53 protein-coding genes and 2 tRNA genes (1 of these 55 cut by a window edge) are annotated in these 56690 nt (G+C 70.9%); 31 read left to right on the forward strand and 24 right to left on the reverse strand.

Annotation, left to right across the window (positions count from 1 at the left end; translation table 11 throughout):
• Together AC3CF1_RS19480 and AC3CF1_RS19485 are read left to right on the forward strand one after the other, a co-directional pair.
• Positions 1 to 247 carry the 3' portion of an aminotransferase-like domain-containing protein gene (locus AC3CF1_RS19480; protein WP_488450987.1) on the forward strand. It extends 1067 nt beyond the left edge of the window, so the window shows 247 of its 1314 coding nt (coding positions 1068-1314); the start codon falls outside the window, past its left edge; the stop codon is at positions 245 to 247.
• Between the two features lie 7 nt (positions 248 to 254).
• Positions 255 to 1259, forward strand: coding sequence for a D-alanine--D-alanine ligase family protein (locus AC3CF1_RS19485; protein WP_355159433.1), 1005 nt, complete (start codon positions 255 to 257; stop codon positions 1257 to 1259).
• 42 nt (positions 1260 to 1301) lie between these two features.
• Here AC3CF1_RS19485 and AC3CF1_RS19490 read toward each other — a convergent pair whose 3' ends face one another.
• The 10 genes from AC3CF1_RS19490 to rpmH all read right to left on the reverse strand — a co-directional run bounded on the left by AC3CF1_RS19490 (position 1302) and on the right by rpmH (position 11477).
• Positions 1302 to 2483: a Cmx/CmrA family chloramphenicol efflux MFS transporter gene (locus AC3CF1_RS19490; protein WP_355159435.1), complete on the reverse strand. Its 1182-nt coding sequence runs from the start codon at positions 2481 to 2483 to the stop codon at positions 1302 to 1304.
• 273 nt (positions 2484 to 2756) lie between these two features.
• Complete coding sequence (locus AC3CF1_RS19495) at positions 2757 to 3635, reverse strand: hypothetical protein (protein ID WP_488452105.1); 879 nt, start codon at positions 3633 to 3635, stop codon at positions 2757 to 2759.
• Positions 3636 to 5290: 1655 nt separating this feature from the next.
• Positions 5291 to 6304, reverse strand: coding sequence for a ParB/RepB/Spo0J family partition protein (locus AC3CF1_RS19500; RefSeq protein ID WP_354982211.1), 1014 nt, complete (start codon positions 6302 to 6304; stop codon positions 5291 to 5293).
• Positions 6305 to 6331: 27 nt separating this feature from the next.
• The gene (locus tag AC3CF1_RS19505; protein WP_488450988.1) at positions 6332 to 7657 is read right to left on the reverse strand and encodes a ParA family protein; all 1326 of its coding nucleotides are present in this window, start codon (positions 7655 to 7657) and stop codon (positions 6332 to 6334) included.
• 256 nt (positions 7658 to 7913) lie between these two features.
• Positions 7914 to 8756 carry a 16S rRNA (guanine(527)-N(7))-methyltransferase RsmG gene (gene rsmG, locus AC3CF1_RS19510; protein ID WP_354982210.1) on the reverse strand — a complete coding sequence of 281 codons (843 nt, stop codon included), beginning with the start codon at positions 8754 to 8756 and terminating at the stop codon, positions 7914 to 7916.
• A gap of 4 nt (positions 8757 to 8760) precedes the next feature.
• Positions 8761 to 9396 (reverse strand): Jag family protein, encoded by a 636-nt coding sequence (locus AC3CF1_RS19515; protein ID WP_354982209.1) that lies wholly within the window; start codon positions 9394 to 9396, stop codon positions 8761 to 8763.
• Between the two features lie 212 nt (positions 9397 to 9608).
• Positions 9609 to 10601, reverse strand: coding sequence for a membrane protein insertase YidC (yidC, locus tag AC3CF1_RS19520; protein ID WP_088950800.1), 993 nt, complete (start codon positions 10599 to 10601; stop codon positions 9609 to 9611).
• Between the two features lie 3 nt (positions 10602 to 10604).
• Positions 10605 to 10892 carry a membrane protein insertion efficiency factor YidD gene (yidD, locus tag AC3CF1_RS19525; protein WP_088950801.1) on the reverse strand — a complete coding sequence of 96 codons (288 nt, stop codon included), beginning with the start codon at positions 10890 to 10892 and terminating at the stop codon, positions 10605 to 10607.
• Positions 10889 to 11305 (reverse strand): ribonuclease P protein component, encoded by a 417-nt coding sequence (gene rnpA, locus AC3CF1_RS19530; protein ID WP_210791782.1) that lies wholly within the window; start codon positions 11303 to 11305, stop codon positions 10889 to 10891. The genes yidD and rnpA overlap by 4 nt, the downstream gene beginning before the upstream one ends.
• 34 nt (positions 11306 to 11339) lie before the next feature.
• A complete protein-coding gene (rpmH, locus tag AC3CF1_RS19535; RefSeq protein ID WP_007453904.1) occupies positions 11340 to 11477 on the reverse strand; it encodes a 50S ribosomal protein L34 in 138 nt (45 codons plus the stop codon).
• Between the two features lie 625 nt (positions 11478 to 12102).
• On the opposite strand from rpmH, the gene dnaA reads away from it, so the two are divergent.
• The 5 genes from dnaA to AC3CF1_RS19560 all read left to right on the forward strand — a co-directional run bounded on the left by dnaA (position 12103) and on the right by AC3CF1_RS19560 (position 18507).
• The gene (gene dnaA, locus AC3CF1_RS19540) at positions 12103 to 13932 is read left to right on the forward strand and encodes a chromosomal replication initiator protein DnaA (protein WP_488450989.1); all 1830 of its coding nucleotides are present in this window, start codon (positions 12103 to 12105) and stop codon (positions 13930 to 13932) included.
• A 777-nt stretch (positions 13933 to 14709) separates the two neighbouring features.
• A complete protein-coding gene (dnaN, locus tag AC3CF1_RS19545; RefSeq protein WP_088950803.1) occupies positions 14710 to 15843 on the forward strand; it encodes a DNA polymerase III subunit beta in 1134 nt (377 codons plus the stop codon).
• 40 nt (positions 15844 to 15883) lie between these two features.
• Entirely contained in the window at positions 15884 to 16756 is an 873-nt protein-coding gene (gene gnd, locus AC3CF1_RS19550; protein ID WP_088950804.1) for a phosphogluconate dehydrogenase (NAD(+)-dependent, decarboxylating), read from the forward strand.
• 16 nt (positions 16757 to 16772) lie between these two features.
• Entirely contained in the window at positions 16773 to 17906 is a 1134-nt protein-coding gene (gene recF / locus AC3CF1_RS19555; protein WP_488450990.1) for a DNA replication/repair protein RecF, read from the forward strand.
• Complete coding sequence (locus tag AC3CF1_RS19560; RefSeq protein WP_088950806.1) at positions 17896 to 18507, forward strand: DciA family protein; 612 nt, start codon at positions 17896 to 17898, stop codon at positions 18505 to 18507. Before recF ends, AC3CF1_RS19560 begins: the two co-directional genes overlap by 11 nt.
• Before the next feature lie 7 nt (positions 18508 to 18514).
• Here AC3CF1_RS19560 and AC3CF1_RS19565 read toward each other — a convergent pair whose 3' ends face one another.
• Entirely contained in the window at positions 18515 to 18742 is a 228-nt protein-coding gene (locus AC3CF1_RS19565) for a hypothetical protein (RefSeq protein ID WP_099856854.1), read from the reverse strand.
• 104 nt (positions 18743 to 18846) lie between these two features.
• Here AC3CF1_RS19565 and AC3CF1_RS19570 point away from each other — a divergent pair, with 104 nt between their 5' ends.
• Positions 18847 to 19347, forward strand: coding sequence for a MarR family winged helix-turn-helix transcriptional regulator (locus AC3CF1_RS19570; RefSeq protein WP_393391505.1), 501 nt, complete (start codon positions 18847 to 18849; stop codon positions 19345 to 19347).
• Here the strand turns inward: AC3CF1_RS19570 and AC3CF1_RS19575 are convergent.
• Positions 19332 to 19886 carry a hypothetical protein gene (locus AC3CF1_RS19575; protein ID WP_088950808.1) on the reverse strand — a complete coding sequence of 185 codons (555 nt, stop codon included), beginning with the start codon at positions 19884 to 19886 and terminating at the stop codon, positions 19332 to 19334. The two genes, AC3CF1_RS19570 and AC3CF1_RS19575, sit on opposite strands and share 16 nt — an antisense overlap.
• A 521-nt stretch (positions 19887 to 20407) precedes the next feature.
• On the opposite strand from AC3CF1_RS19575, the gene gyrB reads away from it, so the two are divergent.
• From gyrB to AC3CF1_RS19605, 6 genes are all read left to right on the forward strand, one after another.
• Complete coding sequence (gene gyrB, locus AC3CF1_RS19580; protein WP_141911966.1) at positions 20408 to 22354, forward strand: DNA topoisomerase (ATP-hydrolyzing) subunit B; 1947 nt, start codon at positions 20408 to 20410, stop codon at positions 22352 to 22354.
• Positions 22355 to 22484: 130 nt separating this feature from the next.
• Entirely contained in the window at positions 22485 to 25007 is a 2523-nt protein-coding gene (gene gyrA, locus AC3CF1_RS19585) for a DNA gyrase subunit A (RefSeq protein ID WP_099849498.1), read from the forward strand.
• Positions 25008 to 25011: 4 nt separating this feature from the next.
• A complete protein-coding gene (locus tag AC3CF1_RS19590; RefSeq protein ID WP_488450991.1) occupies positions 25012 to 25926 on the forward strand; it encodes a DUF3566 domain-containing protein in 915 nt (304 codons plus the stop codon).
• A gap of 150 nt (positions 25927 to 26076) precedes the next feature.
• Positions 26077 to 26150, forward strand: a tRNA-Ile gene (locus tag AC3CF1_RS19595).
• A gap of 43 nt (positions 26151 to 26193) precedes the next feature.
• Positions 26194 to 26322: a DLW-39 family protein gene (locus tag AC3CF1_RS19600; protein WP_007453934.1), complete on the forward strand. Its 129-nt coding sequence runs from the start codon at positions 26194 to 26196 to the stop codon at positions 26320 to 26322.
• Between the two features lie 42 nt (positions 26323 to 26364).
• A tRNA-Ala gene (locus AC3CF1_RS19605) sits at positions 26365 to 26440 on the forward strand.
• Between the two features lie 294 nt (positions 26441 to 26734).
• On the opposite strand, the gene AC3CF1_RS19610 is transcribed toward AC3CF1_RS19605, so the two are convergent.
• On the reverse strand, positions 26735 to 27142 hold the full coding sequence (locus AC3CF1_RS19610) for a hypothetical protein (protein WP_488450992.1): 408 nt from the start codon (positions 27140 to 27142) through the stop codon (positions 26735 to 26737).
• Positions 27143 to 27309: 167 nt separating this feature from the next.
• Positions 27310 to 27489: a helix-turn-helix domain-containing protein gene (locus AC3CF1_RS19615; RefSeq protein WP_354982200.1), complete on the reverse strand. Its 180-nt coding sequence runs from the start codon at positions 27487 to 27489 to the stop codon at positions 27310 to 27312.
• 134 nt (positions 27490 to 27623) lie between these two features.
• On the opposite strand from AC3CF1_RS19615, the gene AC3CF1_RS19620 reads away from it, so the two are divergent.
• From AC3CF1_RS19620 to AC3CF1_RS19635, 4 genes are all read left to right on the forward strand, one after another.
• The gene (locus AC3CF1_RS19620; RefSeq protein WP_488450993.1) at positions 27624 to 28118 is read left to right on the forward strand and encodes an HIT family protein; all 495 of its coding nucleotides are present in this window, start codon (positions 27624 to 27626) and stop codon (positions 28116 to 28118) included.
• Between the two features lie 283 nt (positions 28119 to 28401).
• Positions 28402 to 28776 (forward strand): YciI family protein, encoded by a 375-nt coding sequence (locus AC3CF1_RS19625; RefSeq protein ID WP_488450994.1) that lies wholly within the window; start codon positions 28402 to 28404, stop codon positions 28774 to 28776.
• Positions 28777 to 28839: 63 nt separating this feature from the next.
• Entirely contained in the window at positions 28840 to 29148 is a 309-nt protein-coding gene (locus AC3CF1_RS19630) for a hypothetical protein (protein ID WP_488450995.1), read from the forward strand.
• Positions 29149 to 29265: 117 nt separating this feature from the next.
• Positions 29266 to 29685 carry a CBS domain-containing protein gene (locus tag AC3CF1_RS19635; RefSeq protein WP_141911976.1) on the forward strand — a complete coding sequence of 140 codons (420 nt, stop codon included), beginning with the start codon at positions 29266 to 29268 and terminating at the stop codon, positions 29683 to 29685.
• A 123-nt stretch (positions 29686 to 29808) separates the two neighbouring features.
• On the opposite strand, the gene AC3CF1_RS19640 is transcribed toward AC3CF1_RS19635, so the two are convergent.
• Both AC3CF1_RS19640 and AC3CF1_RS19645 read right to left on the reverse strand, forming a co-directional pair.
• Positions 29809 to 30609: an MBL fold metallo-hydrolase gene (locus AC3CF1_RS19640; protein ID WP_488450996.1), complete on the reverse strand. Its 801-nt coding sequence runs from the start codon at positions 30607 to 30609 to the stop codon at positions 29809 to 29811.
• Between the two features lie 63 nt (positions 30610 to 30672).
• Complete coding sequence (locus tag AC3CF1_RS19645) at positions 30673 to 35124, reverse strand: cation-translocating P-type ATPase (protein WP_488452106.1); 4452 nt, start codon at positions 35122 to 35124, stop codon at positions 30673 to 30675.
• 217 nt (positions 35125 to 35341) lie between these two features.
• Between AC3CF1_RS19645 and AC3CF1_RS19650 the strand changes: the two genes are divergently transcribed.
• From AC3CF1_RS19650 to AC3CF1_RS19670, 5 genes are all read left to right on the forward strand, one after another.
• A complete protein-coding gene (locus AC3CF1_RS19650) occupies positions 35342 to 35602 on the forward strand; it encodes a hypothetical protein (RefSeq protein WP_088950815.1) in 261 nt (86 codons plus the stop codon).
• 58 nt (positions 35603 to 35660) lie between these two features.
• Positions 35661 to 37037: an MFS transporter gene (locus AC3CF1_RS19655; protein WP_328533195.1), complete on the forward strand. Its 1377-nt coding sequence runs from the start codon at positions 35661 to 35663 to the stop codon at positions 37035 to 37037.
• A 63-nt stretch (positions 37038 to 37100) separates the two neighbouring features.
• Positions 37101 to 37754, forward strand: coding sequence for a GAP family protein (locus AC3CF1_RS19660; RefSeq protein ID WP_488450997.1), 654 nt, complete (start codon positions 37101 to 37103; stop codon positions 37752 to 37754).
• 104 nt (positions 37755 to 37858) lie between these two features.
• Positions 37859 to 38053, forward strand: a complete 195-nt coding sequence (locus AC3CF1_RS19665; protein ID WP_088950818.1) for a hypothetical protein — start codon at positions 37859 to 37861, stop codon at positions 38051 to 38053.
• Positions 38054 to 38148: 95 nt separating this feature from the next.
• Positions 38149 to 38697, forward strand: a complete 549-nt coding sequence (locus AC3CF1_RS19670) for a YbaK/EbsC family protein (protein WP_488452107.1) — start codon at positions 38149 to 38151, stop codon at positions 38695 to 38697.
• A 68-nt stretch (positions 38698 to 38765) separates the two neighbouring features.
• On the opposite strand, the gene AC3CF1_RS19675 is transcribed toward AC3CF1_RS19670, so the two are convergent.
• From AC3CF1_RS19675 to AC3CF1_RS19690, 4 genes are all read right to left on the reverse strand, one after another.
• Positions 38766 to 39401, reverse strand: a complete 636-nt coding sequence (locus tag AC3CF1_RS19675; RefSeq protein ID WP_488450998.1) for a DsbA family oxidoreductase — start codon at positions 39399 to 39401, stop codon at positions 38766 to 38768.
• Positions 39402 to 39421: 20 nt separating this feature from the next.
• Positions 39422 to 39850 carry a SufE family protein gene (locus tag AC3CF1_RS19680; RefSeq protein WP_088950821.1) on the reverse strand — a complete coding sequence of 143 codons (429 nt, stop codon included), beginning with the start codon at positions 39848 to 39850 and terminating at the stop codon, positions 39422 to 39424.
• Positions 39851 to 39920: 70 nt separating this feature from the next.
• Positions 39921 to 40346, reverse strand: coding sequence for a CBS domain-containing protein (locus AC3CF1_RS19685; RefSeq protein ID WP_099849526.1), 426 nt, complete (start codon positions 40344 to 40346; stop codon positions 39921 to 39923).
• A gap of 58 nt (positions 40347 to 40404) precedes the next feature.
• The gene (locus AC3CF1_RS19690; protein ID WP_488450999.1) at positions 40405 to 42174 is read right to left on the reverse strand and encodes a proline--tRNA ligase; all 1770 of its coding nucleotides are present in this window, start codon (positions 42172 to 42174) and stop codon (positions 40405 to 40407) included.
• Between the two features lie 321 nt (positions 42175 to 42495).
• Between AC3CF1_RS19690 and AC3CF1_RS19695 the strand changes: the two genes are divergently transcribed.
• The 3 genes from AC3CF1_RS19695 to AC3CF1_RS19705 all read left to right on the forward strand — a co-directional run bounded on the left by AC3CF1_RS19695 (position 42496) and on the right by AC3CF1_RS19705 (position 44706).
• A complete protein-coding gene (locus AC3CF1_RS19695; protein ID WP_088950823.1) occupies positions 42496 to 43263 on the forward strand; it encodes an SGNH/GDSL hydrolase family protein in 768 nt (255 codons plus the stop codon).
• A 2-nt stretch (positions 43264 to 43265) separates the two neighbouring features.
• Entirely contained in the window at positions 43266 to 43712 is a 447-nt protein-coding gene (locus AC3CF1_RS19700; RefSeq protein WP_488451000.1) for an imidazolonepropionase-like domain-containing protein, read from the forward strand.
• Positions 43713 to 43803: 91 nt separating this feature from the next.
• Positions 43804 to 44706 (forward strand): sulfurtransferase, encoded by a 903-nt coding sequence (locus AC3CF1_RS19705; protein ID WP_088950825.1) that lies wholly within the window; start codon positions 43804 to 43806, stop codon positions 44704 to 44706.
• Between the two features lie 55 nt (positions 44707 to 44761).
• Here the strand turns inward: AC3CF1_RS19705 and AC3CF1_RS19710 are convergent, their stop codons facing one another.
• The 3 genes from AC3CF1_RS19710 to AC3CF1_RS19720 form a co-directional block, all read right to left on the reverse strand.
• Complete coding sequence (locus tag AC3CF1_RS19710; protein ID WP_354982190.1) at positions 44762 to 45943, reverse strand: hypothetical protein; 1182 nt, start codon at positions 45941 to 45943, stop codon at positions 44762 to 44764.
• On the reverse strand, positions 45940 to 46488 hold the full coding sequence (locus AC3CF1_RS19715; protein ID WP_088950827.1) for a SigE family RNA polymerase sigma factor: 549 nt from the start codon (positions 46486 to 46488) through the stop codon (positions 45940 to 45942). The genes AC3CF1_RS19710 and AC3CF1_RS19715 overlap by 4 nt, the downstream gene beginning before the upstream one ends.
• 68 nt (positions 46489 to 46556) lie before the next feature.
• Positions 46557 to 47138: a TetR/AcrR family transcriptional regulator gene (locus tag AC3CF1_RS19720; protein ID WP_355159459.1), complete on the reverse strand. Its 582-nt coding sequence runs from the start codon at positions 47136 to 47138 to the stop codon at positions 46557 to 46559.
• Between the two features lie 106 nt (positions 47139 to 47244).
• Between AC3CF1_RS19720 and AC3CF1_RS19725 the strand changes: the two genes are divergently transcribed.
• On the forward strand, positions 47245 to 48402 hold the full coding sequence (locus AC3CF1_RS19725; RefSeq protein ID WP_088952109.1) for an FAD-dependent oxidoreductase: 1158 nt from the start codon (positions 47245 to 47247) through the stop codon (positions 48400 to 48402).
• On the opposite strand, the gene AC3CF1_RS19730 is transcribed toward AC3CF1_RS19725, so the two are convergent.
• Positions 48399 to 49652 (reverse strand): MFS transporter, encoded by a 1254-nt coding sequence (locus AC3CF1_RS19730; RefSeq protein WP_488451001.1) that lies wholly within the window; start codon positions 49650 to 49652, stop codon positions 48399 to 48401. The genes AC3CF1_RS19725 and AC3CF1_RS19730 overlap by 4 nt on opposite strands.
• Before the next feature lie 122 nt (positions 49653 to 49774).
• On the opposite strand from AC3CF1_RS19730, the gene AC3CF1_RS19735 reads away from it, so the two are divergent.
• From AC3CF1_RS19735 to AC3CF1_RS19750, 4 genes are all read left to right on the forward strand, one after another.
• Complete coding sequence (locus AC3CF1_RS19735) at positions 49775 to 51562, forward strand: HSP90 family protein (protein WP_488451002.1); 1788 nt, start codon at positions 49775 to 49777, stop codon at positions 51560 to 51562.
• Between the two features lie 2 nt (positions 51563 to 51564).
• Complete coding sequence (locus AC3CF1_RS19740; RefSeq protein ID WP_488451003.1) at positions 51565 to 54456, forward strand: hypothetical protein; 2892 nt, start codon at positions 51565 to 51567, stop codon at positions 54454 to 54456.
• Positions 54457 to 54529: 73 nt separating this feature from the next.
• Complete coding sequence (locus tag AC3CF1_RS19745; RefSeq protein WP_088950830.1) at positions 54530 to 55129, forward strand: TetR/AcrR family transcriptional regulator; 600 nt, start codon at positions 54530 to 54532, stop codon at positions 55127 to 55129.
• Positions 55130 to 55221: 92 nt separating this feature from the next.
• Positions 55222 to 56559 (forward strand): acetyl-CoA carboxylase biotin carboxylase subunit, encoded by a 1338-nt coding sequence (locus AC3CF1_RS19750; protein ID WP_488451004.1) that lies wholly within the window; start codon positions 55222 to 55224, stop codon positions 56557 to 56559.
• Positions 56560 to 56690 lie beyond the last annotated feature (131 nt).

Raw genomic sequence — 56690 nt, forward strand, 5'->3', positions numbered from 1 at the left:
GCGAGCGGTCGCCGCCCGGGTCGCCTACGTGCCCGGCACCGGCTTCTACGCCGACGGCACCGGCACCGGCGCGATGCGGCTCAACTTCAGCTTCCCACCACCGGAACGGATCCGCGAGGGCGTCCGCCGGCTGTCCGGTGTGATGGAGCAGGAGATCGCGATGCGCCGCGTCTTCGGTGCCGTGGGCGGTGCCGCCGGCCGACGCGGCCAGGCCGGCTCCGACGTGCCAGGGCCCGACTTGGCATGATGCCGCCATGGGTACGACCGCCGTTGAGCGCCTCCTCGTGACCGATTCCGTCGCCTCGCCCGACCTACGCGTCGTGGTGCTCGCGGGTGGGCTCTCCTACGAGCGGGACGTGTCGCTGCGCTCCGGTCGCCGGGTGCTCGACGCGCTGCGCGCCGTTGGGGTGGAGGCCGAGCTGCGCGACGCCGACGTGGCGCTGCTCCCGGCGCTGGCCGCCGACCCACCGGACGCGGTGGTGATCGCACTGCACGGCGCCACCGGCGAGGACGGCTCGCTGCGCGGGGTGCTGGACCTGTGCGACATTCCGTACGTCGGCTGCGATGCCCGCGCCTCCCGGGTCGCCTGGGACAAGCCCTCGGCCAAGGCCGTGCTCCGCGAGGCCGGCATTCCCACCCCGGACTGGGTGGCCCTGCCGCACGATCGCTTCTCCGAGCTGGGTGCGGTCGCCGTACTGGACCGGATCGTCGACCGGCTGGGCCTGCCCCTGATGGTCAAGCCCGCCCAGGGCGGGTCGGGGCTGGGTGGCGCGGTGGTCCGCGACGCGGCGGCGCTGCCCGCGGCGATGGTCGGCTGCTTCGCGTACGACTCCACGGCGCTCGTCGAGCGGTACGTGCCCGGCATGGACGTGGCGGTCTCCGTTGTCGACCTCGGCGACGGACCGCAGGCGTTGCCGCCGGTGGAGATCGTGCCGCGTAACGGCGTCTACGACTACGCCGCCCGCTACACGGCCGGCCGGACCACCTGGCACGCGCCGGCCCGGCTGGACCCGGAGGTGGCCGCCACGGTCGCCGACGTGGCCCTCGCCGCGCACACCGCACTCGGCCTGCGGGACCTCTCCCGCGTCGACGTGATCGTGGACGCCTCGGGTCAGCCGCACGTGCTGGAGGTCAACGTCTCGCCGGGCATGACCGAGACGTCACTGCTGCCGCTCGCCGTGCAGGCGGCTGGGTTGGACTTCGGCCGGCTCCTCGGCACGCTGGTCACCCGGGCAGCGGCTCGCCTCGCCGCTTCCTGATCTGCTCACCTCAGACACCCCCTGTCGGGGTGTTCGCGTGGGTCATCGAATCGCCTGGCCGACGCGGGGTGCGATGAACCGCCGCAGCGGCAGGGCGATGAGCAGTGCGACCGTAACCAGAAGGCCGCTGACCCACGCCGGGCCAAGGTCGTTCGCGTTGGCCCCGAGCGTCGCTGCAGCAACGGCAGGGCCGCCAGCGGCACCGATGTTGAGCGCCGCGGTCGCATACGAACCTCCCATGGTGGGGGCTCCTGCTGCCTCATAGAGGACCCTGGCGATCAGGGTGCTGCCCAACGCGAAGGAAAGCGTGCCCTGCACGAACACGAGGAGCAGAAGCGCCACCGGCTGGGCAGCCAGGGTCGCCAACGCGAACCAGCCGACCAACAGCAGCGGGCCACCGACTGCGATCACGAGGCCGGGACGCTGATCGGAGAGCCGTCCCGCGAGGGTGACGCCGAAGAAGGACCCAACACCAAAGAGCACCAGCACGACCGAGACCCACAGCTCGCCCAGCCCGGCGGTGTCAGTCACGATCGGTGCCAGGAAGGTGAATGTGGCGAAGGTGGCCGCGTTGACGAGGGCACCGAGCAACATGACCAGGACCAGCCTGGGCATCGCGAGCTGGGCGATCTCGTTCCGAAGAGACGAGCCAGCCGGAGTGTCCCGAGAGATCTTTCCGACACGGGCCGGGATGCCCTTCATGACACCGAAGGCAGCGGGAAGGCAGAGCAGTGCGATCGCCCAGAAGGTTGCCCGCCAGCTGAGCACCGTGCCGAGGATCGCGCCGCCGGGAACTCCAGCGATGGTGGCCACCGTCGTACCCGAGAGCAGCACCGCCAGCGCACGCCCTTTCTGGTCAGATGCGACGAGCGTGGCCGCCGCGCTCAGTGCCACAGCAAGGAAGCCCGCGTTGGCCAGGGCGGCGGTCACCCGGGTGATGAGCAGAACCGCGAAGCTCGTCGTGAGAGCGCCTACGACGTGGGCCACGGCAAAGACCAGCACGAAGCACAGCAGGCTGGCCCGGGCAGGCCACCAGCGCGCAAGCGCCGCCATCAGTGGCGCGCCGAAGATCATCCCGAGAGCAAACGCCGAGGTCAGAAGCCCGGCGGCTCCGACCGACACGTCGAGGCTTGCGGCGATGTCCGGCACCAGGCCGGCAAGCATGAACTCCGAGGTGCCCATGGCGAAGACCGCCACGGCAAGCAGGTACAGCGGCAGAGGCATCAAGAACTCCGAGGTGAGAGAGAACGAGGAGACGTCTCGTCACCGCGGCCAGCGCCCCAAGGGTGCGCGCAAATGCCCATGCAGCGAAGGCTGCTGGGAAGCGGACTATGAACTCAGTGGTTCAGGGGGGCTGACGGCGTGACCGAAAGCCCCCACCTTGGATGCCTCAGGGCTCGACATGGCGCAGACACTACTCAAACCCGCCGGTCACCACGCAACTGGTTTCCGCCCGGCGCGCGTGTCGTCAACCTTGTGCCCCGGGGCGCCGGTGTTCTAGGCGTCGCTGTTCGGGGCGGCCCTGCGGGGTGCCTCATCTAGCGTGCCGGCGGTGGCCTTGTCAGCAGCGGCGCCCTCCGGATCGTTCCGGACCACGGCTCCCCGGAGAATCGCGGGTCCGTTGGCGGGCACCGCGCCGGCGACACCGGACGTGGGTGTGCCGGACTCCGAGACGCCAGATGGTGTCGCGCCGGACGATGTTGTGTCGGACGTTGAGGCGCCGGACGATGTCGTGCCGGCGGGCGCGCTGCTCGCCGCGTTGCCGGCTCGTGCCGGGCTGGCGGTTTCGCTCGTCCGAGCGATGTCGGCGACCGTGGACCCGGCGTCGGCGTCCCCGTCCACAGGATCCGCTGAGAGTGCCGTGTCGCCGTCGGTCGGATCGACGCCGGGAGTGGAACCCGCTGGTTCGGGGATCTCCTCCGCCGCCTCGATGACCGAGGCAGCAGCAGCCGCCGCTGCGGCATCGGCGGCAGCGGCAGCGGCATCCGCAGCTTCGGACTGAGCCAGGAGGCTGGACGGCGCCTGCCACTGGATGCGGGGCGGCTCGGCGAGTGGGCGACCGCCGAACTCGGCGAGCCAGGCGGCGACGAGCGCCAGGTTCTCCCGCCACTGCGCCTCGGAGATCGGCGGCAGGATCGAGTCCCACAGTGACAGGAAAGTGCCCCGCAGCTGGAGGCGACCGTACGGCCGAGCGAGGAACCACATGTGCAGGTGCGCCGAGCCGTCGCCCCACCGGTTGACGTGGACTCGCGCCACCCCGTCGAGCGACCGGATGGCCCGCTCCAGACGAACGGTCATCACGCCCAGCTCGGCGGCGAGCAGGTTCGGCAGATCGCCGAGGTCGAGGTGCGTCCGCGATTCCAGGATGAGCACCATGGGCAGCCCGGTGGGCCGGTCCATGGCGCGTACCCGCCAGCGCTCTCCCACCCAGATGTAGGCATCGTCGGGTGCGTTGCAGGCGGTGCATTCCCGGAGACCCTCGCCCTTCCGGGGCGGTTCGACCGGGACCGGATCATCGAGTTGCTTCACGTGGAGGTCGCCCTCGAAGGGGAACGACGGCCACTGGGTGAAGTCCGGGACTGAGGGAGGGGTGTCGTGCACGACGCTGACCCTAACCGAGTCTGGCACCGCTGTCCCTACCTGAATGATCGGTCCGGGCCTGCCGAATCAGGGCCCGTCGTCGACCGGGTACACGGTGTCACCGCTGCGCCGTGAAGCGATATCCACAGGCTGCCGAGATCCTCAACACAGGCCGTCATCCACAGGCTCGCACCCGCTCCCACGCGCTGTTTCACGTGAAACAGGGGGTGCCTGTGGACAAAGGGTGTGGATAACTTTTCGGGCCGTCGGTCGTTGTCCGCGAACTGCCCGAGGGGGCGTTGGCGACAGTTCGCAGACGGCATCGGGGGCGCTGCCGTTCGACTCGGTTGCGCTGGAGCTTTGGATTCCGCTCCCAGCGGGAGAAGGTCGCCCTGCCGGGGTGCCGAAGCGGTCCTGGATCGAACCGCTGCCTCAGCCGCGTGGAGTTTCCACCGGGCTCAGCCCCTGAGAGGTTTTCCCCAGGGGCACTGCCTCCCCACTCCGGGCCGAGCGACGCGGTCCACCACGCTCAGGCGCGGCCAGGTGGCGTGCACTGTGAGACGAGAACAGGGCGTCGGACGGCCGCCTGTCGAGGTGCCAGCCGAGCGGGAGGGTGGCACCGGAGCTGACCCCGGCGTTGCGCGCCCGGATCGACGCGGGACGGCTGGTCGCACGGCAAGACCCCCAACGGTGCAGGGTCGACGGACAACGCGGGGCGGGCAGCACGACGAGGGGCGCGGGCAACGACGAGGGCGGACAGCGCGACGAAGGGCGCGGTCAGCACGACCAGGGGGCGGCACCGCGAGGTGGACAGGGCGGGACAGGCGCAGACCGAGGCGCGCGCGGACCGAGCCGCGATACGACGGACGACGGCAGGCGATGAGGTGGGCGCCGCTTTTGCTGCGGGCTCCCGCCATCGCTGCCGGCGGGTGCGGTCCAGGTCGCAACGCACCGCCGCCGACCACCGCCTCCTGATACTCACGTGCCCCGAGAAGAGCGCCCGGTGCTCCGGTCGATCACAACCACCCTCTGCGGCACACGACGCGGCAGCGGGCAACTGAGCGGCGCACAGGGCACTCCATGAGCATCTACCGGGGGCCGGGTGAGAGCTGGCGGCCAATTGCGCATCACCCCGCATCTCGGTGGCCGAGCTGCGCTCCCAACGGATCGGGTGCAGCCGGGGAGTCGACCACCCTCGACCCCCTCCCGTTTCACGTGAAACAGAGCCTTGAGCCTTTGCCCACCGGCTGACGTCGACCGGCGCAGGATCGGGTGGCGAGGCGCCCACGCGCTCAGGCTGAGCGAGTCGTAGGCGTTCGAGTCGCGCTGGCGGGGGCCGCCAATCGGTGGGGCGTGAAACGACGGCCGTTTCACGTGAAACATGGCGAGCGGCATATGGAACGGCCGCGCACCCCTGAGGGGTAGCGCGGCCGTTGGCACGGAGGGAGGACTCAGCCCTCGCTCTCCTCCTGCTGCACTCCGATGATCCCGACGATCCGCTCAAGGTCGTCCACGGTCGCGAACTCGATCGTGATCTTGCCTTTGCTCCGCCCGATGTCCACCTTCACCCGGGTGTCGAACCGGTCGGACAGTCGGTCGGCGAGATCGGTCAGGGCCGGCGCATGCGCCTTCGGCCGGCGCTTCGCGGCCTGCCCCTTCGCCGGCCCGTCGTTCAGCGTGAGGGCCACGATCTCCTCGGTCGCCCTGACCGACAGGCCCTCGGCGACGATCCGCAACGCCAACTGTTCCTGTGCCTCTGCACCGTCGAGGCTCAGCAGGGCGCGGGCGTGACCGGCCGACAGGATCCCTGCGGCCACTCGGCGCTGCACCTGCGCCGGCAGGTTCAACAGTCGGATCGTGTTGGAGATCTGCGGGCGACTCCGTCCGATCCGGCGGGCCAGCTCCTCGTGGGTGGCCCCGAACTCCTCCAGCAGTTGCTGGTAGGCGGCGGCCTCTTCCAGAGGGTTCAGGTTGGCCCGGTGGATGTTCTCCAGCAGGGCGTCGCGGAGCATGGCGTCGTCCCGGGTGTCCCGGACGATCGCTGGGATGTTCTCCCGCCCCACCGCCTGAGCGGCGCGCCAGCGTCGCTCGCCCATGACCAGCTCGTACTTTTCGTCGTCGAGCTGCCGGACGACGATCGGCTGGAGGAAGCCGACCTCCAGGATCGAGGTCTTGAGCTCCTCCAGAGCCTCCTCGTCGAAGACCTGGCGGGGCTGCTTCGGGTTGGGCAGGATCGCGTCGACCGGGATCTCGGCGAACCGTGCACCCGGCACCGGACTGAGCACGGGCTCCGGCTCTCGGACCGGCGCCCCGACGGGAGCCGCGGCGACGGCCTCGGTGCCCACGTCGTCCACGTACTCGTTCTCCGGTTCGGCCGTCGCGGTGCCAGCGGCAGCCGGCGCCGGCCCGGTCGGGATCAGTGCCCCCAGGCCCCTACCCAGACCGCCCCGAGGACGGTTCTTCATGCCACGCCTCCCAGCGACTCATCCGCACTACGCATTCCGGCCCACCGGCTCCTTGACGCCTCGTTCCGCGATCTCCTGGGCGGCTTCGAAGTAGCTCGTCGCTCCCCGCGAACCGGGATCGTAGGTCATCACCGACTGGCCGTAGCTCGGCGCCTCCGAGACGCGGACGTTGCGGGGGATGACCGCCTGGAGGACCTTGTCGCCGAAGTGGTTCCGGACGTCCTGCTCGACGGCATCGGCCAGCCGGGTACGGCGGTCGTACATGGTCAGCAGGATGGTGGAGACGTCGAGTTTCGGGTTGAGGTGCTGGCGTACCAGGTTGATGTTGTTGATCAGCTGGTTGAGCCCTTCCAGTGCGTAGTACTCGCACTGGATCGGAATCAGCACCTCCTGCGCGGCCACCAGAGCGTTGACCGTCAGCAGACCGAGCGAGGGCGGGCAGTCGATGAAGACGTAGTCGAACTCGCCCGGGTAGGCGGCGATCGCGCGGTCCAACCGCGACTCCCGAGCGACCACGGAGACCAGCTCGATCTCCGCGCCGGCCAGATCGATGGTCGCGGGGACGCACCAGAGGTTGGGGATGCCCTCGACCGCCTGCGCCACCTCGGCCAGCGGAACGCTGTTGATCAGGCAGTCGTAGACGTCCGGGATGCCGGTGTGGTGCGGGACGTTGAGCCCGGTCGAGGCATTGCCCTGCGGGTCGAGGTCCACCACGAGCACCCGGTTGCCGTGCAGGGCGAGCGCCACCGCAAGGTTGACGGTGGTGGTGGTCTTACCCACGCCGCCCTTCTGGTTGGCGACGCACATGACCCGGGTCCGGTCCGGTCGAGGCATGGTCACCTCGCCACTGGGATTCAGGATCTGCACGGCGCGCATCGCCTCCATAGCCAACGGTGGGTCATCCTCTTCGCGCGTCGGGGTTTCACGTGAAACGTACGTGGGGTCGGCCGCCACGGCGGCCAACGATTCGGTCGAAGCCACCGGTGCTTCGGCAACCGCAGGTGCGGCATCCCGAACGACTGCGGCGGTGGGCTGGTGCGGAACCGCAGGCTCGAAACGAACCGCCGCGGCGGTGTTGCGGCGACCCGAGGTCGACCGCACCTCGGCGGCGTTGACCGGTCGGCTCAGCCCTTCCGGCGTGCGACGAACACTCGCCGGATCCGGGACGGCCGCGCCCTCCGGTCGCCCCGAGCCCGGGGACTGCTCGGGTGCTGCCGGCGCATCGCCGTCCGCTGGACCGGTCGGTGACCCGGTCGCGCCGGGCGACCAGCTCGGGTAGTCGGTTTCACGTGAAACGGGATCGCTGGTTGACCCGGTCACGCGTGGATCGTCGTACCTGCCGTCGTCATGCACCTGTCATCCCTGCCCGCTTCGGATGGTCGGTCCGCGCCCCGGTCAACTTTGGCCACACCACGCTCGCATCCCGGAGCGTACGGCCCTCGGGAGCGATCGGAGACCCGCGACGTCCACCGCTCGCTCCACACTATCGACGCGCGGTCAGCCTACGGCGGACGGGCGCGGCCGGTCCACGTCGGGTTGTCATCTCCTCGTCCATCCGTACCGGTACAACGAGGCAACCCACCAGCCGGAAGCCCGATGGCGCGAAGTGTCAGCGTCGGCGGGAGCGACCGGCCCGCGAGCGCTTGCTGGCCGCCGGGCGAGCCGGGCCGACCATTCGCTCGCGCACGATCTCCACCACGGTGGTCGGCGGATCGATTACCCCAACGCCGCACAGCTGCACGGTCGGCTCTCCACCACCGAGTCGCGCCACCACCTCGGCGTGCTCTTCGATCTCCGCCGCGGCGGACGACCCCTTGAGCGCCAACAGTCGGCCGCCCCGAACCGCCAGGGGAAGGCTCCAGCCCGCCAGCCGGTCCAGTGGCGCGACCGCGCGGGCGGTCACCACGTCTCCGCTGATCGGGTCCCGCCCACTCGATCCGCTGGCCGCCTCGTCCGCCCGACCCCGGAAGACCCGCACCGACTTCGCCAGGCCGAGTCGCTCGACGACCTCGATCAGGAACGAGGTTCGTCGGGCGAGCGGCTCGATCAGGGTGACAGTGAGGTCGGGACGGGCGATGGCGAGGACCAGACCCGGCAGGCCGGCGCCGGAGCCGACGTCGAGCACGGTCGCGCCGGACGGGATCCGCTCGGCGACGGCCGCGCAGTTGAGCATGTGCCGATCCCAGATCCGCGGTGCCTCCCGGGGGCCGATCAGACCGCGGACGACGCCGTCGGTGGCCAACAGCTCGGCGTACGCGGCGGCCAGGTCGAGACGGTCACCGAAGAGGGTCAGTGCGGCCGGTGCCAGCTCGGGCGGCAGAGCCGCGTCCGCTGGCGACGGGGCGGTGTCGGGTCGGGTCGATTCAGCGTCTGCGGGCTGGACAGCGGGCGGCCCGGGCGGCGTGCCGCCCGGGCCGGTCACGGTGTCGGCCGTGATGTCGTCGTGGGTCACCCGGTCAGTCCGCCGGCCGTACGACGATGCGCCGGTTCGGCTCCACACCCTCGGACTCGCTCGCCACGCCGGACATGGCGTTGACGACGTCGTGCACGCACTTGCGCTCGAACGCGGACATCGCGTCCAGCCGGACCGGCTCGCCGTACTCCTTGACCTTCTCGACGGCGTTCTTGGCGACCGCAGCGAGTTCCTTGCGACGGTTCGCCCGGTAGCCGCCGACGTCGAGCAGCAGGCGGCTCGGCGTCCCGGTCTGCCGGAAGACGGCGAGGCGGGTGAGCTCCTGGAGGGCCTCCAGGGTCGCCCCGCGCTGGCCGACCAGATTTTGCAGCCGCTCGCCGACCACCTCGACCATGGGGCGGCCCGCGGCGACCAACTCGTCGATGTCGCCGTCGTAGTCGAGGATGTCGAGCAGCCCCTCGACGTAGTCGGCGGCGATCTCGCTCTGCCGGAACAGGTCGCCCTCGCCGACGGCCTTCTTGGTCCGACCGCCGGTAGCGGCGGTGTCGGTGTCGTCGTCCGCCTCGGTCTCGTCGTCCTCGGTCTCGTCGTCCTCGGTGTCGTCGCCGTTCACCGCGAGCGTTGCGGTCTCCTCCTCGTCCAGGGACTGCTCGGCGCGGGGGATGCTGGTCTCGGTCACGGTCTCATCTCCGTACTCGCTCGGCCGGACCGTCGGGTCCGACTGGTTTCCCGGGGCCGGCGGGAGGTCGCCGGTGCCCACGGGCACGTCTGTACGGGCAGTGTCGCCCGTGGCCGCGCGGTGCGCGGTCGATTCCGCCCGGCGCCGGCCTCACGGCGGCTGCACAGTGCGGAACGGGCCGCCACCAGTCACCTGGCGGCGGCCCGCAGAGGTCAGCCCTGCCGCTTGGCGGGGCGGTTCTTCTTCGGGTTGTTCGTCGGCTTGGCACCCGGCTTCGGCCCGGCCACCTTGGGCGCGGTGGCCTTGACCGGCGCCGGCGGAGCCGACTTGCCACGGCCGAACAGGCCGCCGGTCTTGGCGGGCTGCACCGGGTTACGGCTGGCAGCGGGGGCCACTGCCTTCTTGGCGGTCACCGGCGGCGGGAACTTCCGCAGCACCCACTGCTGCTGGCCGAGGGTGAAGAGGTTGTTGGTGACCCAGTAGATGATCACGCCGATCGGGAAGATCGCGCCGGAGATCAGCAGTGACGCGGGGATGCCGTAGAGCATCAGGCGCTGGATCATCCGCTGCTGCGGGTCCTCAGCCCAGCCGGTCTTGAGGATCATCTGACGGCTGGTGAGGTAGGTGGTCGCGATCATGACCAGGACCAGGACACCAGCAATGATCTTCACGGTGGTGCCGTTGGCACCGAGGCTGGCCAGCTCGTCCGCAGTGGAGCCGAACTTGCCGGCGATCGGGGCGGTGAAGAGCTTCGCCTCCGAGGCGCTCTGGAACTGGTCGACGGTCCAGCCGTAGAGGGTCTTGCTCTGCTTGTCCGGGTCGAGGCGGCGCAGCACGTGGAAGAGGCCGAGGAAGACCGGGATCTGAAGGAACATCGGAAGGCAACCCATCAGCGGGTTGGCCTTCTCCTTCTTGTACAGCTCCATCATTTCTTTCTGGAGCGTCTCCCGGTCACCCTTGTGCTTCTCCTGAAGCTCCTTGACCTTGGGCTGGAGCGCCTGCATCGCCCGCTGCGACTTGATCTGCTTGACGAAGACGGGGAACAGGATCACCCGGACGGTGACCACCAGGAAGACGATGGACAGGATCCAGGCGAAGTTGGTGCCGATGACCGCGCCGACCGGCACCCCGATGGCGTCCCAGGCAGAGTGCCAGGTCAGCAGGATCCACGAAATCGCATAGTAGATCCAGTCAAGACTGAACAATTCTCAGGCTCCAGTCACATCGGCGCGGCGGCGACCGCCCGGCTCCGGCACCGGGTCATGTCCACCAGGGTGGAAGGGGTGGCAGCGCAACAGCCGCCGGACCGCGAGCGCGGCTCCCCGGAGGGCACCGTGCCGGGCCACCGCCTCCTGGGCGTACGCACTGCACGACGGGTAGAACCGACAGCGGGCCGGCAGTGCCGGACTTATCCACCGACGGTACGCGATGATGGGTGCGATCAGCACCCTGGCACCGGTTGACGTGGGGCGCGGGGTGGTCGGGTCGGCACTCATCGGGACCGCCGCTCTCGGGACGACCGGGCAACCGCGAGGGCCGCGTCCAGGTCGGTGGCGAGTCGGGGGTACGACGCCTCGGCCGCGGCGGGCAACGCTCGGACGACCAGGGTGCTGCCCTCGGGCAGAGCGGCGAGCCGCTCTCGGACCAGCTCCCGTAGTCGGCGCTGGACCTTGTTGCGGGTCACCGCGTTGCCGACGGCCTTGGACACGACGAAGCCGGCGCGGGACGGCGCGGAGGACTGCTCCGCACTGTTGTCCCGCACCGGCTGCGACGAGGTCGGTGTGCTCGGGTCGGCGCTCACCGGCATGGTCAGGTGGACCACGACGGCGCCACGTCCGGCGCGCCGGCCACCACGGACCGCTGCGGCGAAGTCAGTGCTGCGCCGCAGTCGCTGCGCGGCGGCCAGCACGACTGCCCACGTTCCCTGGACCGGCCCGGTCGGCTCAGGCCGACAGGGTGGTGCGACCCTTGGCGCGACGGCTCGAAAGGATGGCACGGCCGGCACGGGTGCGCATGCGCAGCCGGAAGCCGTGGGTCTTCGCGCGCCGGCGGTTGTTCGGCTGGTAGGTGCGCTTGCTCACGTCAGGCTCTCCGTTTTCGTACGCGCCCCGTGCGACGGGATCGCCGGGGTCGTGTGGTGGTCCAGGCCACCTCGACGGTGGCCCACGATCGGTGCTGTCCGGCGGAGCGGAACCTCGGCGGTGCGGGGGATGCAACCGCGGACAGCAAGCACCCATCACCCTAGCAGAGGGCGAGAAAGCAACCGTTCCAGCCTACGCAGGGGTGCAATGACCGTCAAACACCCCGAGGAGCGGCCAACGGGACGCGCCCGGGCCGAAGGGCGGTTTTCGCTGATGCCGAGAAGGGTGCCGCCGCGTCGCCGGTTGATGGCGCAGGGACAACGCTGTTACCGTGCCCGATTGCGGTGAGCGTCGGAAGCTCCGGTCGTCGCACAGGCAAGACCGGACAAGGCAGTGAATCGTTCGGCACGGTGAACCCGCTTCAGCGCCCGTTCAGGCAGGGGCAGGTCCCACCCGCGTCCGGCGGGCGGCCACAATCGGTCGGTACACAGGCTGTGGATAACTTGTGGATGACCACCGGTCGACCGTCAGGTGGGTGTTGTTCCACCCGCGAACGCGGCGGGCCCGGGACGGCCGGCTGGCAGACAGCGGCGGCCGGGAGCAGAGGCGAGGGGGTGGCACGACGGTGGCCGGTACGACCGACCTTGCCGCAGTGTGGTTAGCGGCGACCGACGAGCTGGCCGACGAGATCATCTCCGCCCAGCAGCGTGCCTATCTCCGGCTGACCCGGCTGCGGGCGATCGTCGAGGACACCGCGCTGCTCTCCGTCCCGGACGCGTTCACCCGCGACGTGATCGAGTCCCGGCTGCGCCCGGCGATCACCGAGGCGCTGACCCGCCGGCTCGGCCGGCCGATCCAGGTGGCGGTCACCGTTCGGGTCGCGGAGGACGCCACGGGCCGACCCGCCGGCACTGTCTACCGCAGCGCTCCGGAAGCCAGCCCGTTCGACGTCGAGGGTCCGGCTGCCGCATCCTTCGACGACGACCAGGGCGCTCGGACGCATGCCGATGCCCTGATCCCTGAGCAGTCACACGCGCCGCGTACGCCCGAGCCGGCCGCGCCACCCGCACCCGCGGGTGCGCCGCTCGCGCCGAGCGTCGACGCGCATCGTCCCGGGATGATCCCCGCCAGCAGGGACGGGCAGGAGGCGCTGTTCAGTGCCTCCTTCGCGGAGCCGATGCGGTCGCCCCGACCTGGAGCGGACCGGCGCGGCTACGACGAGCAGACCGGTCGCCTGGATCAGCCGGGCCCGGACACCAGGCCCTACGAGCCCCGCTACCGGGAAGACTCGGCGTCGCCGCGCGACCAGCACGTGATCCGCGCGCTGCCCCGGGACAGCGGAACGGACAGCGGCCCGGGCCGCAGCGGTGTGGACCACCGCGCGGGTGGCCGCGACGACCGCCGGCTGCCCGGCGCCGACACCGGCGGCAACCGGCTCAACCCGAAGTACATGTTCGAGACGTTCGTGATCGGCTCGTCCAACCGGTTCGCGCACGCGGCGAGCGTGGCGGTTGCGGAGTCGCCTGCGAAGGCGTACAACCCGCTGTTCATCTACGGCCACTCCGGCCTGGGCAAGACCCACCTGCTGCATGCCATCGGGCACTACGCCACGACGCTCGGCAACGCCCGCTCGGTCCGGTACGTCTCGACCGAGGAGTTCACCAACGACTTCATCAACTCGCTCCGGGACGACAAGACCAGTGCGTTCCAGCGGCGCTACCGCGACGTCGACATCCTGCTGATCGACGACATCCAGTTCCTGGAGAACCGCGAGCGCACCCAGGAGGAGTTCTTCCACACCTTCAACACCCTGCACAACGCCAACAAGCAGATCGTGATCACCTCCGACCGGTCGCCGCGGCAGCTCGCCACCCTTGAGGACCGGATGCGAACCCGGTTCGAGTGGGGTCTGCTGGCCGACATCCAGCCGCCGGACCTGGAGACGCGGATCGCGATCCTGCAGAAGAAGGCGGCGCAGGAGCGGATGTACGCCCCGCCGGACGTGTTGGAGTTCATCGCGTCCCGGGTGTCGAACTCGATCCGGGAACTGGAGGGGGCGCTGATCCGGGTGACGGCGTTCGCCAGCCTGACCCGGTCGACCGTCGAGCTGTCCCTGGCCGAGGAGGTGCTTCGGGACTTCATGCCCGACGGCGCCGGGCCGGAGATCAACGCCGACCAGATCATGGCCTCGACCGCTGACTACTTCGGGGTGAGCCTGGAGGACCTGCGCGGTCAGTCCCGGTCGCGGGTGCTCGTCAACGCCCGCCAGGTGGCCATGTACCTGTGTCGGGAGCTGACCGAGCTGTCACTGCCCCGGATCGGGCAGGCATTCGGTGGCCGGGACCACACCACTGTCATGCACGCCGACCGGAAGATCCGTCAGCAGATGGCGGAGCGCCGCTCGCTCTACAACCAGATCGCCGAGCTGACCAACCGCATCAAGCAGAACAGCTGAGGCGTACGCCAGCCGTCGCGACGGCACTCAGTTCGGGACACGCCCGGCCGGAATCTCCGGCCGGGCGGTCTTTTTTTCGTCCTCGGCTGGACTCTCGACATGGTGGAGACCACAGCATCGAGGCCGTGACCGCCTGGATGCCCACTCGTTGTCCACAGCTCGTCATCCACCGTCGGTGGATAACTACGATCCGTCTTTCGCCGGTTACCCACAGGCTGTGGAGAAACCCTGTGTACGGAGCTGTGGACGCCTGGGGACAACGGTCACGTTATCCACCGATGACGGTCCGCCTGTGCATGAGCTGTTGAAGGTTCTGGGGATGAAGGCAATGGTGATCTTCACCGTGATCCACAGGCTTGGGGAGAAAGTCGGTGGATTACCGGTGGACAACCGGTGGACAACGGTGGACAACCGGCCGGCCGGAGCGGGCTGTGGACACGCGAGCCAGTTGTACCCCCGGTTCTCCACAGCTAAATCACCTGTGGATACCCTCTCTGAGCTGCGCAGACTCGGGTTGTCCACAGTTTGCACAGGTGCGATGAAGACGATGAGTTATCTCTTCTAAGAGAACAAAAACCAATCATCACCGTTGGGCTTTCTGTGGATCGGGCCGAACGCTGCCGGATCAGCCGGTCAGCACCGACACGATCCATGGGGTCGGGCGCACAGCCGATGCCTACGCGCCCTAAGGTGCGATGGGTACCCGCACGGTTGGGCGGGACGGTAGGCAGCGGTCGGCATGAGAGAGTTGTCGCTGACGTCGACGCGGAGGCATTGATGAAGTTCCGAGTAGAGCGCGACGCGCTCGCTGAGGCCGTGGCCTGGACCGCGAAGAGCCTGCCCAACCGGCCATCCGTACCGGTGCTGGCCGGGGTGATGCTCCGCGTCACCGACGGCAACCTGCGGGTCTCCGGGTTCGACTACGAGGTCTCCAGCCAGGTCACCGTCGAGGTGCAGGGTGACGCCGACGGCGCCGCTCTCGTCTCCGGTCGCCTGCTCGCCGAGATCACCAAGGCGCTGCCGGCCAAGCCGGTCGACATCGCCGCGGTCGGCGCCCACCTCGAGCTGGTCTGTGGGAGCGCCCGGTTCACCCTGCCCACCATGCCGGTGGAGGACTACCCCGCGCTGCCCGAGATGCCGCAGAGCGCCGGCACTGTCGACGCCGCCGCGTTCGCCACGGCGGTCTCCCAGGTGGCCATCGCGGCCGGCCGGGACGAGACCCTGCCGATGATGACCGGCGTCCGCGTCGAGCTGTCCGGCAACACGCTGTCGATGCTCGCCACCGACCGTTACCGGCTGGCGCTGCGCGAGATCCAGTGGCGGCCGGACGACCCCGACGTGAGCATCAACGCCCTGGTGCCCGCCCGCACCCTGAACGACACCGCCAAGGCTCTCGGCCCGCTCGGCGGCGAGGTCACCCTCGCCCTCGCCCAGGGCGCTGCCGGCGAGGGCATGGTCGGTCTGGCAGGCGGCACCCGACGCACCACCAGCCGCCTGCTCGACGGCGCCAACTACCCGCCGGTGCGTTCGCTCTTCCCGGCCACCCACAACGCCGCGGCCCGGGTGCCGGTCAGCACCCTGATCGAGGTCGTCAAGCGGGTCGCGCTTGTTGCCGAGCGCACGACCCCGGTGCTGCTCAGCTTCAGCGCCGACGGCCTGGTGGTCGAGGCCGGCGGTTCCGAGGAGGCCCGGGCCAGCGAGGCGATGGAGGCCACCTTCACCGGTGACGCGCTGACCATCGGGTTCAACCCGCAGTACCTCATCGACGGCCTGGCCAACCTGGGCTCCCAGACCGCCGTTCTCTCGTTCGTCGACGCCTTCAAGCCCGCGGTGATCTCTCCCGCCGACGAGGATGGCGAGGTAATTCCGGGGTACCGGTACCTCATCATGCCGATCCGCGTCTCTCGCTGATCGCGCCCAGCAACACCCAGATCCACGGAGGTAGAAACACATGCAGCTCGGCCTTGTAGGACTCGGCCGTATGGGCGGCAACATGCGGGAGCGGCTGCGCGCCGCTGGTCACGACGTTGTCGGTTTCGACCACAACGCGCAGATCAGCGACGTGACGACCCTCGCGGGCCTGGCAGAGAAGCTTGAGTCGCCCCGCGCGGTCTGGGTCATGGTGCCCGCCGGTGTCACCGACGCGACGATCGACGAACTGGCCGAGGTGCTTGGCGAGGGCGACATCATCATCGACGGCGGCAACTCGCGGTTCAGCGACGACGCGCCCCGGGCCGAGCGGCTCAACGAGCGGGGCATCGGCTACCTCGACGTCGGCGTCTCCGGCGGCGTCTGGGGCCGGCAGAACGGCTACGGGCTCATGGTCGGCGGCGCCCAGGAGCACGTCGACCGGCTGATGCCGATCTTCAGCGCTCTCAAGCCGGAGGGCGAGTTCGGCTTCGTGCACGCCGGCCCCGTCGGTGCCGGGCACTACTCGAAGATGGTGCACAACGGCATCGAGTACGGCCTGATGCACGCCTACGCCGAGGGCTACGAGCTGATGGCCGCCTCCGAGCTGGTGACCAACGTGCCGGGCGTGATCAAGTCCTGGCGGGAGGGCACCGTCGTCCGTTCCTGGCTGCTCGACCTGCTGGACCGGGCACTGGACGAGGACCCGGAGCTGGCCGAGTTGAGCGGCTACACCGAGGACACCGGCGAGGGCCGGTGGACGGTCGACGAGGCGGTCCGGCTGGCCGTGCCGCTGAACGTCATCACCGCTTCGCTCTTCGCCCGGTTCGCGTCGCGGCAGGACGACTCGCCCGCCATGAAGGCCGTCTCCGCGCTGCGTCAGCAGTTCGGTGGCCACGCCGTCCACAAGCGCTGAGGGGTATCCACACCCTGTGTACGTCCAACGGTTGGAACTGGTCGACTTTCGCTCGTACGAGCGGGTGGCCGTCGACCTCCAGCCGGGGGCGAACGTCCTGATCGGCGCCAACGGCGTCGGCAAGACCAATCTCGTCGAGGCGCTGGGCTACGTGGCGACCCTGGATTCGCACCGGGTCGCCACCGACGCGCCGCTGGTCCGGATGGGCGCCGCGTCGGCGGTGATCCGCTGCGCGGTGGTCCACGACGGGCGGGAACTCCTGGTCGAGTTGGAGATCGTGCCCGGCAAGGCCAACCGGGCCCGGCTGGGCCGGTCACCGGCACGGCGGGCCCGGGACGTGCTCGGCGCGCTGCGACTCGTGCTCTTCGCCCCGGAGGACCTTGAGCTGGTCCGCGGCGACCCGTCCGAGCGCCGCCGTTACCTGGACGACCTGCTGGTCAACCGCCAACCCCGGTACGCGGGGGTGCGGGCCGACTACGAGCGGGTGGTCAAGCAGCGCAACGCCCTGCTGCGCACCGCGTACCTGGCTCGCAAGACCGGCGGGTCCCGGGGCGGTGACCTCGGCACCCTCGCCGTCTGGGACACGCACCTGGCCCAGCACGGCGCGGAGCTGCTCGCCGGTCGGCTGGAGCTCGTCGCCGCGCTCACCCCGCACGTCGCCAAGGCGTACGACGCGGTGGCCGCCGGTCGGGGCGCGGCGAGCATCGCCTACCGGCCCTCGATCGAGCTGGCCGAGCCGACCACCGACCGGGCCGCGTTGGCGGAGGCACTGACCGCCGCCCTGGCCGCGTCCCGCTCCGCCGAGATCGAACGGGGCACCACCCTGGTCGGCCCGCACCGCGACGAACTGGCGCTGACCCTCGGGCCACTGCCCGCCAAGGGGTACGCCAGCCACGGCGAATCGTGGTCGCTCGCGCTCGCGCTGCGGCTGGCCGGCTACGACCTGCTGCGCGCCGACGGCATCGAGCCGGTGCTGGTGCTCGACGACGTGTTCGCCGAGTTGGACACCGGCCGCCGGGAGCGGCTGGCGGAGCTGGTCGGTGGGGCGAGTCAGCTGCTCGTCACCTGCGCGGTGGACGACGACGTGCCGGCCGCTCTGCGGGGCACCCGCTATCAGGTTGGCGAAGGGACGGTACGCCGTGTCGGATGAGCCACGCACCAACAGTCCCGAGGCCGGAAAGGGCGACGCTGCGCGTACCCCTGGGGGAAAGTCGACGGGCGGTGAGCCGGCGGCGGCCGCCAGCGGGCCGGAGCTGGCCCGGGCGGTGCTCGACGCTGCGCTGTCCCGGCGGCAGCAGGCGGCGCGCGCCCGACGTGCCCCCGGCGGCGGAGGCGGCGACGCTGCCGGCGGCTCGGGGAGGCGGTTGCGGGGCTACTCAGGCCCGGGCCCCGACCCGCGCGATCCCCAGCCGCTCAGCGCGGTGCTGAACCGGTTGGTGAAGGCGCGTGGTTGGCAGCAGCCCGCGGCCGAGGCCACCGTGTTCGGTGCCTGGGAGCGGGTCGTCGGCGCGGAGGTCGCCCAGAACAGTCGCCCGGTCAAGCTGGAGAACGGTGAGCTGACAGTGGAGGCGCGCTCGACGGCCTGGGCCACCCAGCTGCGGCTGCTCGCCGGCTCGTTGCTCAAGCAGATCGCCAGCGAGGTCGGCCACAACGTGGTGCGCAAGCTGCACATCCACGGCCCGGCCGCGCCCTCCTGGGCGAAGGGGCCGCGCCGCGTACGCGGGCGGGGCCCACGCGACACGTACGGCTGAGGGCGCCTCAGCTCCGCCGCTGGGCCTCGCGGTCGGCCCGCTTGCGTTCGCGCTGTTCCCGGGTGAAGCGCTTGCGCTCGGCCAGGTCGCGCTTCCACGCGTCGCGGGCCTCGGCCGAGCCGCCCTGCACCGCGCCCTTCACACCCTCGGCGGGGCCGGCGAGGTGCCGGAAGGCCCAGCTCAGGAGTCGGCCGCCCTCGCCCGGGGCCTTGGTGACCGCGCCGTCCTCGCTCATCTGCCGCACTCTCCCGCGTCGTGTGGTCCCGCAACTGTTGGCCTACCAATGGTTGGTACACCAATGATTGGTACGATAGCTATCGTGCATCAGGAGGGCAACCGATGAGCGAGAGACCGGAAGGCGTCGACCCGCTGGCGCTGGAGCAGCAGGTCTGTTTCGCCCTCTCGGTGGCCGCGCGCAGTGTGGTGGCGGTCTACCGCCCACTCCTGGAGCCGATGGGGCTGACCCACCCGCAATACCTGGTCATGTTGGCGCTCTGGCAGCACGCGCCGCTGTCCGGCCGCGACCTCAGCCGCCTGTTGCAGCTCGATCCGGGCACCCTGTCACCCCTGCTCAAGCGGCTCGAAGCAGCCGGCTACCTGCGCCGGGAGCGCGACCCCAGCGACGAGCGCAGCCTCGCCGTCACCCTCACCGACAGCGGCGCCGCACTGCGAAGCCGGGCCGAGCTGATCCCGGCCGCGATCGTGCAGCGACTCGGGCTGCCCGTCGAGGACCTGCAACACCTGCACGCGGTGCTCACACAGGTGATCGCGGCGGCCAACCGACCGGGCGGCGACCCGACCTCGCCGGGGGCCGGCGCGGCAGCTCAGGCGTCGGCGTAGACGGCGAAACCGCGTTCGGCGCAGCGCCGGTAGAACGCGGCCAGCACGCCCAGCTCCGCGCAGGTGAAGTTCCACTGCGGCGGGTCGCCGCGCTCGTCGCGCAGCGCGTCGAGCCGGGTCTCCAGCCACCGCAGCTGCTGCTCGGCCAGCCTGCCGTCGCCGAGCAGAGAACGCAGCACCGTGCTCACCGACTCGAAGGTGACCGCCTCGCCGTAGGGACGGTGCCCGGCCACGAATCTCTCGATGCCGCTGGCGATCCAGGAGCAGCCGTCCGGATCGATCACCGGGTCCTCGTCCTCGGCGGCGGCGTCTGTGGCGTACAACACACCTTCCAGGCCGAGGAGCAGATCCACCAGCTCGGTGTACGCGGTCGCCCGGATGGTGCCGGTCTTCGCGATCAGCTCGGCCAGGGCGGCCGTCGGCGCGGAGATTCGCGGCAGGTCGACGATCTCGCCGAAGTCGACGAACTCGGCCGGTGCGACCGGGTCGTAGAAGCGGCCGGTCCGCGGCCAGTGCACCGCGACATTGTCCAGCCCCATCTGTCACCTCTTAAAGAGCACGTGTCGGGTCGATCGGGTCGATCGTCCCGGTTCCGGCCGGTAAAGATCAAGGCTGGTTCCGGGGCGCCGCAAACGTACGGCACGGATGCTTTGGCCGCGACCCCCGACCCGCCCGGGCGCGGGTCAACCCGTTCGGGGACGGCGCGTGCGATCGGACCCTGGCGTGTGGGGGGAGTCGCGGGCAGCGGGGTTCTGCCGGCTACGGACATCTCAGCCGCCTCTCTGAGGGTGCCGAGTGGTGGTTCTGTCCCCCGCGCACAGTAGGATTGACAGCGAGACGAAGACCCGGTGTGGGAGAGGGACGGGGCCGGTGGCCCCAGATTCATTCTCCACGTCGGGTCGAGCCGATCGCGATCCGCGGGCAACCGCGGCGACCGGCGCGTTCGACCCGCTGTCCGGAGGTCTCCGGCACCGGTCCGCGCGCCGACGTCGCGTCCTGTCCGCCGAACCCGCGCCCGACGCGCCCTACCGGCGTGGATGACGCGAGAAAGTGGCCGAGGGTGGCAGCGCAGGACAAGCAGGAGTACGGCGCAGAGTCGATCACCGTTCTTGAGGGTCTGGAGGCGGTCCGCAAGCGGCCCGGTATGTACATCGGGTCCACCGGCGAGCGCGGTCTGCACCACCTCGTCTGGGAGGTTGTGGACAACGCTGTCGACGAGGCGCTCGCCGGATACTGCGACACCATCGACGTGGTGCTGCTCGCCGACGGCGGCGTGCGGGTCACCGACAACGGCCGTGGTTTCCCGGTCGACCTCCACCCGAAGCTCAAGAAGCCGGGTGTCGAGGTCGCACTGACGATCCTGCACGCGGGTGGCAAGTTCGACGGCAAGGCGTACGCGGTCTCCGGCGGTCTGCACGGCGTCGGCGTGTCCGTGGTGAACGCGCTCTCCACCAAGATGTTCGTCGAGATCCACAAGTCCGGCGCCGTGTGGCGGCAGCACTACACCCACTCCAAGCCGGGCCCGCTGGAGAAGGGCGAGGCCACCGACCGCACCGGCTCGGCGGTCTCCTTCTGGCCGGACCCCGACGTCTTCGAGACCGTCGACTTCGACTTCCAGACCATCTACCGACGCCTTCAGGAGATGGCCTTCCTCAACCGCGCCCTGCGCATCCACCTGCTCGACGAGCGGGTGGCCGAGGAGGAGGACGGCCGGCAGCGCGAGGTGACCTTCTACTACGAGGGTGGCATCGCCGACTTCGTCCGACACCTCAACGCCTCGAAGAGCCCGATCCACAAGACCGTGGTCGAGTTCATCGCCGAGGAGGAGGGCATGTCGCTCGAGATCGCCATGCAGTGGAACGAGTCGTACGGCGAGTCGGTCTACACCTTCGCCAACACGATCAACACGCACGAGGGCGGCACCCACGAGGAGGGCTTCCGCTCCGCGCTGACGAGCGTGGTCAACCGGTACGGCACCGACAAGAAGCTGCTCAAGGGCGACGAGAAGCTCTCCGGCGAGGACATCCGCGAAGGGCTCGCGGCGATCATCTCGGTCAAGCTGGCCAACCCGCAGTTCGAGGGTCAGACCAAGACCAAGCTGGGCAACACCCCGGTGAAGAGCTTCGTGCAGCGGGTCTGCAACGACCGGCTGGTCGACTGGTTCGACCGCAACCCGGCCGAGGCCAAGATGATCATCACGAAGGCCTCCCAGGCGGCGCGGGCCCGGATCGCCGCGCAGCAGGCGCGCAAGCTGGCCCGGCGCAAGTCGCTGCTGGAGTCCGGCTCGATGCCGGGCAAGCTGGCCGACTGCCAGTCCACCGACCCGCGCGAGTCCGAGGTGTTCATCGTCGAGGGCGACTCGGCCGGTGGCTCCGCCAAGCAGGGCCGCGACCCGCGGACGCAGGCGATCCTGCCGATCCGCGGCAAGATCCTCAACGTGGAGAAGGCCCGGATCGACCGGGTGCTCAAGAACAACGAGGTCCAGGCGCTGATCACCGCGCTGGGCACCGGCATCCACGACGACTTCGACATGGAAAAGCTGCGGTACCACAAGGTGGTGCTGATGGCCGACGCGGACGTCGACGGCCAGCACATCCAGACGCTGCTGCTCACCCTGCTGTTCCGTTTCATGCGTCCGCTGGTGGAGATGGGCAACGTCTACCTGGCCGCCCCGCCGCTCTACAAGATCAAGTGGAACAAGAAGGGCGACGACGCCCAGTACGCGTACTCCGACCGCGAGCGGGACGGTCTGATCGCGCTGCGCCAGCAGAAGAAGCCGAACGCCAAGCCGGACGACATCCAGCGCTTCAAGGGCCTCGGCGAGATGAACTATCCCGAGCTGTGGGAAACCACGATGAACCCGGCGACGCGTACCCTGCGTCAGGTCACTCTCGACGACGCGGCGACCGCCGACGAGTTGTTCAGTGTGCTGATGGGTGAGGACGTCGAGGCGCGCCGGTCGTTCATCCAGCGCAACGCCAAGGACGTGCGGTTCCTGGACATCTGACGGATCGCGGTGGATCGGCCGGGTGCTGCCCGGTCGATCCACCGATCCACAGAGTTATCCACAGCTTGGCCGCTATCCACAGCGGTTATCCACAGCACGAAAACGACTCTGAGTCTGATAAGGGTATACAGTGACCGATTCTCCCGAGTCCACACCGAACGAGCCCGAGGTCCCCGCCGAGGCCATCGCCGCGGTGGTCGCGCACGACCGGATCGAACCGGTCGGGCTCGAGGTGGAGATGCAGCGCTCCTACCTCGACTACGCGATGAGCGTCATCGTCGGTCGCGCGCTGCCGGACGTCCGGGACGGCCTCAAGCCGGTCCACCGCAAGATCCTCTACGCGATGTTCGACTCCGGCTACCGTCCCGACCGCGGCTACGTGAAGTGCTCCCGCGTCGTCGGTGACGTGATGGGTCAGTTCCACCCGCACGGCGACTCGGCGATCTACGACGCGCTGGTCCGGATGGCCCAGTCCTGGTCGCTGCGCTACCCGTTGGTCGACGGCAACGGCAACTTCGGCTCGCCGGGTAACGACCCAGCCGCCGCCATGCGATACACCGAGTGCAAACTCGACCCCCTCGCCATGGAGATGCTGCGGGACATCGACGAGGACACCGTCGACCTGCAGGACAACTACGACGGCCGGGCCAAGGAGCCCACCATCCTGCCGTCGCGGATCCCCAACCTCCTGGTGAACGGCTCCGAGGGCATCGCGGTCGGCATGGCCACCAAGATCCCGCCGCACAACCTGCGGGAGATCGGCGCGGCGGTGCAGTGGTGCCTGGAGCACCCGGAGGAGGACGAGGAGACCACCCTCGAAGCCCTGCTCGGCATCGTCAAGGGTCCGGATTTCCCGACCCACGGCCTGATCGTCGGCACCACCGCGATCCAGGACGCCTACCGCACCGGTCGCGGCTCGATCCGGATGCGCGCCGTGGTGGAGGTCGAGGAGGACAAGCGGGGCCGCCCCTGCCTGGTCGTCAGCGAGCTGCCCTACCAGGTCAACCCGGACAACCTCGCCGAGCGGATCGCCGAGCTGATCAAGGAGGGCAAGCTCGCCGGGATCGCCGACATCCGCGACGAGTCCTCCGGTCGTACCGGTATGCGGATCGTCCTGGTGCTCAAGCGCGACGCGGTCGCGAAGGTCGTGCTGAACAACCTCTACAAGCACACCCAGCTCCAGGAGACCTTCGGCGCCAACATGCTGGCACTGGTCGACGGGGTGCCGCGCACGCTCAACCTGGCCCAGTTCCTCCGCTACTACGTCGAGCACCAGATCGACGTGATCCGCCGGCGGACCGCGTTCCGGCTGCGCAAGGCCGAGGAGCGGGCACACATCCTGCGCGGCCTGGGCAAGGCGCTGGACGCGCTGGACGAGGTGATCGCCCTCATCCGGCGCTCTCCGACCGTGGACGACGCCCGGCAGGGCCTGATCCGGCTGCTGGAGATCGACGAGATCCAGGCGACCGCGATCCTGGACATGCAGCTGCGCCGGCTCGCCGCCCTGGAGCGGCAGCGGATCGTGGACGACCTGGCCAAGCTCGAGATCGAGATCGCCGACCTCAAGGACATCCTCGCCAAGCCGGAGCGGCAGCGGAAGATCGTCTCGGAGGAGCTCGGCGAGATCGTCGCCAAGTGGGGCGACGAGCGGCGGACGAAGATCATCCCGTTCGACGGTGAGGTCTCGATGGAGGACCTCATCGCCCGCGAGGACGTGGTCGTCACGATCACCCGCACCGGGTACGCCAAGCGCACCAAGGTCGATCTCTACCGCTCGCAGCGGCGCGGCGGTAAGGGCGTCAGCGGCGCCACGCTGCGGCAGGACGACATCGTCAGCCACTTCTTCGTCTGCTCGACCCACGACTGGATCCTGTTCCTGACGAACAAGGGACGCGTATACCGGGCCAAGGCATACGAGTTGCCGGAGGCCAGTAGGGTAGCCAAGGGCCAACACGTGGCCAACCTGCTCGCCTTCCTACCCGACGAGCAGATAGCGCAGATCATTGAGATCCCGAACTACCAGGTAGCCCCCTATCTGGTACTGGCCACGAAGAACGGCCTGGTGAAGAAGACGCGGCTCGAGGAGTTCGACTCCAACCGTTCCGGCGGCATCATCGCGATCAACCTGCGCGATGAGGACGAGCTGGTCGGTGCTGCTCTGGTTGCGCCGGAGAACGACCTGCTGCTGGTCTCGAAGAAGGCACAGGCGATCCGGTTCAACGCCTCGGACGAGGCGCTGCGGCCGATGGGCCGGGCCACCTCGGGTGTGATCGGCATGCGCTTCACGGACGACGATGTCCTGCTCGCCATGGAGGTCGTCCGGGACGGCCTGGACGTTCTGGTGGCCACGAACGGGGGATACGCGAAGCGGACCCCGATCGAGGAATACCCGGTGCAGGGCCGGGGAGGTAAGGGCGTGTTGACTGCGAAGATCACCGAGCGGCGCGGTGGTCTGGTCGGCGCGGTGGTGATCGATCCGGACGACGAGCTGTTCGCGATCACCAGCAATGGTGGTGTCATTCGGACTCCGGTGAAGCCTGTACGCCGTACGCGTGACCGGAACACAATGGGGGTCAAGCTGATGGACCTCCCGGACGGCGTGACTATCGTGGCGATTGCTCGCAATGCCGACGAGCCTGACGAACAGGACTAGTTGAATGACGGAGACACAGGCGAAGTCGGGGAACACGGGGACCTCGGCCAACCCGGTCGACGAGGAGGCCGCCAAAGGCGGCACACCAGCGACCGGCCGCGCGGCCGTGGGCCGGGCTACGGTCCCCGCCGATGCGCCTGCCCCGAAATTCACGAGGGCTCCGGGCATGACACCCCCGCCGGAGCCGGCCGGTGAGGACGCTGGGGCCGCCGACAAGACCGAGAAGACGTCCGGTGCCGAGGCACCGGTGCCGGCAGCCGCCACACCTTCGGGTGCGGCGGCGCCACCCTCGGCCCGTCCGGCGACAACCCAGCCGATCAACGTCCGGCCCGGCCAGGCGGCGTCTGCAGGGTCCACCGGCACCCAGCCGCGGATCACACCGGGCATGACCCAGCCGCAGTCGGACGCGTCGCGTACGGCCGCTGCCGGCCGCCCGGCCAGCGGCGGTGGCCTGCCGCCCGGCATCGGCAACGCGTCCGCCGTCGGGGCAGCCCGCGTTGGCGATGCGGTACGCGCGGCGCGTACCTCGGTCAGCTCGGCCGCTTCCCGCGGACCGCGCCGGGCCCGGCTGAACCTGAAGCGGATCGACCCGTGGTCGGTGATGAAGTTCGCATTCGCCGTCTCGGTGGTGCTCTTCATCGTCGTGGTGGTCGCCACCTCGGTGCTGTACCTGGCGTTGGACGCGATGGGTGTGTTCCAGAGCGTCAACGACAGCCTGAGTGACCTGGTCAATGCCGGCGGTGGAGAGAGCACCAGCGGGTTCCAGATCACCGCCAAGGGCGTGATCCTCAGCTCGGCGCTCATCGGCCTGGTCAACGTGGTGCTGTTCACCGCGCTGGCCACGCTGGGAGCGTTCGTCTACAACGTCTGCGCCGACCTGGTCGGCGGGATCGAGCTGACCCTCGCCGAGCGCGACTGAGTGACCGGGACGCCGGGGCACCGCGGAATGCGGTCGCTCCGGCGTCCCGTACTCGGGTAGGTTTTGCAGGCGACGACGGCCCGGCTCGCAGGGCCGGACCCCGATTTGGGGCCGGCAGAGTGGATGGGTTAATCTTGCTCGTCGCAACGCGGGGCTATAGCTCAGTCGGTTAGAGCGCAGAGCTGATAACTCTGAGGTCGATGGTTCGATTCCATCTAGCCCCACCGCATTGTCGTCCGACGCTGGTCGAGCGCGAGGGGTCGCCCCATGTTCAAGAAGCTGCTGATCCTGGCCGGCGTCGTCGGCGTGGCTGCCGTCGTCTTCAACAAGGTCAAGGCCGCCAACGATGAGCGTGCCCTGTGGCACGAGGCGACCACCGCACCCGACCTGCGCTGACGTCCGGCCCGGCGACGAGCGATCGACGCCACGGCCACTCACGGGGCCCTAGCTCAACTGGCAGAGCACTGCCTTTGCAAGGCAGGGGTTAGGGGTTCGAGTCCCCTGGGCTCCACCAGCACTTTCCTCGGTTGATCTCGGTCCCGAGGACAGCCAAGCCGGTCACGCGTCCCCTCCTGGCCGAGAATCCGGTCAATAGCCGAGGCAGCCGGACGAGCCCGCGCCGGCAGGACGTGGCCGTAGGTGTCGGCCGTCATCCGGATCGTGGAGTGCCCGAGCAGCCTCCCCCGGACGGGGCCAAGGTCGTTCGTCGGGTAGGGCCCCTCCACCTTGTCCCCGTCCGGGGAGGCTGGACGGTCTACGACTGCCCGACGAGGAGATCGGCCTTCAGCGCATTGCAGGTTGGTCAGAGTCAGCTCTGTGTGCGTTGTAACGGGCTGACCTGTTGCATGTCGTACCCGCATGTAGCGGCCGCTATGGAATAGCAAACGCTGACTGCGGCCAGAATGAGGCCGACGGCGAGGCCAACGCCTGCCCCGCCCTTGGCGGACATCCCGGGTCGCCAAACGAGCGCGGTCGTCATCAGAGCGGCCACGGGCAGCGAGAAGGCGAGGGAGAGCCATACAGCATCACGGAAAACCCATACCGACCAAGCCAGATCTTCGGTGATCTTCTCGCAGGGCACCGCGTGTGAGGGCATCGGCGCCGCCGCCAAGGGCGCAGTGGCCAGACCAGCCACCGCGTATCCCAACAGTGTCCAGCCCAAAGCAGCACGAATCCTCGGCCAGTCGATCACAACCGCGTACTGTGCCAGAGACAACCGAAAGCTGCTACGACCGCCTGCACCGCCCATAGTCATTAGAGCTGCGTGCTTCTGGAGAACCGTCGTCGCCGAGACAACCCGATCTCAGTCGGGCCATTCCCGGGCCAGTGCCAAGGCAGCCCTACGACGGTGACCCGTTCGATCGGCTCGGCATCGCCGGCCGGTCATGCCGCGAACTCCTCATCCGCCGCCAAGAACGCATCCAGCGCAGACAGCGGAATCAGCCGAGCACGACCCGCCTTGTTCGAACGCAGCCGGCCCGATCGCATCAGGACGTACACGGTGTCCCGACAAACGCAGAGCAGGGCCGCAGCCTCGGCCTGCTGGCGACCTCCGGCTGGCATCGGCCGGGCCGACCTGCCACGCTGCTGCGAGACAAACCCAAGAGCGTGTCTCCGCCGGGATCTCTGGCCCCGGGGATTGCAGGCAAGCTCGGGAATCTAGTTGGGACATAGAGGCCGACGGCTACGTTTCGTGCATGACCTTGACTGGAAACGGGCTCGCTCCGGCAGAGGACTGCATCTTCTGCGCCATCGTGCGAGGTGAAGTGGAAGCAAGCCTGGTCCATCAGGATGACGAAATCGTCGCATTCATGGACTTGTACCCGGTGACTCCGGGGCATCTGCTCGTCGTGCCACGCCTGCACGCCGTTGGCTTGGAAGACTTGCCCGAGGATGTCGGTGGACGAATGTGGACGCAGGCTCACCGGCTCGCCGGAGCGCTTCGCCGTTCCACGTTGCAGTGCGAGGGGGTCAACATGTTCCTCGCCGACGGAGAAGCTGCGTTCCAGGAGATCTTCCATGTGCACCTGCACGTGTTCCCGCGCTTCGCCGGTGACACCTTCCGTATCGACGCGGACTGGCGGCGCAGGGAGCGCGTTGAGCTGGACGCGGCAGCAACTGCCGTTCGTGAGGGGATGACCTCTGCCGCTACGTCCCTGCCCGCTGACGAGCGGCCCGCATATGGTCCGTAGGAGGCCGGCGGACAGAGGGGGCGTGGTGAGAGATGCCGAGAGGCATCTTCGCTGCTAGAAGGCCATCTGGGCAGCTCGCCGGGCCGCCCACCTTGGCGTGGTGACCATCACCAAGGGTGCGACCAGAGACGTTCCAGCTCGCGCGAAAGCCGGACGAGCGGCGAGAGCGGAGCGGACAGATCCCGCGAAATTCTTCTGGCACAGTGTCGAATCCGAGGCGAGTCGTTCGTAGAGCAGACGAGAGGTGGCCGGAGGAGGCCGCCGGGACAAGGGGGTCATGAGGATGACGCAGTACCTGATCTCGTTCAATGACGGCGCGATGGACCACATCCCCGCGGAAGAGATGCCCGACGTGGGCAAGGCCTCGCACACGGTGGTCCAGGAGGCCGTGAACGCCGGCGTGTGGGTGTACGGCGGCGGACTCGAAAGGCAGCAGGCGAGCGTCGTGGCCACCGACGGGACGGTCACCGATGGCCCATACCCGGAGACCAGGGAGGTCATCGGCGGGTTCTCGGTCGTCGACGTGGCCACGCGCGAGGAGGCGCTGGCGTGGGCTGCGAAGATGGCCGCCGCCTGCCGCTGCGCCCAGGACGTCCGGGAGCTCATGCCCGACCCCGAGACGGACGCCATGATCCGTGAGGCCGCGATTCGGGGGTGACTCCCGACGAGGTCTGGTCGAAGGGACCTGCCACGTGTGAGCCGTCCTTGTCATGATCCGTGCATGGATCAACAGTCGGCACCCCTCACCATGCACATCTACTGCCGGGTCGAGGTGATCGTCACCGACCCGGCGTCGATCACCCGTCAGGCGGTCGCCGAGCTACGTGCGGCCGACATCGACTGGTCCACAGAGGAGGACGACCTGGAGACGGCGGTCGAGGAGCTTCGATCGGACCTCGCCGCCTCCGTGTCGGACCTGGTGGACATCAGCCACCTTGTCGAAGGCATCCCGGGGGTGGAGTTTCGCGGTGGCCTCTGCTGGACCGAGCAGGGCCCGGTCCGGGACCCGTTCCGTTCAGAAGAGCAGTGAGGGCTGGGACGGGCGGTGACGGCGCGGGCACGCGGTGACGAAAGGCGGGCGGCATGGTCGTGCCGGACCGGGGTAGGAGAAACGGCAACAACCCCCCGGAAGCGAGGTGTCTTACCAATGCCTACGGCACGCGAGATCATGACGAACGACGTGACCTGTGTCCGCGAGCAGGACGACCTGAAGTCGGCCGCGAAGCAGATGGCGGAACTGGGGGTCGGTTCACTGCCGATCTGTGGCGACGACAACCGGCTCAAGGGCATGCTGACCGACCGCGACATCGTGGTGAAGGTGCTGGCCGAGGGCCGCGACCCGGCCAACGTGACGGCCGGTGAGCTGGCTCAGGGCGAGGCGGTGACCATCGGCGCGGACGACGACGCGGCCGAGATCCTGCGGACCATGGGCCAGCACAAGGTACGCCGGCTGCCGGTGATCGACGGGCATGAGCTGGTCGGCATCGTGGCTGTCGCCGACGTGGCTCGTTCCCTGCCGGAGCGCCCGGTGGGTGACCTCATCGAGGCCATCTCCGAGCGCAGCTGACCGTCGCACCCTTCCTCGATCGCCGCCCGGGTGGGCGGCGATCGCCGTGTCCGGGCTCTGTCCGATCGGCGGTCAGGAGGACGAGCCCGATCGGCGGTCAGGAGGACGGAGCGACGGAGGTGGTCAGGAGGGCGGGGTGAGCGGGACGGTCTCCCCGCGGGCGATGGTGCGTACCTGCTTCACCCAGCCGCGGCGGCGGGCCTCGTCGACGAAGTGCGCCAGCGGCGAGCGGAACACCGGGTAGTCGTCGTAGTGGATCGGCACGGTCAGCTTCGGGCGGACCAGTTCCACCAGGTCGGCGCCCTGTCGGGCGTCCATGGTGAGCAGGATCCCGGCGACCTTGGTGCCGCCGAGATGGATGAGCATCGCGTCGATGTCCGGGTAGCGCTCGGGGATGGCGGTGAGCAGCGGCCGGTTGAGCGTGTCGCCGGTGACGTAGAGCCGGAACTCGCGCCGCCCGGAGCGCGCCACGTCGATCATCGTGCCCATGACGTCGGGCATCAGCCGGTCCAGAGCACCGGGTCCGTGCTGTCCGGGCATCGAGGTCAGCCGCAGCGTCGTACCGTCGCGGTGCAGTTCCCGGGACGACCAGGTCGGCAGGCCCTGGGCGGCCTGGAAGCCCCAGCGACGCAGCCTGCGTTCCGCCGCCGGGGTCGTGACGATGGGCAGGTCGCGGTCCAGTTCCCGGCGGGCCACCCGGTCGAAGTGGTCTCCGTGCAGGTGGGAGAGGACCACCGCGTCCAGCTCCGGGAGCTGGGCGATGCGCAGCGCCGGGTCCGTGCGTCGGCGCGACCACAAACCCTTGCCCAGGTACGCCCGCTGGCCCCGGTGCAGAAAGTTCGGGTCGGTCAACAGGGTGAACCCGCCGATCCGCAGCACCGTCGTCGCGGTACCGATGAACGTCACCTGTGGTTGCTCCGCCATCCTGCCCACCTCCTCCGGCTGCGGTACCCCGGCGAGCCCTGAGCATGCGGGTTGGTTCGGTGCTCAGCCTTCGGAACCGCTGGCGCCGTTCCTGTCCGGTCGGGCCTGCGGCACGTGTTCCATCAGCTTGGTGAGCGCGCCGTTGGCGAAGGTGGCGCCCAGCGCCGACCCGGCCCCGATGGTCCAGCCGACCGGGCCGAGCGGGGTGCAGCCGAAGAACTGGCTCACCCCTGGCGTCTGCACCACGACGACAAGCACGCCCAGCGACGCCGCGGTGGACGCCAGCACGGCCGGGCTGGTGCCGCCGGCCAGGATGGTCTGGCCGAGCTGGGTGCCGACCAGGGAGACCAGGGCGACCGTTCCGGCTCGCTGACGGCGCCCGGTGTAGCGGGCCAACGTCCAGCCGGCGGTCGCGCCCAGCGTGGTGGCTGCCGCCCGCAGGCCGATCTCCCGGGTCAGGCTCTCGCCGAGCGCCGTGTCCGGGCCCTCCCGCAGCAGCGCGTCGGTGCGGTCCGACGCTGGTGGTCGGACGGCGATGGCCAGAGCCGGCGCCAAGTCGGTGAGCAGGTTGACCAGCAGCAGTTGTCGTCCGGTGAGCGCGGAGCGGCCGGTCGCCGCGGCGGTGAGCACACTGAACGCGATCTCGCCGAGGTTGCCGCCGACCAGGATGCTGAGGGCGTGTCGCACCGACGACCACATCGCACGTCCCTCGATCAGGGTCGCGATGATGGTCTCCAACCGGTCGTCGGTGACCACCAGGTCGGCTGCGGCGCGAGCGGCCGGGGTGCCCCGTTGGCCAAGGGCGATGCCGACGTCGGCCAGCCGGATCGCCGGGGCGTCGTTGGCGCCGTCGCCGGTCATCGCCACAGTTCGCCCGCACTTCTGCAACGCCTGGATGATCCGCACCTTGTGTGCCGGGGTGCAGCGGGCCACCACGTCGGTGTTGGCCAACCGCTCGGCGAGCGCGTCGTCGTCCAGTTGGTCGAGTTCGCCGGCGGTGACGACCCGCTGTTCGTCGTGCTCGCTGATGGTGGCGGCGATCGCCTCGGCGGTGGCGGGGTGATCGCCGGTGATCATGATGGTGTGCACGCCGGCCTGCCGGATCCGGCGTACCGCCGGGGCGGCACTCTCCCGAACCCCGTCCGCGAGGGCCAGGAAACCCACGAAGGTCAGCCCGCGAACACTCGCGTCGGTCACCTTCGGGTCGTTCACTGTGCACTCGGCGACGGCCAGGATCCGGTTGCCCGCCCCGGCCCGGTCGGCGAGCATCCGCTCCAACTCCGCGCGGCCGGCATCGTCCAGCGGCTCCTGAGTGCCGTCCGTACGCCGGGCCGAACAGCGCGGCAGCACTGTCTCCGGAGCGCCCTTGACGCTCAACAACAGGCGGCCGTCGGTCTCCCCGACGCTCGCGTGGTAGCCGCGGGACGGCTCGAACGGCAGCCCACCGGCGGCCCGCCAGCCGGGGGCACCGGTCTGCTCCACCACCCCAGCCTCGCCGGCGCCCCGCCAGACGGCCCGGTCGGTCTGCAACGCCAACTCCTCCGGCTTCGTCGCGGCGGGAGTGGCCCGCAGCGCCGCAGCCAGCGTCAACTGGAGTCGGTCGTCCAGTCGGTCCACCGGCGCGTACCGGTCACCGGTGCTGTCGCCGACCCCGGCGAGCAGCAACTGGCCCTCGGTGAGGGTGCCGGTCTTGTCGAAGCAGAGCACGTCGACCCGGCCCAGCGCCTCGATGGTGCGCGGGTTGCGAACCAGGGCGCCGTGCTCGGCCAGCCGCCGGGCGGCGGCCAGCTGCGCCGCACTGACCAGGAACGGCAACCCCTCCGGCACGGACGCCACGGCGAGGTTCGCGGCGGTCGCCGCCGTCTCGGCCAGGGGTACGCCCCGAAGCAGGCCCGCGCCGGCCACCGCCACCGCCGAACCGGCGGCCAACGGGATGGCCGCCCTGGTCAACGAGCCGAGCCGGGCTTCCACCCCACTGGCGGGTGGGGCCTGCTTGACCAGGGCGAGGCTGCGCCCGGATTCGGTGTCCGGCCCGGTAGCCACCACCACGGCAGTGCCATGCCCGGCGGCGACGGTGGTGCCCTCGTACAACATGGAGTGCCGGTCGGCGATCGCGGCGGCCACCACCGGCCGGTTGGACTTGGCGACCGGCAACGACTCACCGGTCAGTGACGATTCGTCCGCCTCCAGACCCACCGCCTCCAGGACGCGGCAGTCGGCGGGCACCGAGTCACCCGGCTCAAGGGCGATGACGTCACCGAGGACCAGGTCCTCGGCGGCGAGAACCTGCTCGGCGCCGTCGCGACGCACCCGTGCGGTCACCGCCGAACGGGACAGGAGTTCGGCCAGTGACCGTTCGGTGTTGCGTTCGTGCACCGCGCCGATCAGGGCGGACCCACCGACGACGCTGCCCACCAGCGCGGCGTCGACCAGCGATCCGAACGACGCGGAGAGCACCGCCCCGGCAACCAGGACCGGGGTGAGCGGGTTGGACAACTCGTCCACGAAGGCGCGCAGCAGCCCTCCGTTGCCTGGTCCGGCATCGCCGTTTCCGCTGGCGCCGTGGTGCCGGCGTTGCGCATCGGCGCTGGCCAGACCGTCCGGCGTGGTGTGCAGGTGGTCGAGCACGGTGCCGACGGGCATCAGGTGCCAGGGGGTCGTGACCGGCGCCGGGGTGTCCGACTGGTCGTGCAACCGGCGGGCCTGCCAGACCCCGTTCGCGAAGGCCAGTCCGGCCGCGCCGTTCACCGCGACGAGTGACCGGCCGGGCAGCTCGGTCGGCGGTGCCGTGAACGCGCCCAGCGCCCCGAGGCCGGTGCCGGCCATGGCCAGCCGGATGTTCTGCTGGGCCGTACGCCGAGCCACGCCGGTCGCCTCGATCACCAGGGCCACCACCCGCAGGTCGGCGCCGACCAGCAGGTGCGCGCCCCACGGCGGCAGGTCCTCCGGCGGGGCGAACCCGAGACCACAGTCGGACGCGCCGAGCGCCCTGCGGTCCGCGGAAACCAGCATCACCACCGCGCCGTCGCGCTGCAACGCGCGGACCGACTCGGCCAGCTGGTCCCCGCCGGGCAGCATCGCATCGGCGAAGCCGTACCGCTGCTCGTCACCGCCGGCCACGACCAGCCGCAGGCCGGCGTGCCGGGCGGCGGCCGGCAGCCCGTCAACGCCGGGTGCGGGTTCCGGCTCGACCCGCAACAGGGCGGCGAGTCGGTCGCCGTGGGCGAGACCGAGCAGTTGGCCGCCGGCCGAACGCAGCCGATCGCCGTCCGGGACGTTGCCGGGGTCGTGAGCGGGCATCTGGTCCAGCGGCCCGAGACGCCAGCCGTCCGCCGTCCGGGAGGCGGCCGGATCGTCGGGGTCGAACAGCGCGAAGGCCCGCTCCGCCACCTGGTCGACGTCCGCACCGGGCACGGGTGCCAGGTCGGCCAGTACGCCCCGGTCCGAGCCGAGCACCGCGGCGTCCAGCACGAGCGTGTCGATGCGGTCCAACTCCCGCAGCACACTGCGGTCCATCGCGATCACCCCGCGCCGGGCCAGCATCCGGCCGAGTTGGGCGCCGTACCCCTCGCGTCCGCTGCCGGGCGCCTTCGGCAGGGCGGACAGGCCCAGCGCGGCGGCCCGCTTGCGCCCGGCGAAGGGCACCGCCGCCGCGCCGGCCGCTGTACCGGCGGCGAGGGCCCGGTTGATGTACCGCTCGACCGGGCCGTGCGGCTTTGGTCGGGGACGGTCGGCTATCGGCCATCGGGCGACGGCACGCTCGGGGTCGCCGGTCAACCGCGGTTCGGCCCTCTCCCAGGCGGAGAACTGGGCCCGGTCCTCGCCCCACTCCACCAGCCGTTGGGCGCTGTCGAGGACGATGCCGGTCCAGCGGCCGGTCAGGCCCTGCACGACGGCCTCGGCCAGGGGAAAGAGGATCTCCCCGCGCGGGTCGGAGCGCAACGCCCTGCCGAGGAACGCGTGCAGCTTCGGTTGCAGGTCGACGGCCGACAGCACGCCGGCCACCTCACCGGGCAACGGTGCGAACGGCAGGATCCGGGTGGCCGCCCACAGGGTCAGGCCCAGCGCGTCCGAGGCGAGCGCGCCGAGGGTGCGCGGGTTGTGTGGTCCCTCCTCCGGCGGGTGCGGGGGCGGAATCTCCGGGTCGGGCTCGTGGTCGCAGGTCCGCTCGACCCGGCTGATCGTGGCGATGAGGTCACCCAGAGCCGGTTCGGGGGCCTGCACGGCCACCACCACCCGCCCGGATGGAGCGTTCACCCTGGCCCAGGCCACTCCGGGCATCCGCTCCAGCGCGCCCTCCACCTGCCGGGCGAGCTGGTCGCCGCCCTCCTGGCACACGCCGTGCACCTCGATGTGGTGCCGACCGGGACGGGACCAGACCCGACGCCGGGCGAGCCCGACCGACCGGGCCAGCCGGGTCGCGGCCGACCCGACGGTCCGGGACGCCTCGCCGACCAGGTGCGGCACGCCGAAGGACGGCAGGATGCGGCCGGCAGCGCGGCCTGCCGCCGTCATCGAGGCGTACGGCTGGACGGGCGCCGGCCCGGCTCCCTGTTGCTGCTGGTCCTGACCTTGGCCATCTCGTCCTCCCACCGCCTCACGTCCGGCGGCCTGGCTTCCCGACCTGCCGTCCGTTATGCCCTTCGAGTGGTGGAACTTTCCGCCCTCGCCGAAGCATGGACGGGTTGGGCGGTGGAATTCGACGACCATCACCGGACATGGGGAGGCCGGAATGAGCATGCTGACGCGACACCTCAACGGTTCGCAGGAGAACGTGCAGATGTACAGCCGGCGGATGGACCTACCGATGCTGGGCGAGGTGGCCCTGCCGCCACCCGACAAGGTCATCTACTACGCCGGGATCGGCGTGCTCGCCGCCCTACAGGTCATCGAGTGGCCGATCGCTCTGGTGGTCACCGCTGGCCACCTGCTGGCAGACCAGCATTTTTCCGGACTGGCGCGCGGGGTCGGGAGGGCGCTGCAGGACGCCTGACGAGAGCCGGGTCACCGGCGATTGACATGAATCCGGGTTGAGGTCGCATGCTCGGTCCATGCCGAGCACAGTCGCCCCCGCCATACCCGCCGCAGCGGGACTGTTCGCACCCCGGCTGCGAGCGATGACGGTGGGCAGCGTCGCGTTGATCTCGTTGCTCGCCTTCGAGGCGCTGGCGGTCGGTACGGCGATGCCGACCGTCGCCCGCAGCCTGGACGGGCTCGCGCTGTACGGGATCGCGTTCGGTGGTCCGTTCGCCACCGGTGTGCTGGCCATGGTGGTTTCGGGCATCTGGTGCGACGCCCGAGGGCCTCGGGGGCCGATGTGGCACGGCGTCGCGTGGTTCGTCGTCGGGCTGCTGATCGCCGGGACCGCGCCCGTGATGAGTGCGCTGGTCGTCGGGCGGGCGGTGCAGGGTTTCGGCTCAGGGTTGCTCTCGGTGGCGCTCTACGTGATCGTCGGGCAGGCGTACCCGCAGGATCTGCACCGGCGGATCTTCGCGGCGTTCGCGGCGGCGTGGGTCGTACCGTCGCTGGTCGGGCCGGCGATCGCCGGTCTGATCGTGCAGTACCTGGGCTGGCGGTGGGTCTTCCTGGCGGTCCCGGCGGTGGCCGTGCCGGCGGTGTTGCTGATCCATCCGGGCCTGCGGTCGCTGGGCCGGAGTGTGGCGAGCAGCCCGGCGGCCGGTGCGGCGGCACGGATCGGTTGGGCGTGCGGGGCGGCGGTGAGCGCCGCACTGCTGCACATCGGGGGACAGCAGCGTGGCGTCACCGCCCTGGTGCTGATCGCGGTCGCCGTGGTCGGCCTGCTGGTCTGCGCTCCCCGCCTGCTGCCGGCCGGGTTCCTCCGGGCGGCCCGAGGGCTGCCCACCGTCGTCGGGCTGCGCGGGCTGGCGTCGGCGGCGTTCGTCGGCGCCGAGGTCGTCATCCCGTTGATGCTCTCCCGGGAGCGGGGCCTCTCGCCGACCGCGGCCGGGCTGGTCCTGACGGTCGGCGCGCTGGCGTGGTCGGTGGGCTCCTGGTTGCAGGGCCGGATCCCGGTGCCGGCCTCCCGGGCCAGCCTGCCGCGTGCCGGGCTGACCTGCATCACGGTCGGCACCGCCACTGTGGCGCTGGCCGTCCTACCCGAGTTGCCGATCATGGTCGCCGTGCTCGGCTGGGCGGTCGCCGGCCTCGGCATGGGGCTGCTCTACCCGTCGTTGTCGGTGCTCACCCTGGAGCTGTCCGCCCCCGGTGAGCAGGGCCGCAACAGCTCGTCGCTGCAACTGGGCGACAACCTCTTCGCGGCGACAGTGCTCGCGCTCACCGGGGCGGTGCTGGCGGCGGGAAGCGCACCTGGCCCGGCCAGTTACACGCTGACCCTGGTGGTGGCCGCGGGCCTGGCGCTGCTCGGGGCGCTGCTGGCCGGCCGGGTCGTGGTGGGCAGGGGCGCGTAGCCGGGCTGGCGATCCGCAGATTCGGCGCCGCCCGACGCTGGTCGGCCGGGAGGATGGCGGGCGATGAGTTTCCTGACCGTCCTGCCGCTGGCCGTGGTGATGGTCGCCGGGACCAAGGTGGTCGTGGCGGTCTTCCTCGCCTCGTCGGACCGCCCTCGGGCCGCGTCGCTGGGGTTCCTCTTCGGCGGCGGGCTGGTGGTGGCCGCCGGAGTGACAGTGAGTTGCCTGGTCACCCGCCTTGTGGGCGGTCTGGCCATGGATGCCGGCGCCGTGGCCGGCCGGATCGACAGGGGTCCGGCCATCGACCTGGTGGTGCTCGTCCTGCTGGCCAGCCTGGCCGTGGTGGTGTGGCTGCGCCGGAATCGGGCCGGGCAGCCGCGGTGGCTGGGGGACCTCAACCACGCCGGTCCGGCCCGGGCCGCGCGACTCTGCGCGCTGCTCTTCGTCGTGACGCCCAGCGACGACCTGACCATGGCAGCAGTGGGAGCGAGCGTCGCCCGGCACGACCTGCCGTGGTGGAACCTGGTGCCGTTCGTGCTGGTCACGGTTTTTCTGCTCGCTCTTCCGCTGCTGGCTCGGTTGGTGCTCGGGCCGCGCGCGGTGCGGTCGCTGACCCGGATGCGTGACTGGGCCGAGGGGCATTCCTGGGTGGTCGACGAGGTGCTGATCGGCTTCTTCGCACTGCTGACCGTTGTGGATCTGGTGCGGTCGGGATGAGCCAACCCCGCACGGGTCACCGGCCGACCACCTCGCTGACACGTACGGGGGAACCGGGCGGAGATGAGAGCAACAACGGTTCACGTTCGTCTTACGGTGACGCCATGTTCGCTGTCGTCACCACGGTGATCCTCTACGTCTTCGGCTTCGTCTTCCTCTACGGCGTGATCCGGCTGGGTGTCCGCCACGCGTTGGAGGACCTGGAGTTGCAACGGGCCAAGGCCCACCGCGAGGAGGAGTTGGCGGCCGCCCGCGACCGCTCCTTCATGCGCGACAACGCCTTCCTCTCGGGCAGTTGAGCACCGGTTCGGTCCGGCCCAGGCCGGCGGTGTCCCGGGACGGCCCGGGAGTCGCCGGGCGGTTCGGCATGCCGGATGCGAGGATCGCACCCGTGATGGGAACGTTGAAGACCGAACCGGCCCGCGCCCGCCTCGGCCTGCTCGCCCCGCCGGTGGCGGAGGCCATCGCGCAGTGGCCCGCCGACGCGCCAGTGGACGTCAACGATGTGCTGGTCGCGCCGATCGACGCCGAGCTCGCCGACACCGCCGCGTTCTGCGCGGCGTACGAGGTGGGGTTGGACGTGTCGGCCAACTGTGTCGTGGTGGCTGGCAAGCGTGAGGGTGTGGTCCGCTACGCGGCCTGCATCGTCCTGGCGACCACCCGGGCCGACGTCAACGGGGTGGCCCGCCGCACGTTGGACGTGCGCAAGGCGAGCTTCGCACCGATGGACGACGCGGTCGAGCTGACCGGCATGGAGTACGGCGGCATCACCCCGATCGGGCTGCCGGCGCAGTGGCCCATCCTGGTGGACGCGCGGGTGATCGCCACGCCGCACGTGATCATCGGGTCCGGCGTACGGCACAGCAAGATCGCACTGCCGGGGCCGGCGTTGGGCGCACTGCCCGGTGCGCAGGTGGTGGAAGGGCTGGCCAGGCCGGCCTGAGCAGGCACCGGCATCGATGTTGTTGCACGTGAAACATCGTGATCATCAATGCCGGGCGCTCACGTGGCTCAGTGTGCCGCAGCCTCGCGCTGCTCGACCTCGCTGAGCGCGGCGAGCAGTGTCTGCACCTCCTGCGCGCCGGAGACCGCGTACTTTCCGGCCAGGACGAAGGTCGGCACGCTGGTGATGCCGAGGTCCCGAGCTGCGGCCAACTCGGCGGCGGTGTCGGTGACGCGCTCGTCGGAGTCGAGGAAGCGGCGGACGTCGACCGCGTCCAGGCCGATCCCACCGGCCACCGCGGCCAGCGCCTCCCGGGAGCCGACGTCGGCACCCTCGTTGAAGTGCGCCTGGTAGAGCGCCTCCACCATCTCGGCCGCCCGACCGTGGTCGGTGGCGTAGGAGACCAGCCGGTGCGCGTCGAAGGTGTTGGCGATCACCGCACGGTCGTAGTCCAGCCGGAGCCCGTCAGCCGCCGCGATCTGGGTCACGTGCGCGACCATCTGCTGGGCGCGCTCCGTGCCGCCGAACTTGCCGGCCAGCGCCTGCACCAGCGGGAGCGGCTCGGGCACCGGTGACGGGTCGAGCTGGAACGGTCGGTAACGGACCGTCACCTCACCCTCGTAACGGGTGAGGGCCTCATCCAGGCGGCGCTTGCCGATGTAGCACCACGGGCAGATGACGTCCGCGTAGATCTCGATCTCCATGATCGGTGGCAACCTCGCGGTCAGCCGAGTTGTTCCCGCACCTGACGCTTGAGCCGGCCCAGGATCGCCGTGCCGCCGCGGATCCGCAGCGGGCTGATCGCCTGGGCCAGGCCCATCCGCTGGTAGAGGTCGTCCGGCACGTCCAGCACCTGCTCGGCGCTCGCGCCCGCCAGCCCTTCGGCGAGGATCCCCGCGAACGCCCGGGTGGTCGGCGCCTCCGGCGGGCAGTCGAAGACCGTCTCCACGGTGCCCTCCGGGGTCACCCTGGCGCGCAGGAAGAACGACGTCTGACACTCCGGCACCTGCTCCATGCCCTCGCGTGCCGCAGCGCCCTCCGGCAGCACCGGAATGACGTCGGCGTACTCCAGGAGCATCTCCAGCACCAGGTCGCGCGGGGCGGCAGCGAACTCGTCGACGATCTCGGCCAGTCGGGCCGGCATGTCAGCCATGCGTCGAGGCTACCGCCGGTCAGTTGCGAACAGGCCGGCGGCGCATTGCTGCGCCTGGCCGGCCTGTTCGTCACACCGTTGGCGACTGCTCGCTGATCTCGCTGAGAGCGCTGGTGGGGTCGAGCTGCATGGCCAGGTCGCCGAGCGAGACGATCCCGACCAGCTTGCGATCACTGTCACAGACCAGCACACGCCGAATGCCCCGGTCGCGCATGAGCGCGGCCGCCTCACCCGCCGTGCAGTGCTGCTCGATCATGACCACCTCGCGGGTGACGATCGAGCCGATGGTGGTGGCCGCAGGGGAGCTGTTCTCCGCCACTGCCCGCACCACGATGTCCCGGTCGGTGAGCATGCCGGCGAGGCTGGCGCCGTCGGTGACCACCACGTCGCCGATGTCGGCCTCCTTCATCACCCTGGCCGCTTCGTCCAGTGTGGTTTCGGCCGGCAGGTACACGACCTGTCTGGTCATCACGTCACTGACCCGGTAACCGGTCATGAGAGCCCTCCGAAGACGTATCCACCCGATCCGACTGCACTACCCCGTGACGCGACAGCTACACCAGGCTCCCACGTTCCTGGCGTACCTCGTGGACGAGCTGCTCCACCAGACCCTCCAGCGGCAGCTCGGTGCGCCCGTCGCCGGCCCGCTCGCGCAGCTCGACGTACCCGTCGGCGAGTCGGCGACCGACCACGACGGCCCGGGGGATGCCGATCAGCTCGGCGTCGGTGAACTTCACCCCGGCCGAGACGTGCGTGCGGTCGTCGACCAGCACCCGCAGGCCAGCTGCGGCGAGGCGCTCGCCGAGCGCCAGCGCCGCGTCGAGCTGCGGGCCCTTGCCCGCAACCACCAGGTGTACGTCGCACGGCGCGATCGCCGCCGGCCAGACCAGCCCTCGGTCGTCGTGGTGCTGCTCGGCGATCGCCGCGACCGCCCTGGAGACCCCGATGCCGTAGCAGCCCATGGTCGGCCGGACCGGTTTGCCGGCCGGACCGAGCACGTCGACCGCGAAGACGTCGGTGAACCGGCGGCCGAGCTGGAAGATGTGCCCGATCTCGATGCCCCGCCGGATGGTCAGCTCCCCCGCGTCGCAGTCCGGGCAGGGGTCGCCGGCGCGCACCTCGGCCGCCTCGATCGTGCCGTCGGGCGTGAAGTCCCGACCGCAGACCACGTCGGTCGCGTGGCGGCCCGGCTCGTTCGCCCCGGTCAACCAGGCCGAACCGGTCACCACCCGCGGATCGACCAGGAGACGGATGCCCAGCTTGTCGAGCAGTTGCGGCCCGATGTACCCGCGTACCAGCTCGGGATGGTCGGCCCACTCCTCGAAGACGGCCACCTGGGCCGGGTGCAGGGCGGCACCGACCCGCTTGAGGTCGACCTCCCGGTCGCCCGGCAACCCGATCACCAGAGGTTCGGAGCGCTCGGCGCCCGGCTGGCGGACGGAGAGCACGACGTTCTTCAGTGTGTCGGCGGCGGTCCAGTCGTCCCGACCGCCCAACCTGCGGGTGTTGGCCAGCTCCACGAGGCTGGCGATCGTCGGGGTCTCCGGCGTGTCGTGCACCTCGACGGCCGGCTGCGCGCCCGGGTCGCCAGTGGCCGGTGCCCGGGTCACCACCGCCTCGGTGTTGGCCGCGTAGTCGCAGGCGGTGCAACCGACGTAGGTGTCCTCGCCGACCGGTGTCGCCGCCAGGAACTCCTCCGACGCCGACCCGCCCATCGCCCCGGACATCGCGTGCACCACCGTGTAGTCCAGGCCCAACCGGTCGAAGATTCGCCGGTACGCCGCGCGATGCCGTGCGTACGCGTCCCGCAGCCCCGCATCGTCCAGGTCGAAGGAGTACGCGTCCTTCATCAGGAACTCCCGGCCGCGCAACAGACCGGCCCGGGGCCGCGCCTCGTCGCGGAACTTCGTCTGCACCTGGAAAAGCGTCACCGGGAAGTCCCGGTACGAGGTGAACAGGTCCTTGACCAGCAGCGCCGCCATCTCCTCGTGGGTGGGCGCCAACAGGTGCTCGGCACCGCGCCGGTCGGCGAGGGTGAAGATGTCGTCGCCGTACTCCGCCCAGCGGCCGCTCGTCCGATAGGGATCGGCCGGCAGCAACGCCGGGAAGTGCACCTCCTGGTCGCCGATCGCGAACAACTCGCCCCGCACCACGTCGGTGATCCGATCCAGCACCAGCTTGCCCAACGGCAGCCAGGTGTAGCCGCCCGGTGCGGCGCGACGGATGTAACCGGCGCGCAGGAGGAGCCGGTGGCTCGGCACCTCCGCGTCGGCCGGATCCTCGCGCAGGGTCCGCAGCAACAGGGTCGACATGCGTAGCAGCATGCGCGCAGCGTAGAGCCGTGCCGAGCGCCCGAGCGACCCAATTCGTCCGGTGCGTCGCGGGCCGTTGCCCGGAATCCCGGAAATGGCCCGTCCGTCCCGGCAACCGTCTGGAGAGGCGTCACGTCTCTCACGCACCACGACCCAAAGGAGCGGCCCGTGGACCCTCTGCTGAGTCTCGGGTCAGACCGCAGGGATTGGCCGACGGAGGTGTCGCGCGGCTGTCCATGACCTCCGCCACGTCGCCCGTTCGGGGCACTTGCCGCCGCGCCTCCGGTGACAGACTGGTCGCCGCAGGCAACGAACGGCGTAAGGGGAACGCGGGTGGGCTGGCGCAGTTTTGTCGCGGTCGGGGACAGTTTCACCGAGGGCATGGATGACGCGTACCCGGACGGCACCTACCGGGGTTGGGCGGACCTGGTGGCGACCCGGCTCGCCGCCGACGCGGGGCCCGACTTCCGGTACGCGAACCTGGCCATCCGCGGCCGGCTCTTCCCCAGCGTGGTCGCTGAGCAGGTGCCCTCAGCGGTGGCGATGAAGCCGGATCTGATCAGCTTCGCGGCTGGCGGCAACGACGTGCTGCGCCGCAGCTTCGACCCGCACACGCTGGTGGCCCGCTTCGACGAGGTGGTCCGGCAACTGCGTTCCGGCGGCGCGGACGTGCTGCTCTTCCGGTTCGCCGACGTGATGGCCCGACTGCCCGGCCAGCGCCTCGTCGCCCCCCGGGTGCAGTTGCTCAACCAGGCGGTCGGCGAGACCGCCGAGCGGCACGGCGCGATCATGGTCGACCTGTACGCCGACGACACCTTCCTCAACCCGATGCTCTGGAGCACCGACCGGTTGCACCTCTCCCCGGCCGGCCACCGGCGGGTCGCCGGGCAGGTGTTGAACGCGCTCGGTGTCGGTTGCGACGAGGAGTGGCTGATGGTCCCGCCGCACCCGGCCCCGTCGCCGTGGCTGGCCGCCCGCGCCGCCGACCTGCGGTGGGCCGGTCAGCACCTCGCCCCGTGGGTGCGGCGGCGGCTGACCGGTCGGTCGTCCGGTGACACGGTGACGGCGAAGCGCCCGCTGCTCGGGCCGATCGTCGACTGAGCGTGCTCACCCTTCACACCGCGCCGCTGCTGTGGCGCGACCGGGTCGGCGAGGCGCTGCCGGAGCACGCGGTCCTGGTGGGCGGCGACCGGATCGAGGCCGTCGGACCGTTGGCCGAGCTGAGTGGGGCGTACCCCGGTGTTCGGATCCGCCGATGGTCCGGCACCCTGGGGCCGGGTCTGCTGCACGACGGCCCGCTGCCGGCGGCACCCACCCCACGCGAGCGGGTGCACGCGCTGCTGCGCAACGGAGTGACGGCGGTGTTGGCCGAGCACCTGACCGACCCGCTGCTGCGGGCTGCCGTCGACAGGAGCGACCTGCTGGTGCTGCCCGTCGCGGTGTCGGCGGTGCTGCTTCCGGGCGGGCGCGCCGACCTTGCGGTCCACGGTGTCGACGGTGTCTGCCTGGTGACCGTGGTCGCCGGGCGAATCGTCCACCGCCGCGCCTGAACGGCACTGTCAAAGTTCCCCGCACCACATCTGTGGCCCCCGATCCTCGATGGCGGGCCGTCCGGTCGTGTCGCGGCGTAGTTTGGGGATCATGTCTGTGCCGAGCGATCCTGATCCCCGCCTCCAGTCGTACGCGGACCCGCAACGGCTGGTCACCACCGAGTGGCTGGCCGAGCACCTGGGCGACGAGGGCCTCGTCGTTGTCGAGTCCGACGAGGACGTGCTGCTCTACGAATCCGGCCACATCCCCGGTGCCGTGAAGGTCGACTGGCACCTGGAGCTGAACGACCAGGTGACCCGGGACTACCTGGACGCGAAGAGCTTCGCCGAGCTGTGCGCCGCGAAGGGCATCGGCCGGGGCGACACCGTCGTCTTCTACGGCGACAACTTCAACTGGTGGGCCGCGTACGCCCTCTGGGTGTTCTCGCTCTTCGGCCACGCCGACGTGCGACTGCTCGACGGCGGCCGGCAGAAGTGGATCGCCGAGGGCCGCGAGGTGACCCGCGACAAACCGGCTCGCCCCCGCGCCGACTACCCGGTGCCGCAGCGGGACGACGCGCCGCTTCGCGCCTACCGTGAGCAGGTCATGGCGCACATCGCCGCCGGCCGGCCGCTGGTCGACGTCCGGTCGCCGAGTGAATACACCGGCGAGACGCTGCACATGCCGGACTACCCGCAGGAGGGCGCGCTGCGTGGCGGGCACATCCCGGGTGCGGTCAGCAAGCCGTGGAAGTCCGCCGCCAACGAGGACGGCACCTTCAAGTCCGCCGACGAGCTGCGGGCGATCTACGCGGACCAGCTCGGGCTCAGCCCCGACGACGACGTGATCGCGTACTGCCGGATCGGTGAGCGGTCCAGCCACACCTGGTTCGTCCTGCGGCACCTGCTGGGCTATCCGCAGGTGCGCAACTACGACGGCTCGTGGACCGAGTGGGGCAACCTGGTCCGGGCACCCGTCGTCAAGGGCGATCAGCCCGGCGGCCTCGCCGCCTGACCAAGCTGGCCAGCCCTGTCCCCGCGCGACCACCCGGCCGCGCGGGGACGAGGGCTCAGCCGGCCAGTGCCACCACGCCGGCCAGGTCGCGGACCACGCCGGTGACCTCGCCGGTCTCCGGGTGCCAGCGCACCAGGCCGCCCGGTTGCAGGCGGAGCAGGACGGCACCCCGGTTGTCCCAGCCCAGCACCTCGCAGCAACCCTTCCACCGGTCGCGGCCGAGGTCGAGCACGTGGGCCACCGCACCGGTCCGGGCATCCAGCACGGCCACCCCCTCGGCACCGTCCATCTCGCTGTTGGTGATCCACGCCGAGCGGGCCAGGCGTTCGCCGTGCAGCCAGCCCCGGCCGTAGAACTCGTTGACCTGGTACGGCACCGGTAGCGGGCCGCCGGTGATCTTCTGTTCGGAACGAACCGTGCCCTCGCGGGCGGTACGGCTGCGCAGGGTCAGGTTGTCCCGCATGCCGCTCACCTCGACGAGCGCCGCCTCGCGACCGGCCGCCGGGTCGGGCGCGACCAGGTCCCAGAGCGAGACGTCGAGCTGGCTGGCCGCGCCGGAGACCCGGTCCACCGCGTACGTCCGGCCGTCGCCGCCGACCAGCACCCGGTCGCCCGCCCAGACCACCATTTCCAGGTAGCCCTCGAGGGGGATGCGGCGCACGGTCGCCGTGGTGAGGTCGACCATGATCAGCTCATTGGTCTGCGCGAACGCGGCCAACCGGCCGTCCGGCGAGAGCACTCCCGCCTTCACGGCGGGTGCCTGGTTGCCGCCCGAGTCCCGGGTGGGGGCCGGGGTCACCACGTCGAGACTGCGCACCACACCGTCGTCCCCGAGGATCCGGATCGGGCCGTCCGCGCGGTACTCCTCGTCCATCGGCTGAAACAGCGCCAACGCCCGCTCGACCGGTCGCTCGGAGAGTCGCACCGTCGCCGGGTTGCCGAGCCGGGCCAGCGGATCAGGCGGGAAGGTCAGCTCGGCGGGGGCGCGCACCACCGGCCCGGCGTGGTTCGGCGCGACGGTCGGCGCCACCGAGTGGTCCGGCGGTGGGTTGGCGGGCGGTCGGAGGGCAGCGACAGTGCCGCCACCGATCAGCACCACGGCCACGGCCACCGCGCCGACGGCCCGGCGGGTACGCCGAGTGCGCCGAGCCCGTTCCCAGCCGGTGACCGCGGGGTGGCTGGGCCGGACGTCCTCGACGCTGACGGTCAACAGTTGACGCAGGTCCTGCTCGTTCACGGGTTCACCTCCAGGCCGTTGGCCAGGTCGGCGGGGCGCTGGCTCGGTCGGGCATCCCGGGCCAGGTCCGGAGCGACCTCGCGGAGTCGGCGCAGCGCCGCGTGACACTGGCTCTTCACCGTGCCGACGGTCACCCCGAGCGCCTCGGCGGTGGCGACCTCGGTCAGATCCTCGTAGTAGCGCAGCACCAGCACGGCCCGCTGCCGTGGTGGCAGCAGGCCCAACGCGTCGTGCAGCGTCAGCCGCAACGCGCCGTCCCGGTCGTGGGCCACCTGCTCGGGAGGTGTGGCGCTGAGCCATTCCCGCCGTCGGCGACGCCACCACGACACCGCGTCCCGGTAGAGGATGGCCCGCACGTACGCGGAGGGGTCGCCGTCACGGACCGAGGACCAGCGCAGCGCGAGCTTCAGCAGGGCGTCCTGGAGCAGGTCTTCGGCCTGGTGCCGGTTGCCGCAGATCAGGTAGGCCGCGCGCAGCAGCCGGTGTTGGTGGCTCTCCACGAAGGCGAGGTAGCCGTCGCGTCCGTCGCTTCTCGTGGCTGCCATCCGCCCCCCTTCCGGCCGTCGCGATGCGCGTCACCTGGCAGACGCACGGGAAGGGGGAAAAGGTTGGGTCAGCTCTCCGGCGTTCCGGTCAGATAGCGCTGGAGGGTCGGTGCGACCCAGGAGACCAGGTCCTGCGGTGTGGTGTCCACCATGGGCGGCAGGCGGACGACGTACCGGGTGTAGGCGAGGCCGAGGATCTGACTGGCCACCAGGCCGGCGCGCCGGGCGGTAGTGGTCGGGTCGGTGCCGAACGTGGCCACGGCCGCGGTGAGCTGGTCGGCGAAGATGCCGCGCATCCGTTCGGCGGCACCGGGGTTGGTGCTGGCGGCCCGCAGCAGCGCCACGAGCGTCTCGTCGCCTTCCCAGCGGGTGAGGAAGTGCCGGACCAGCGTCTCACCGAGCTGCTCGGGTGGCACCGCGGTCAGGTCGGGCAGGCGGAGGTCGAACTCGGCCGCCGCCGCGAAGAGCCCCTCCTTGCTGCCGTAGTAGCGCATGACCATCGACGGGTCGATCTGGGCGTCGGCGGCGATGGCCCTGATCGTGGCCCGCTCGTAGCCGTCCGCCGCGAACCGTTCCCGGGCCGCGCGCAGGATCGCCGCCCGGGTGGCGTCCGAGCGACGGGGAGAGGTTGGTTGGGCCGGCGCTGTCATGTCAACGACCGTAGGCCAACACCTGTTGACATGCAATCGACTGGCCTCTAGCGTCGCCAACAAGTGTTTGCCAACAGATGTTGGCAACGGTCTTCTGGAGGTGGCCGTGCTGCCCACGAGCACCGACGTCCTGGTGGTGGGCGCAGGCCCCACTGGCCTCGCCACCGCGCTGACGCTGGCCCGGCGCGGGATCGAGGTGACAGTGCTGGACCAACTGGCCGAACCGCCGATCACCTCCCGCGCAGCCGTCGTGCACGCGTACACCCTGGAGGTGCTGGACCGGATCGGCGCTGCGGCGCCGCTGGACGCCCAGGGGGTGCGGACGCCGCGCTTCACAGTGCGCGACCGGGACCGCGTGCTGCTGTCGGTGCCGTTCCACGAGCTGCCGTCCCGGTTCCCCTACGCGCTGCTGGTCTCCCAGTCGGTCACCGAGGCGGTGCTCGCCGGGCAGTTGGCCGAACTCGGCGTCCAGGTGCGACGGCCCTGCCGGCTGACCGGGTTGACCACCACCGGTGACGGGGTGCTCGCGCAGGTCGACGGGAAGACGCTGCGTGCCCGGTTCGTCGTCGGCGCGGACGGATTGCACAGCACCGTCCGGCAGTTGGTGGGCATCGACTTCACCGGCCCCAGCGACGAGGAGTCCTTCGTGCTCGCCGACGTACGGGTGCGAAGCGTCCTGCCCCGTGACGAGGCGGCGCTCTTCCTCGCCCGCTCCGGGCCGCTGATCTGGGCTCCGCTCCCGGACGGGGTGGTCCGACTGGTCGCCGCCGTGGCGACGGCCCCGGCCGAGCCGGACGAGGCGTACCTCCAGGCCCTGCTGGACGAGCGCGGTCCGGCACGACGACCCGACCGGGTGACCGAGGTGCTCTGGGGCTCCCGGTTCCGGGTGCATCACCGGATCGCCGACACGTTCCGAGCCGGGCCGGTGCTGTTGGCCGGAGACGCCGGGCACGTGCACAGCCCGGCCGGCGGGCAGGGCATGAACCTCGGCATCTGCGACGCGGTCGCCCTCGGCACCGCGCTGGCGGACGTGCTCGACGGTGGTCCGGACGCGCTGCTCGACGACTACACCGCCCGGCAGCGGCCGATGGCCGAGGACGTGCTGAGCTTCGCCGCCGGGCTGACCCGGCTGGCCACCGTCTCCCCGGCCCGCCGGCCGGCCCGTGACGTGCTGCTGCGGCTGCTCGGTGCCGTGCCACCGTGGCGCCGACGGATCGCGCTGCGACTGTCCGGGCTGTCCCACCGGGAACGCACGCCGGGCTAGGAGATCAGGTCTCGCGCGACCGGAACCGGCTGGGCACCCGCGGGCGGGTCGACCGGCCGCAGTGTCCGCCACGCGGCCACTGTGACCAGCGCGAAGATGCCGGCCGCCGCACCCGCCACCGGCGCCGTCCCGTACGCGGCGGCGGCCAGCCCGGCGAGCGCCGCACCGATCGGCGCGGTGAGCAGGCCGACCATCCGCTGGGCCGATCCGACCCGGCCGAGCAGCCCGGCCGGCACGTTCCGCTGCCCGTACGACGCCCACAGGCTGTTCCACACCACAGTGCCGGCGGCGAAGACGGCCAACGCGAAGCCGCCCGGCACCGGATGCCTGGCCAGGGCGAACCCGGTCAGCGCCACGGTCTCCGCGGCGAGCACCACGCACAGCGCCGGCACCGTGCCGAGTCGGGCGGCGAGCCGACCGGACCCGAGCGCCCCCACCAGGCCCCCGACGATCGCGGCGGCGGCGAACAGCCCGTAGCCGGCTGGCGGCACCCGCAGCACGTCCAGCGCATAGAGCACCAGCACCGCCATGATCCCGCTGATCGCCAGGTTGCTCGCGGCGGTGAGCAGAGTGACCCGCCACAGGGTCCGGTGCGCACGCAGCCAGCGCAATCCTTCGACGATCTCGCCCCACACGGAGCCGCGCCGAGTGCCGGGCCGCGCCTGCACGCTCGCGACGGGAGTGGGGGCGAGGGCCAGCACGAGCAGCGCCGCCGCGGCGAAGGTGACGGCGTCGAGGGCGAACGGGAGGGCCGGGGCGACGGCGAAGAGGACACCGGCGGCCGGCGCCCCGAGGAAACCGCCGGCAACCGCCGACCCCGCCTGGAGTCGACCGTTCGCCCGGGGCAGCGCGTCCGGTGGCACCAGCGCGGGGAGCAGCGCGAACGAGGCCGAGTCGAAGAGCGTCCCCAGTGTGGCGAGCAGGAACGCCGCGACCAGCAGCACCAGGACACCAACGCGGTCGAGTGCGACGGTCACGGCCAGTGCCGTCACCACGACGGCACGGATGCCGTCGACCAGGGCCATCGTCCGACGACGGTCCCAGCGGTCCGCGTACACGCCGCCGAGCAGGCCGAAGATCAACGGCGGCAACTGACCGGCCACGGTGACCGCCGCGATGACCCGCGGGTCGCGGGTCACTGTCGCCGTCAGCAGGGCCAGTGCCGGCGTACGCAGCGCGTCTCCGAACCGCGACGAGACGGCGGCGGACCAGAGCAGCCGGAAGTCCCGGCCCAGAGCTGAGGAGGTCATCCGGTGACCGTGCGGGTTCGACCGGGTCGAGGGTCAAGCCGCCGGGCGAAAGGGGGACGCGCGTGTCGGTGATCATCGGTACGGTGGGCGCCGGCATTTCGGGACCGGGGGAGAAGACACGCGTGGATCACACCTTCCAGGTCGACCTTCGTGGCGTGGTCGACCTGCTCAGCCATCACCTCTACGGCAGCCCGCGGGTCTACGTCCGAGAGCTGCTGCAGAACGCGGTGGACGCGATCACCGCGCGACGCTCGACCGAGCCGGACGCGCCAGCCCTGGTCCGCATCGAAACTCCCGAGATCACCGGCGACGGCACGCTGCGGGTGCACGACACCGGGATCGGCCTGACCGAGGCGCAGGTGCATGAGCTGCTGGCCACCATCGGTCGCAGCTCCAAGAGGGACGATCTCGGCTTCTCCCGGCACGAGTTCCTCGGCCAGTTCGGCATCGGCCTGCTCTCCTGCTTCCTGGTCGCCGACGAGATCCAGGTGCTCACCCGCAACGGCGAACACCCCACGGTCCGCTGGACCGGCTACGCCGACGGCCGGTACGCGGTGAGCCTGGCACCACCGGAGGCCGCCCGCGCCGAACCAGGCACCACCGTCACGCTGGTGCCCCGCCGCGACGCCGACCAGTGGTTCACCACACCGACCGTCACCGACCTGGCCCGCCTCTTCGGTTCGCTGCTGCCGGTCACCGTCCGGGTCGGCGACGTGGTCACCACCACCGGTGAGCCGCCGTGGCCGACCGCGCCGGGCGCGCCGGTCGACCGGGCCGCGCTGATCGCGTACGCCCGGGAGACGCTCGGCGTCGACCCGTTCGACGTGCTGCCGTTGACCGTGCCGGAAGCCGGGTTGACCGGTGTCGCCGTCATCCTGCCCACCCCGGTGAACCCGGCAGCCCGTGCGGGGCACCGGGTCTACCTCAAGCGGATGCTGCTCACCGAGCACGCTGACGGGTTGCTGCCGGACTGGGCGTTCTTCGCGCACTGCGTCGTGGACGCCACCGAGCTGCGCCCCACCGCCAGCCGGGAAGCCCTCTACGAGGACACCCTGCTGACCGCGACCCGGGAGGCGCTCGGCGACCAGATACGCGGCTGGCTGGTCCGGCTGGCGCGACACGACCCGCACCGGCTGGCCGAGTTCCTCCAGGTGCACCACCTGGGTGTGAAGGCGCTGGCGCTGCACGACGACGAGATGCTCCAGCTGGTCGACCGGTGGTGGCCGATGGACACCAACGTCGGCACGCTCACCCTCGCCGAGTTCCGGGAGCGCTACGGCGTGCTCCGCTACGCGGCGAGCCTGGACGAGTTCCGCCAGCTCGCCGCGGTGGCTGCCGCACAGGATCTGGCGGTGGTCAACGGCGGCTACACGTACGACACCGAGCTGATCGAGCGGCTGCCGGCGGTGGACCGCTCGGTGCTGATCGAGCGTCTGGAACCGAGCGATCTCACGACCCGCTTCGACAGCCTCGACCCGCACGTGGAGCTGGCGCTGCGGCCGTTCCTCACCGCCGCGCAGCGGGCCGTCGAACGTTCCGGTTGCGAGGTGGCGATCCGGGCGTACGACCCGGTGTCCCTGCCCGCGCTCTACCTGGTCAGCAGGTCGGCGGCGTTCAACGACCAGCTCGCGGCCAGCCGGGACCGGGCCGACGAACTGTGGGGCGGGGTCCTCGACGCGCTCGCCTCCACCGCACCACCGGACCGCCCGCAGTTGGTGCTCAACCACCGCAACCCGCTGGTCCGCCGCGTCACCGCGCTGGCCGACCCGGAGCTGGTGGGGCTCGCCGTCGAGGCGCTCTACGGGCAGGCGCTGCTGCTCGGGCACCATCCGATCCGCGCGGCCGACGTGGCCCTGCTGAACGATTCCTTCCTCGGCCTGCTCGGCCGGGCCGTGCCGGGACAGGAGTGAACGTGAGCGACGAGGATCTGTGGCGGGTGCTGCGCGGCATCGCCGACATGCCGTACGGGGCGGGGCAGATCGCCGCGCTGGAGCAGCTGTTGCGTCGGGTCGACGCAACCGACGACCGACACCTTGCCTTCGTCACCCGGATGCAGGCCACCACCGGCTACATCTACGGCGGCGAGCCGGCGAAGTCCTTCGTGACCTTCTCCTGGTGCCTGTCCGAGTTCGACCAGGATCCGCAGCCCTACCACCAGCGGCACCTGCACAACCTGCTCTGGCACTTCAAGTACATGGTCAACGGCCTGCTGAACTTCCCAGAGGTGCCACTCGACCGCACGTACGCCGTGTTGGACGACATGGAACGCCGCTACCGGGCCGGTGGGCACAGCCTGCAGACCGTCCACAAGCATCGGTTCCGGGTCGCCAACCACGTGGGCGACGCCGAGGCGGCCGCGCACTGGTACCGGCTCTGGCAGACCACCCCGCGCGACGCCCTCTCCGACTGCGCCGGCTGTGACCCGACGAGCCAGGTGAACTACCTCGCCGAGACCGGGCGGGACGCGGAGGCGGTGGCGTTGTCCGAGCCGGTGCTCGCCGGCCGGCTCACCTGCAACGAGCAGCCGCAGGCGATCCTCACCGCGCTGCTCCTGCCGTACCTGCGGACCGGGCGGACCGAATCGGCGCGGGACGCGCACCGGGAGGCGTACCGCCGGTTGCGTGGCAACCTCGCCGACCTGTGGGACATCGGCGACCACGTCGAGTTCTGCACGTTGACCGGGAACGAGGCGCGGGCGGTGGAGTTGGTCGAACGGCACCTGGACTGGCTGGACCGGGCACCGTCGCCGGCCGCCGCGATGCACTTCGCTGCGACGGCCGCCGCAGCGCTGCGCCAGGCCGGTCAGAGCGGTGAGGCAACCCTGTACCGCCGGGCCGCCGAGGGCCGACCGGCCGGCGAGGTGTCGGCGTTGGTGCTCGCCGACGAGCTGACACGGACCGCGACCGGGCTGGCGGAGCGCTTCGACGCCCGCAACGGCACCACCCACCAGTCGGAGTGGATCGCCCGCCGGCTCGCTGTGCGGCCGCGCGGCGAGCACCTGCCGCTGTCCGCGAGCGTCCGCCGTCGCCCGCCACGCCCGACCGAGGGCGAGCCGACCACTCCCACGAGCAGGGCCTCTGCGGCGACCGGCGACGTGGTGCGCTCCGGCATGGCCGTGGCGACCGCCGTGCCGGTGCCCGCCGACGCCGGGCCGGACGAGCTGCTGAACCTCGCCGAGCAGAGCTGGGGTCGGCACGACCCGGCCACGTTCCGAGCGGTGCTGGCCGCCTACGACGAGCGGTTCGGTTCGGCCGACCTGCCCCCGCGTACGCTCGCCCACCGGTTGGCGTTGCGGGCGGCCGAGCGCGGCGACGAGGACGACATCCCGGGCGCGATCGAGATGAGCCGAGCGGCACTGGAGGCGTACCGGACGGGGGGCGAGGAGTTGTCCGCCCAGGTGATCGCCGGGCGGCTCGGCGTGCTGCTGACCCGGTCCGACGACGACGCCGACGAGGGGTTGGCGTTGGTCCAGAACGCAGCCGAGGTGCTGGACCGGGACGGCGACGCCCGGCAGCGGGCCGCCGCCCACGACCGGGTGGCGTTGGCGCTGCTACACCGGGAACGCTGGGCCGACGCGCTCGCGGCGCTGGACCGGGTGCCGCCCGACGCGGGTGGCGATCCATACCTGGCGGCCCGGGTCGCACTGCACCGGGCGCACCTGCTGGAGCAGGCGGACCGTGTCGAGGAGGCACGCGCCGCCGCCGACGAGTCCCGTCGGATCGGCCGTGAACTGGGCGTCGGTGAGCTGGTCACGGCGGCCTGCCTGGCGTACGCCCGAACGGTGGACGACCCGGCCGAGGCGGTGGCCGCCTGCGACGAGGCGCTGCCGTTTGCACCTGGGGACGCGGAGTTGCCGGTTCGCGTCGCCCGTGCCCGCGCGTTGCTCGCCGCAGGCCGGGCCGCCGACGCGGTGGACGACCTCGTCGAGGCCGTGACGCTCTGCGTGGAGCGGGGTGCCGAGGGAGACGCGTTCCTGCGGTGGGAGCTGGCGAACGCGTACCGGATGGTGGGTCGGCTCGGCGAGGCGGCCGAGGTCGCCGAGGAGGCCGTCCTCGGTCTCGACCGGCTTGGCGCCCAGGCCGAGGCGGACCGTTGCCGGCACCTGCTGGCCGGCGTGTACGCCGGTCTCGGCGAGATCGACCCGGCGCTGACCCTGCTGGAGCAGTTGGCCGACAACCTGAATGGTCCGGACAACCTCCCGTATCGGGCGCAGGTGCTGGAGGAGGCCGGCGACATCCTCTACGACGCGGACCGGGACGCGGCCGGTGCAGAGCGGTTCGCCGCAGCCGCCACGGCGTACCGGCTCGGCGGCATGCCGCTGGACGAGCTGCGGGCGCGTCGGCGCGAGGCGTACGCCTGGTTCTGGGCCGACGACCGGCTGGCGGCGATCCGTGCCGTCGAGCAGGCGGACGAGTTGGCGGCGACGCTGGCCGGACAGGCCGAGCCACCGGTGACGTACGAGCTGGCGATGGCGGCCGAGGCCGGGGCGCGGGTGCTGACGGCCGACGGTCGGCTGGACGAGGCGCTGGCGCGACTCACCGGGGTGCCCGACCAGCTGCGGTCGATCGAGGCATTCGGTGAGGCCGCCCAGGTGGAGGGTCTCACCGGCGAGCTGCTGCTTCGACTGGACCGGCCGGCCGAGGCGGAGCCGCTGCTGCGGCGTGTCCTCGGTGGGCTGCCGGCCGACTCGCGGCCGGTCCGCCAGACTGCCTGGCTGCTGGCCCGTGCCCTGGATCTGCTGGACCGGCCCGCCGAGGCCGCCGCGCTGCGGACGGAGCACGACCTCGATCCGGACGACGACTGAGCGCGCCGAGGTGTGCCCAATCGCTGGGGAACCAGCGGCCCCCCGTGGTCAGGTCGCGGTCTACGCTTGCCCGGTGACGGTGGAGCAGCAGGCACGGGGTGCGGCGGGCGCGGGCCGGCGCAGGTCCCGCAAGGACGAGATCCTGGAGATCGCGGTCGGTCTGTTCGCCGCCCGTGGCTACCACGGTGTGTCGATGGACGACATCGGTGCGGCGGCGGGGGTCACGGGTCCGGCGCTCTACCACCACTTCGCCGGCAAGGAGGCCATGCTGGCCGCCGCGCTGATCCCGGTCAGCGACGGGTTGCTGGCCGGTGGGCGGGAACGTGCCGCCGGCCGCCCGGACGACCCGCGCGGTGTGCTGGAGTCGCTGATCGACTTCCACGTCGAGTTCGCGCTGGCCAATCCGGCGGTGATCGCGTTGCACCTGCACGAGTTGGATCGCCTGCCGGAGGAGCCGCGACGGCAGATCCGTCGCCTGCAACGGCTCTACGTCGAGGAGTGGGTGACAGTGCTCACCGCGCTGCACCCGGGCATGCCCGACGGTGAGGCTCGGGTGCTCGCGCACGCCGCGTTCGGTCTGATGAACTCGACCCCGTTCCTTGGTGGCGAGGTGGACCGCCGACGCCGTGCCGAGCTGCTGCGCGGCGCGACCCTGGCCGCACTGCTCGCCTGAGCCCGACTCGCTCGCCTGAACCCGACTCGTCAGAAGCCCGTCGGTCATGATTCCCTGACTACCGTCCCACCATCCGGACGCCGGGAGGAAACATGATCGAGTCACTGCTGGTCGCCAATCGGGGCGAGATCGCCCGCCGGATCATCCGGACCGCCAAGCGGCTCGGCATCCGCGCGATCGCTGTGTACTCGGAGGCCGATGCCGACCTCCCGTTCGTGGCCGAGGCGGACGAGGCCGTTCTCATTGGCCCGCCGAACCCGGCGCAGAGCTACCGCAACGCCGAGGCGATCCTCGCCGCCGCGAAGGCGACAGGTGCGCAGGCCATCCACCCCGGTTACGGCTTCCTGTCGGAGAACGCCGAGTTCGCCCGTACCGTCGAGTCGAGCGGCCTGATCTGGGTCGGGCCCGACGCGGACGCGATCACCGCGATGGGCGACAAGATCAATGCCCGGAACCTGATGGCGGCCGCCGGCGTTCCCGTCGCGCCCGGCACCGCCGACCCGGCCGCCGACCTGGACGCGGCGGTGACCGCCGCCGCCGGGATCGGCTACCCGGTGATGGTCAAGGCCGCGGCCGGCGGCGGCGGCATGGGCATGGGCGTCGCCGTCGACGAGGCCGCGCTGCGCACCGAGTACGACAAGGTGCGCGCGTTCGCCGAGCGCATGTTCGGCGACGGCTCGGTGCTGATCGAGCGGTACTTCCCCCGGGTGCGGCACGTCGAGGTGCAGATTCTCGGCCTGGCCGACGGCCGGGTGGTGGCGCTCGGCGAGCGGGAGTGCTCGGTGCAGCGACGCAACCAGAAGCTGGTCGAGGAGTCGCCGTCCCCGGCCGTGTCGCCGGAGCTGCGATCTCGCCTCCTGGCGGCGGCGGTGCGCGCGGGTGAGGCGGTCAGCTACCGCAACGCGGGCACCGTGGAGTGTTTGCTCGATCCGGAGACGAACGAGTTCTTCTTCCTGGAGATGAACACGCGCCTTCAGGTGGAGCACCCGGTGACCGAGTACGTCTACGGCGTCGACCTGGTCGAGGAGCAGTTGCGGGTGGCGTCCGGGCTGGCGCCGACCTTCGACCCGGACGCGTTGGCGCCGAGCGGTCACGCCATCGAGCTGCGGATCAACGCCGAGGACCCGAAGCGCTTCCTGCCCGGCCCCGGCGTGATCAGGACCTGGGTGGAGCCCACCGGCGAGGGTGTGCGGGTCGACTCCGGTTACACCGAGGGCAACACGGTCACGCCGTTCTACGACAGCCTGCTGGCCAAGCTCATCATCAGCGGCGCCACCCGTGACGAGGTGCTGGAGCGGGCGAAGGCAGCGGTCGCCGCCTTCCAGATCGAGGGCCCGAAGAACAACGTCCCCTTCTTCGCCGAGCTCCTGACCAACGAAGAGTTCCTCTCCGGCGCCTACGACACGGGCATCGTCTCCCGAATGCGCTGACCGGCCAGGCCGTCGCCCCTGCGGGGAGGCAGGACTGGTTCGTTCGCCCTTTGCTCTGCTTACCTATAGGCGACAGCGGTTGTCCGGATGACGGACAGTAGCCGTCGCACATAGGTCAGCAGAGCAAAGGG

This window comes from Micromonospora sp. MGP-C2, from assembly GCF_057766525.1.

What these genes read in the sequence shown, in the direction of transcription:
- AC3CF1_RS19485 (WP_355159433.1), top strand. Translation starts at nt 255, where the DNA reads ATGGGTACGACCGCCGTTGAGCGCCTCCTCGTGACCGATTCCGTCGCC.
- AC3CF1_RS19490 (WP_355159435.1), bottom strand. Translation starts at nt 2,483, where the DNA reads ATGCCTCTGCCGCTGTACCTGCTTGCCGTGGCGGTCTTCGCCATGGGC.
- AC3CF1_RS19495 (WP_488452105.1), bottom strand. Translation starts at nt 3,635, where the DNA reads ATGGTGCTCATCCTGGAATCGCGGACGCACCTCGACCTCGGCGATCTG.
- AC3CF1_RS19500 (WP_354982211.1), bottom strand. Translation starts at nt 6,304, where the DNA reads ATGAAGAACCGTCCTCGGGGCGGTCTGGGTAGGGGCCTGGGGGCACTG.
- yidD (WP_088950801.1), bottom strand. Translation starts at nt 10,892, where the DNA reads ATGAGTGCCGACCCGACCACCCCGCGCCCCACGTCAACCGGTGCCAGG.
- dnaN (WP_088950803.1), top strand. Translation starts at nt 14,710, where the DNA reads ATGAAGTTCCGAGTAGAGCGCGACGCGCTCGCTGAGGCCGTGGCCTGG.
- gnd (WP_088950804.1), top strand. Translation starts at nt 15,884, where the DNA reads ATGCAGCTCGGCCTTGTAGGACTCGGCCGTATGGGCGGCAACATGCGG.
- AC3CF1_RS19565 (WP_099856854.1), bottom strand. Translation starts at nt 18,742, where the DNA reads ATGAGCGAGGACGGCGCGGTCACCAAGGCCCCGGGCGAGGGCGGCCGA.
- AC3CF1_RS19570 (WP_393391505.1), top strand. Translation starts at nt 18,847, where the DNA reads ATGAGCGAGAGACCGGAAGGCGTCGACCCGCTGGCGCTGGAGCAGCAG.
- AC3CF1_RS19575 (WP_088950808.1), bottom strand. Translation starts at nt 19,886, where the DNA reads ATGGGGCTGGACAATGTCGCGGTGCACTGGCCGCGGACCGGCCGCTTC.
- AC3CF1_RS19590 (WP_488450991.1), top strand. Translation starts at nt 25,012, where the DNA reads ATGACGGAGACACAGGCGAAGTCGGGGAACACGGGGACCTCGGCCAAC.
- AC3CF1_RS19600 (WP_007453934.1), top strand. Translation starts at nt 26,194, where the DNA reads ATGTTCAAGAAGCTGCTGATCCTGGCCGGCGTCGTCGGCGTGGCTGCC.
- AC3CF1_RS19615 (WP_354982200.1), bottom strand. Translation starts at nt 27,489, where the DNA reads ATGCCAGCCGGAGGTCGCCAGCAGGCCGAGGCTGCGGCCCTGCTCTGC.
- AC3CF1_RS19620 (WP_488450993.1), top strand. Translation starts at nt 27,624, where the DNA reads ATGACCTTGACTGGAAACGGGCTCGCTCCGGCAGAGGACTGCATCTTC.
- AC3CF1_RS19625 (WP_488450994.1), top strand. Translation starts at nt 28,402, where the DNA reads ATGACGCAGTACCTGATCTCGTTCAATGACGGCGCGATGGACCACATC.
- AC3CF1_RS19630 (WP_488450995.1), top strand. Translation starts at nt 28,840, where the DNA reads ATGGATCAACAGTCGGCACCCCTCACCATGCACATCTACTGCCGGGTC.
- AC3CF1_RS19635 (WP_141911976.1), top strand. Translation starts at nt 29,266, where the DNA reads ATGCCTACGGCACGCGAGATCATGACGAACGACGTGACCTGTGTCCGC.
- AC3CF1_RS19640 (WP_488450996.1), bottom strand. Translation starts at nt 30,609, where the DNA reads ATGGCGGAGCAACCACAGGTGACGTTCATCGGTACCGCGACGACGGTG.
- AC3CF1_RS19645 (WP_488452106.1), bottom strand. Translation starts at nt 35,124, where the DNA reads ATGACGGCGGCAGGCCGCGCTGCCGGCCGCATCCTGCCGTCCTTCGGC.
- AC3CF1_RS19650 (WP_088950815.1), top strand. Translation starts at nt 35,342, where the DNA reads ATGAGCATGCTGACGCGACACCTCAACGGTTCGCAGGAGAACGTGCAG.
- AC3CF1_RS19655 (WP_328533195.1), top strand. Translation starts at nt 35,661, where the DNA reads ATGCCGAGCACAGTCGCCCCCGCCATACCCGCCGCAGCGGGACTGTTC.
- AC3CF1_RS19660 (WP_488450997.1), top strand. Translation starts at nt 37,101, where the DNA reads ATGAGTTTCCTGACCGTCCTGCCGCTGGCCGTGGTGATGGTCGCCGGG.
- AC3CF1_RS19665 (WP_088950818.1), top strand. Translation starts at nt 37,859, where the DNA reads ATGTTCGCTGTCGTCACCACGGTGATCCTCTACGTCTTCGGCTTCGTC.
- AC3CF1_RS19670 (WP_488452107.1), top strand. Translation starts at nt 38,149, where the DNA reads ATGGGAACGTTGAAGACCGAACCGGCCCGCGCCCGCCTCGGCCTGCTC.
- AC3CF1_RS19675 (WP_488450998.1), bottom strand. Translation starts at nt 39,401, where the DNA reads ATGGAGATCGAGATCTACGCGGACGTCATCTGCCCGTGGTGCTACATC.
- AC3CF1_RS19680 (WP_088950821.1), bottom strand. Translation starts at nt 39,850, where the DNA reads ATGGCTGACATGCCGGCCCGACTGGCCGAGATCGTCGACGAGTTCGCT.
- AC3CF1_RS19685 (WP_099849526.1), bottom strand. Translation starts at nt 40,346, where the DNA reads ATGACCGGTTACCGGGTCAGTGACGTGATGACCAGACAGGTCGTGTAC.
- AC3CF1_RS19690 (WP_488450999.1), bottom strand. Translation starts at nt 42,174, where the DNA reads ATGCTGCTACGCATGTCGACCCTGTTGCTGCGGACCCTGCGCGAGGAT.
- AC3CF1_RS19705 (WP_088950825.1), top strand. Translation starts at nt 43,804, where the DNA reads ATGTCTGTGCCGAGCGATCCTGATCCCCGCCTCCAGTCGTACGCGGAC.
- AC3CF1_RS19715 (WP_088950827.1), bottom strand. Translation starts at nt 46,488, where the DNA reads ATGGCAGCCACGAGAAGCGACGGACGCGACGGCTACCTCGCCTTCGTG.
- AC3CF1_RS19720 (WP_355159459.1), bottom strand. Translation starts at nt 47,138, where the DNA reads ATGACAGCGCCGGCCCAACCAACCTCTCCCCGTCGCTCGGACGCCACC.
- AC3CF1_RS19730 (WP_488451001.1), bottom strand. Translation starts at nt 49,652, where the DNA reads ATGACCTCCTCAGCTCTGGGCCGGGACTTCCGGCTGCTCTGGTCCGCC.
- AC3CF1_RS19750 (WP_488451004.1), top strand. Translation starts at nt 55,222, where the DNA reads ATGATCGAGTCACTGCTGGTCGCCAATCGGGGCGAGATCGCCCGCCGG.